Origin of the sequence: Vibrio sp. RE88 (genome assembly GCF_013113835.1) — a bacterium.
In the GTDB taxonomy this organism is placed as follows: Bacteria; Pseudomonadota; Gammaproteobacteria; order Enterobacterales; family Vibrionaceae; genus Vibrio.
In genome coordinates this window covers 57,672-100,407 of sequence record NZ_VTYQ01000011.1, presented here as the reverse complement: position 1 = coordinate 100,407, position 42,736 = coordinate 57,672, and the positions used below count along the sequence as shown (strand labels likewise).

Below are 42,736 nucleotides of genomic sequence, written 5' to 3'. Positions count from 1 at the left end.
ATTGGCAGAGCAGCGGATTCCAAATCCGCGTGTTGGGAGTTCGAATCTCTCCACCCCTGCCATCTTCAAGGCTCTAGTCGAAAGACTAGAGCCTTTTTCATTTCACTGCTTACTGATTTCCCTAATTACCAAAGCAACACATATTAGGGGGTTCTATTTTCCAAAGCATATGAACGGTCACCTCATATCGACTGCGAGTCCCAGCTGCAAGAGCGGAACCTTTGTCCCTATATTCCAGCTAATTGCCTAAGTAGCATAGGCCAGCATTTTCTTAGACTGAGTAGCAATGAAGGAGATATTTCTTAGGCCAACTCCAAATTATCACTCCCAATTCACTGGTTTTACCAAAACTTGCTCTCTTGTTGAGAATTATTACTAATAGTTTGTTACATTTTTCGGACGCATCACTAAAAGTTATCAGAATATGGAAATTTCTCGTCGTCGCTTCCTGCAATCCTCACTCGCCATTTCGGCGCTCAGTGTTTTACCCGCTTGCTCTGTCAATCGTTCAACCGATCCTCAGGGCCGCTATGTCTATGATATTACGGCTGAGCCTGCTACTGCAGAATTGGTGCCTGGTTATCAAACCAAAGTGCTTGGATTCAATGGGCAGATTCCAGCTCCTACGATTCGCTGTCGTCAGGGTGAGCCTGTCATCATAAGATTCACTAATAAGCTATCAGAGCCAACTACCATCCATTGGCATGGCCTCAGAATACCGATTGAAATGGATGGCGTCCCATTCCTTAGCCAGCCTCCTATCATGCCAGGTGAGACCTTCAGCTATGAATTTACACCACCTGATGCCGGCACATTCTGGTACCACCCGCACATGAACAGCGTTAAGCAGCTTGGAATGGGGTTGGTTGGGCTGATCATTGTCGAAGAACGCCAGCCCGTTATCTTCGATGAGGAACATGAATTGATGCTTAAGCATTGGCACCTCGACAAGCAAGGCCAGTGGAAAGACTTAATGATCCCGCGTATGAGTGCGCGAATGGGCACTCCCGGGGAGTGGAGTAGTGTGAACGGTGTGCATGAGCCGATTTATCAACTCAAAGCCAGAGCGACCACTCGGTTGCGAATAGCAAATGTCGACAATACCATTACTTATCCGATTGCAGTGGAGGGTGCAGAGGCATGGGTCATCGCTATCGATGGTAACCCTATTAAAACGCCCTATAAGCTATCTCAGCATAAAATTGGCCCAGGAATGAGGGTTGATATAGGTCTTATCACTCCTCAAGCTGGTGAGCGTGTCTATGTTCGTCAAATGAAGGGGCGTTTCCCATTTCCTCTGTGTGAATTCGAAGTTGTTGAGTCTTCTTTGCCTGAGTCTCAGCCGTTGCCCAAGTTACCATTGAATCCAGTGCCGCAGCTTGATTTGGCTAACGCTGAGGAAATTGACTTTGTTTTTGAGTGGGAAGGAGCGGTTACTCCAACAAGTAAAGATGGTAAAGCTATGCCCAAGTTCTGGTTAACCAATAAGAGAGCGTGGGAAGGCATGAGTAAAGATAACATCCCGGCTCCATTGGCGACGCTCGAGTACGGTAAAACTTATATATTCGATTTGAAGAACGTTACCCAATATCACCACCCGATTCATATTCATGGACATACATTCACAGTTCTAGAAATGGATGGTAAAAAGATTGCTGAACCGTTCCATACCGATACCGTACTACTAGGCAAAAACGGCAGAGCCAAAGCGGCGTTTGTTGCCGATAACCCAGGGCGCTGGATGTATCACTGCCACGTGATTGAACACATGAAAACCGGATTAATGGGTTACATTGAGGTAAAGTGACTCCTGTAACTTTTTAAATCTCAAAATTAATTTGAGATAATGTGTCGCGATTTTGATTCGAAAATAGCCTTATTCCAGATACAATACGGCAGAAATTGACAGGAGGAACCATGGGACAACTTTCTATACTTGGGTTTATCGCATTAGGTGGTGCCTTTGGTGCATGCTCGCGATACTTGGTTTCAGAATTGTGTGTGGTATTGCTCGGGCGAGGTTTTCCCTATGGTACGCTGACGGTCAACGTTGTGGGCTCATTTATTATGGGTTTGTTGATTGCCGCATTTGAAAATGAAATGTTGGCCACCGAACCGTGGCGTCAGATCATCGGTCTGGGCTTCCTTGGCGCGCTGACTACCTTCTCAACCTTTTCTATGGATAATGTACTTCTTATGCAGCAAGGTGCATTTTTCAAGATGGGGCTAAATGTACTGCTCAATGTTGTCTTGAGCATATCGGCGGCTTGGGTAGGCTTTCAAATTCTGATCAAAAGCTAATACTTGATAAAATTGTTCTAAAAATAGACAACTCGGCTTGGTTTCACCAGGCCGTTTTTATATACTGATTTTACTTGTCGGAGTGCCATAAGGCTGAGACCGTTAATTCGGGATCCGTTGAACCTGATCAGGCTAACACCTGCGAAGGGAACAAGAGACGATACCTACACCAGAATTCTCTCTGGGTGCATCTATCAAATAGTCGAAGTTGTTTCGGTGATCATTAGTTAACACTCTAATCGCATTACCTGTATTTTGACTCCTCTTGTCGCATCTATCCGCCAAGCATTTTTATCCAAAATCTTTTTATCTAGAATAACAAAGCAAGGAAAAATGCTATGTCGAGTCGCAAGCAAGCGAGACTGGAAGCAAAACAGTTCATTGATTCTCTTTCGGTACAACCGTACCCAAATTCGCACAAAGTATATGTAGAGGGTTCACGCCCCGATATTCGTGTCCCGATGCGCGAAATATCTCTCGCAGATAGCTTAATTGGGGGTACCAAAGACTCTCCAATTTTCGAGCCAAATGAGCCAGTACGCGTCTATGATACTTCAGGCGTCTATACCGACCCTACTCATACAATAGACCTCTACAACGGTTTACCTAAGCTGAGAGAGGAGTGGATAGAAGAGCGCAGCGATACAGAAGTACTCGATGATGTCAGCTCTGTGTACACCAAGCAGAGATTGGAAGATGAAACGCTCGATGAGCTTCGATATGGCAATCTGCCACGCATCCGTCGTGCGAAAGATGGCCAATGTGTTACTCAGCTCCATTACGCACGAAAAGGCCTCATCACACCTGAGATGGAATACATTGCATTACGCGAAAATATGGGCCGTGCAAAATACCGCGATCAGGTTCTGAATCAGCAGCACCCAGGGCAAAGCTTTGGTGCCAATCTTCCCGACGAAATCAGCGCTGAATTCGTGCGAAAAGAAGTCGCCGAGGGTCGTGCCATTATCCCTTCAAACATCAATCACCCAGAATCTGAGCCTATGATCATTGGCCGTAACTTTCTTGTGAAGGTAAACGCCAACATTGGTAACTCCTCTGTGACCTCATCCATTGAGGAAGAAGTTGAAAAGCTGGTTTGGTCGACACGTTGGGGTGGCGATACAGTTATGGACCTGTCTACTGGTCGTAACATTCACGAGACTCGCGAATGGATTCTGCGTAATAGCCCTGTCCCAATTGGTACAGTACCTATGTATCAGGCATTGGAGAAAGTGAACGGCATTGCTGAAAATCTCAATTGGGAGGTAATGCGTGACACCTTAATAGAGCAAGCGGAGCAGGGCGTAGATTACTTTACCATCCATGCAGGTTTACTCCTTCGCTACGTACCTATGACAGCCAAACGTGTTACAGGCATTGTCTCACGCGGTGGTTCTATCATTGCTAAGTGGTGTCTTGCTCATCATCAGGAGAGCTTCCTCTACACTAACTTCCGCGAGATCTGTGAAATTTGTGCTAAGTACGATGTAGCACTGTCGCTTGGTGATGGCCTGCGTCCTGGCTCTGTTGCCGATGCAAATGATGAAGCCCAGTTTGCAGAATTACGCACCCTTGGAGAGCTTACAAAGATCGCATGGGAGTATGATGTTCAGGTGATCATTGAAGGCCCTGGGCATGTTCCAATGCATATGATTAAAGAGAACATGGAAGAGCAGCTAGAGCATTGCCATGAAGCCCCTTTCTATACGCTCGGCCCGCTAACCACAGATATTGCTCCCGGCTATGACCACATTACATCAGGTATTGGTGCGGCGATGATCGGTTGGTACGGGTGTGCAATGCTGTGTTATGTGACCCCAAAAGAACACTTAGGCTTGCCTAATAAAGAAGATGTAAAAACTGGACTGATTACCTATAAACTTGCCGCGCACGCTGCCGACTTAGCTAAAGGGCACCCTGGGGCACAAGTGCGCGACAATGCCCTGTCAAAAGCACGATTTGAGTTTCGTTGGGAAGACCAGTTTAACCTTGCGCTCGATCCTGATACCGCACGTGCTTTCCATGATGAAACCCTGCCTCAAGAATCGGGTAAAGTCGCCCATTTCTGCTCTATGTGTGGTCCAAAATTCTGCTCAATGAAGATCTCACAAGAAGTGCGTGAATACGCCAAAGATACTGAGCAAGTAGCAGCGGACCAAGCGATCAGTGTCAAAATGTTGGATGATCCACTTGAAGGTATGCGTCAGAAGTCAAAGGAGTTTCGTGACACGGGCTCAGAGCTCTACCATCCTGCTGCTACGGCTGTAACGGAGGAGTAATGGCAACGATCCTTATTCCTACCGCGTTGGCTGACGTCAAACCTGAAATTGAGCAATGCTTACAGCTGGCCAAGGAAAAAGGCTTCGAGATAGAAAACGTTGAGCTGGGTGTCAGCCCAGCTCAAACAGTTCATATATCTCATGGCTCAGAATGGACAAAGCTGGCTACAGATTTAGTTGAGTCCGGTGTGGTGGGCGATGAACGTACGTTCTTTATCGAGTATTACTCTGGTATCACTATCGAGCCATCTAGGCCAAAAATAGCTTCATCGCACGTTTACATTAATGTCTTGGATGTAAATCAGGTTCTAGATATTTGGTTAGGCCCTAGTCGTGATCAAGCATGTGCGTTAGCGAGTTCAGTCAATCAATCAGAGTTTGATCGTAAACGTCACTTTGCATGGGTTGTCACCCTCATCAGCTTGGCGTTTACGTTTGAAGATGCTCTTACACTTGCACGAGCCATGGCGAATGTTTCACGTGAAACATGGGCAGAGAATATTATCGATTTTCCTTCCCCTGTTCTCGAAGATCACCGACTAGGGATTAGCGCTGGTTGGACTAAATCAGGTAATCAATTGGCATTTCCATCGGTATCTAAATGTGATTTAGGGCTTTACCCAGTTGTTGATAGCGTTGAATGGGTCAAGAAGCTTTTAGAGAGTGGCGTCAAAACCGTTCAGTTGAGAATTAAAGATCCACTGGCAGATGAGTTGGAGCAACAAATTGAAGATGCAGTTGCAATTGGTCGCAGATATGACGCTCAGGTCTTTATCAACGATCATTGGCGTCTAGCAATTAAGCATCAAGCTTATGGTGTTCATCTAGGTCAAGAGGATATTGAGGAAAGCAACTTAGCTGAATTAGCTAAATCCAATTTGCGTTTAGGGTTATCGACCCTTGGTTATTATGAATTGCTTCGAGTTGCACAGACCAATCCAAGCTATCTCGCTTTGGGTCATATTTTTCCTACCCAGACCAAACAAATCGCAACCAACCCTCAAGGGCTAGTGAAACTGACGCTCTATCAAAAGCTGGTTAATACCATGCCTTATCGCAATTCGACTGGCGTACCTACTGTCGCGATTGGTGGCATCACGCAATCCAATGCGCATCTAGTTTGGAACTGTGGCGTTACTAGTTTGGCGTTGGTAAGCGCTATCACTCAAGCACCTTCGCTGGAACAAGCGATTGAATTCTTTACTCAGTTAACTGCCGATGAGCAGCGAAAAATCAGTACTGATGTTTCGAGTGAGGTATCGGCATGCTAAGCGACAAAGATTTCTTACGTTATCAAAGGCAGATTTCACTGCCGGAAATTGGCGAATCTGGACAGGAAAAGATTACTCAATCGCATGTTTTGATTATTGGCTGTGGCGGATTAGGCAGTGCGGCGAGTCTGTATTTAGCTGCAGCTGGAGTTGGCCGAATGGTGCTGGTCGACGATGATGTTGTTGATACTAGTAATCTACAACGTCAAATTGTCTATCGCGAGGACAATCTCGGCGCAGCAAAAGCCGAGGCTATGCGTCGACAGTTAAACCAGCTTAATGCAGGCGTGCAGATACGCACTATTGGCAAGCGGTTAGAGGCATCTCAATTAGCGCTAGAAGTGATGTTAGCGGATGTGGTGTTGGATTGTTCTGACAATATTCAAACTCGTCAGTTGATTAACTTAGTTTGCTACCAACAGAGTAAGCCGCTTGTTTCCGCTGCCGCTATTGGTTGGCAAGGACAATTTGCTGTATTCGATTATTCATCGAGCAAAGAGTCAGGATGTTATCGTTGTATCTACCCCTTTGATGAGCTAAGTCAGCCGAGCAAATGTAGTGAAAATGGGATCTTAGGTCCTGTCGTAGGCACCTTAGGCAACTATCAAGCATTAGCGACATTACAGAAATTGGCATTAGGACATTTTGATTTTCCTGTTGGCCAATTGCACTTATTCAATGGACTAAAACTCAACTGGCAAGTGATGACGATTGCGCGCGACCAGCAGTGTTCGGTGTGCAGTTAATGACAACCAAATTATATAAACAAGAAGTGAAGCAATGAGCGAGATACACATAATCATCAACGAACAGTCTCAGCGTGTCAGCGTAGGCGCGAGCCTAGAAAACATCATTCAGCAATTTTCATTGCCTGAGGTCGGATGCGTCTTTGCTATTAACAATACCGTTGTACCACGTAGCGAGTGGCCAACTACTTGCCTGAATGAAGGCGATGCGATTTCACTTTTTCAAGCCATTGCTGGAGGGTAACAACGATGCTTAAGATTGCAGACAGAGAATTCAAGTCACGACTGTTTACGGGCACTGGAAAGTTTGCCAACAAATTTCTAATGGAGGAGGCGATTAAGGTGTCGGGCTCCCAACTGGCTACCATGGCGTTGAAGCGTGTTGATATACACAATCAGCAAGATGATATTCTTCAGCCTTTAATTGAAGCAGGAGTGCATTTACTGCCTAACACTTCGGGGGCAAAAAATGCCAAAGACGCAGTATTTGCCGCGCATTTAGCAAGAGAAGCTCTGGGTACCAACTGGCTCAAGCTCGAGATTCACCCAGACCCTAAGTATCTAATGCCTGATCCGATAGAAACTTTAGCGGCAGCAGAGCAACTGGTCAAAGATGGATTTACGGTACTGCCTTACTGCCATGCTGATCCTGTCTTGTGTAAGCGATTGGAAGAGGTGGGGTGTGCAGCCGTGATGCCTTTAGGCGCTCCAATTGGCTCAAATAAGGGCATAGCATCGCATGACTTTCTTGAGATCATTATTGACCAAGCTAACGTTCCCGTTGTCGTCGATGCTGGTATTGGCGCGCCTTCCCATGCTGCGCGTGCGATGGAAATGGGTGCTGACGCCGTATTGGTCAATACTGCGATTGCTGCCGCAGCCGACCCGGTTGCGATGGCGACTGCATTTAAAATGGCCGTTGAATCTGGGCGAATGGCTTATGAAGCTGGTTTAGCTGGCCAGGTCTCTCACGCGGTGGCATCAAGCCCGTTGACGTCTTTTCTCGATGAACTGTAGCTAAAGTAGGGATTGAGAATGACTTTTGTTGATCAATTCAAAAAGCTGAATTGGGATGACATTTCGATGTCAATTTATGCCAAGACAGCTAAAGATGTTGAGCGAGCTCTAGCGAAACCCAAACGAGATCTAGAAGACTTCAAGGCGCTACTCTCACCAGCAGCGGAAACTTACTTGGAGCAAATGGCGCAGCTATCATACGCGTTAACTAGAAAGCGATTTGGCAATACGCTCTCATTGTACATTCCTCTGTACTTATCCAACCTGTGCGCGAACGCTTGTACCTATTGTGGGTTTTCGATGGAGAATCGTATTAAACGCCGAACATTGAATAAGGGTGAAATCGAAGCCGAGATTGAAGCCATTAAACGCATGAAGTTTGATAGCGTTCTCCTAGTTACTGGTGAGCATGAAACTAAAGTCGGGATGAAATATTTCCGTGAGATGTTGCCCGTCATCAAAGAGAAGTTTAACTACCTAGCGATGGAAGTGCAGCCGCTTGAACAAGACCAGTATGCAGAGCTCAAGACATTAGGTCTCGATGCTGTCATGGTGTATCAGGAAACTTATCACCCTTTAACGTATGCGGAACACCATCTGCGTGGCAATAAAACGGATTTTGAGTATCGCTTAGAAACACCGGATAGATTAGCAAAAGCAGGTATTGATAAGATTGGAATTGGTGCACTTATAGGGTTAGAAGAGTGGAGGACTGACTGCTTTTATGTTGCAGCCCACCTTGATTATCTTGAACGCACCTATTGGCAAACACGATACTCTATCTCTTTCCCGCGCTTAAGGCCTTGTGAGGGAGCGCTTCAACCTAAGTCGGTGATGACAGACAAGCAATTAGTTCAGCTGATTTGTGCATTTCGCTTACTAAACCCTGAAGTGGAACTTTCATTATCTACTCGTGAGTCACCTGAATTTAGGGACAACGTATTGCCCCTTGGTGTGACATCAATGTCTGCCGCGTCGAAGACTCAACCCGGTGGTTATGCAAATGATGAAGCTGAACTAGAACAGTTTGAGATAAGTGATGAAAGAAGTGCGAGCTCGGTAGAGGCGATGATTCGAGCAAAAGGGTTTGACCCGGTTTGGAAAGACTGGCATTCAGCATACTCAGGCTGATATGTTTCACGTGAAACATCAAAATAAAGCTCTCCATGGGAGAGCTTTTTTATTTCCAGAAACAGAAATCAGTTATGCGCTATTGGCTGAATGGCTGTTTCTAGCCAGGCTTTGACATCGTCTTCTACTAATGGGCTGATATCGTTCCAAACTTTCTGGTGATATTCATTTACCCAATTCACTTCTGGCTTAGTCAACATGTCGACATTGATGTTTCTAGTATCAATCGGACAACGAGTCAGGGACTCGAAGCAAAGGACTGGGAAGTCACCATTAGTTTTTGTTTCTACGACCAGCTCAAGGTTTTCGATACGAATACCAAAAGCATCAGCACGGTAATAGCCCGGCTCGTTTGAAAGCACCATGCCTTCTACTAAAGGAACATCGATCTGTCGTTTTGATATACTGGCGGGGCCTTCATGGACGTTTAGGAAGTGGCCAACACCGTGGCCAGTGCCGTGGTCATAATCAAATCCCTCAGCCCACAAATGTTGGCGCGCTAGTGTGTCAATCTGATAACCACGTGTACCTTTCGGGAAACGAGCACGAGCGACACCAATATGGCCTTTCAGTGCAAGCGTAAACTGCTTAATCATTTCGTCGCTTGGTTGACCGATAGCAATAGTTCGGGTGATATCGGTAGTGCCATCGAGATACTGACCGCCAGAATCGACTAAGTAAAGTGTATTGAGTTCTAGCTTACCAGGCTCAGGTTGATTCTCATGATTATAGTGACACATGGCTGCGTTACCGCCTGCTGCGGAAATAGTATCAAAGCTAAGATCCATCAAGGTAGGATCTTGTCTACGGAATGATTCCAGTTTGTCCGACAAAGTAGCCTCATCATGCAATCTTGCATTTGCTACTTCATCATCCAACCAGCACAAGAACTGACTCATCGCGACGCCATCACGAATATGACAGGCTTTCATACCGGCAATTTCAACAGCGTTTTTCGCTGCTTTTGGCATAAGACATGGATCGGCGGCGTTTACTACGGTAGCACCACTGTTTTGAAGTACTAACTTAAACCATGCATTGCTTGTTGCTGGGTCGACCAAGACACTTTTTCCTGACAAAGCTTCGAGGCGCGTTTGTAGGGCTTCTGGGTGATGCACGCTTACGCCTTCACCTACGTGTTGAGCGAAACCTTCAGGTAAGCGAGTAGGATCTAGGAAATACTCTAACGTTGAATCTGCATGGAGGATGGCGTGAGACAACAAAACAGGAAGACGAGATACATCTAAACCGCGCACGTTGAGCAGCCAGCAGACGGAATCCAAAGCAGTGATCACCGCGCTTTCGGCGCCTGCCTGAGCGACTAACTGAGCAATCTCTTTACGTTTAGATTCACATGATTGACCCACGGCTTCTGTCGCCATCAGATGTACGTCTGAAACGACGGGAGTAGGGCGGTCATGCCAAAGTTCGTCGATAGGGTTACTAGTAAGCACTTTTAGTTCCAGTGAACCCGCAAGCTTTGATTGTGCCATCGATAGCCAAGCGGAATTGTGCATTCTTGGGTCTATCGCGACCGTTTGGCCTTGAGAAAGTTGGCCTTTCAACCAATCCAAAGCGGGTTTTTCGATCAAGTGACGATACTCGAATAGATCGGCTGGTACTTCTTTAGTCACCTGAACGGTGTAGCGACCATCGACAAACATCGCCGCTTTGTCTTGTGTGATTACCGCAGCACCCGCAGAACCAGTGAAGCCCGTCAGCCAGTGCAAACGTTCATTATGTGCTGGGACATATTCGCCTAAGTACTCATCTTCATGTGGGATGAGCAACGCATCAATATTGTGCTGAACCAGCCATTCACGAATGGCTGCTAAACGTTGTTCAGTAGTGGTAAGCATCTATTAATCCTTCATCATTTATTCACGCGTCCTTTCTAAAAAGCGGACGATGTGGCAATAAGCTACTCCTTTTACCGTCAGCCTGCAAATCATCTCAATGCGGTGGTTTTGTCTTTAATTATTCGACGCAACCAAGACAACGCGGGATCATTTTCCCTGTCTCTATGCCAGAATGCGGTGTATGCCATCGGCGGGAATTCTAATGGCAGTGGCAATACGGTGAGGCCTAGTTGCTTGGACGATAACTTCACAAAATGACTAGGTGCTGTGAAGATGAAATCAGTGTACGAACAGAGGCTGGCGGCGCTATTAAAGTCTGGCACCGTGATGGCGATATCGCGCTCTTTACCTATGTCGGCCAGCCTGTAATCCAATAACCAGCGATCATTACCATCACAGCGAACTTGGACGTGCCTTTGTTCAAGATAAGTATCAAGATTCCAGTTACCTGAGAGAATCGGGTGGTTGTGGCGCAACAGGCACATTTGGTTGTCTCGATAGATTTCCTGCTCACAGATGTCGTTGGGCGGTAGCATGGTCAACTTAGCATCGTTGATATCGATGTCCTTCCCCGTGATACCAAGGTCTATCTCACCACGTTGGATCTGTTTAAAAGTTTGGTCAGCCCAAGAATGTGTGCTGATGGTAACGCCTGGTGCCCGTTTAAAAATCTCCGGCAAGAAATGGGGCAAGATTAACGGATAAACACTTTCTACAGCGGCAATTTGAAATTTGTGATCACTCGAATCTGGAGCGAATTGCTCAGGTTGAGTGATTTGCTCCAAGTGGTTAATCAAGCTATCCAATTTGGGCTTGAGGAAGAGCGTTTTTGGTGTCGGCTTTAGCCCATGAGCGTGGCGAACAAACAGCGGATCTTCAAACTGTAGTCGTAGCTTGGCGAGATTTTTACTGACCGCCGATTGGCTTAAACACAAACGATGTGCGGCACGAGTGACATTAAGTTCCTCTGCAAGCACTTTAAGGCACACCAAAAGATTGAGGTCGAGACGGGCGAGTTTTTCTATATGCACATGAAATTCCTTACGGGAATATCTTTAATGATGAAGCGTCATTGGATGTCATATCTAGACTAGCTTACACTGCAAACAATTTCATCAAATCTTGGCGGGAGTCTTCTTCGTGCAAACTGCTTCTCAACAAAATCACGGTAAAATGCAAATGGTGCTGCTCACCTTATTGGTGCTATTCAGCCCCTTGGCGATTGATATCTATCTGCCTGCTTTACCTCAGATTTCTCAGGCGTTTCACGTGGAACACGCACTTGCGCAAGATACGATTACATGGTTTTTGTTCGCTATGGGTGTTGGTCAATTATTTGCTGGCCCTTTAGCAGACAAAGTAGGACGTCGAACTGTTGCATTGGGTGGTATTAGCATCTACGCATTGAGTGCCTTATTGGCGTGGGGTGCTCAAAACATTGAATGGATGCTAGCTGCTAGGCTGCTGCAAGGCTTAGGTGCGTGCGCGACATCGGTAGCAGCCTTTGCAACAGTTCGCGATATTTTTGGGCCGCAGAAAAGTGGCAAGATGATAAGCTACCTGAATGGTGCGATTTGTTTTATTCCTGCTCTGGCGCCTATCTTGGGCAGCTGGCTTACACAGCAATTCGGTTGGCGCTCAAACTTCTCGTTTATGGCAGGCTTTGCCATGGTAGCTTTGGTTGCGATGTTCATCGGAATGAAAGAAACCAATCCTGCTCCGAGCAAAGAGCCAGTTTTCCGTCCTAGTCGCTATATGGCGGTGCTCAAAACACCTTCTTTCATCTTTCATGCTTCGCTGTGTATGCTCGCGATGGCCGTGATTCTTGCTTACGTGACATCCGCGCCAGTGGTGCTGATGGAGAATTTGGGTCTGAGCATGAACGAGTTTACTCTGTGGTTTGGTATTAATGCCGTGATCAACATTGCCGCTTGTATGACCGCGCCTAAATTTATGGACAAGTACGGTACGCATAAAACGCTGGTTGTAGGAATCATGACCCTTGGCCTAGGTGGCATTGTGATGTTGGCGATGGCACAGCAGCAAACGGCATTGGCGTTTATGTTGCCAATCTTTCTCTCATCAGTCGGTTTTGCATGGGTGCTAGGTGCAGCCGCTGGTAAGGCATTGGCTCCGTTTGGCGACAAAGCGGGTACGGCCGCAGCGCTACTGGGTCTTTTCCAGATGAGCGGCTCAGGGCTGGTCGTAGGTACGGTACAACGCTTAGGTATGGAGCCGCAGGTGATGATTGCTGTGCAAATGTTTATCATCGTACCGGGTATTTTTGTACTGATGAGTAAAGCTGGTAAAAAATGGCATGCGGCAATTGCGTAAGTTTTGCCTAATTGCTTTGAACGACTAAAAAAACATTGTATATTTGACCTTCACTTCTAATAACTACTGTGGATGCTAAACCTCGATGTCGATGACAACTTACGAAATGGCTCGTGTACTGGAGCAACTGGAAGATGCTCCGGAAAAAGTTATGTTTGGAAAACTATTAAACGAGCTGGGTAACCAAAGTGGTGAGCGCATTCGTAGTGCGGCGAAACAAGTCCCACTTCATATGTTGCGTGACATTGTTTACCAGTTTCAGCAAGTCGTTGAAGATCGCAAAGGGGAAGAAATAGCCTCGATTGCTAAAACCATTGCCGAGCAGGGCATCTCAGCTGAAGAACTTAAGAAGTACCTCGAATCAAAATAATAAAAAGGCCCGCATTATGCGGGCCTTTTTATTACACAGTCTATTACGGATTAACGTTGCGATTGATTGGGTTTTGTAGGGAAATCAGAGTCTCGGTAGATTGCACTTCGTCAATCGCCTGAAGCTTATCAATCAACACAAACTGCAGTTCTTCAATCGAGCGGCACATCAGCTTAACGAAAATATTGTAAGCCCCTGTGGTGTAATAGGCTTCAACCACTTCTTCTAATGCGTTGAGCTTCTCTAGCGCAGAGTGATAGTCACGCGCAGCATTGAGGTTAATACCGATAAAGCAGCACACGTCATAGCCCAGTTTTTTGGTGTCGACGATCACTTCCGTTCCTTGAATGATGTCCGCGGCTTTCATCTTTTCAATTCGCACATGAATCGTGGCCGGGCTGACTTCAAACTGCTTAGCCATTTCAGCATAAGGAGTTCGGGCATCTTCCATCAGGGTTTTTAAAATCGCACGGTCGAGGTCATCGAGCTTGGTGTTGTGAGCTTGCATCTTCATCCCTACTTAACGCTATGTCTTTAGTTCAAAATATCAACAACAGTGATACTATTAAACTAATCGCTAACTTTATCTGAGAGCTATTTTAGTGCGCTTTTGTCTGATTCTTCTAGCTGTATTTTCTGCAGCCCTTTCTCATGCACACGCTAAAGATAAAGATGTACTGATTGTTCACTCTTACCATCAGGGCTTTTTCTGGACCGACGCCTTTCAATATGGCCTAGAAGACATTCTGCGTCGCGAGAGCATTACCACGCGAGTGGTGTACCTCGATTCAAAGCGACTACAAAACCCTGCCTATCTGGAACAACTCTACAAGCTCTACCAAACCAAACTTTCTCAAGAAACCTTCTCTGCCATTGTTGTCAGTGACAATAACGCCCTTAATCTGATGCAGCGCTTAGCGCCGGAAATCGGTGACACGCCAGTGATATTTGGTGGTATCAATAACTACAGCCCGCAGATGCATTCTCAGCTCAGAGCAACAGGTGTAATCGAAGACATCGATATCTACAGCAATGTCACGCTTATCGAGCGGATTCAGCCAGAAGTCGAGAAGATATACATAGTGAGTGATTATTCGGTAACTGGTGAGGCTGTGAGGCGTCAGGTCGAGCGCTTCCTGACGCTCAATACCGAATATCAAACCATGGTTGAACAACTGGTTCCTGAAACTTACCAACAGCTGATTGAGTTTGCGTCTTCATTAGACACATCCAGCGCTGTGCTGTTCTGGGTTTATTATCGAGATAAGAACGGACGTGTCGCGACCGAAGGTGAGTGGAAGCAACTCAACCAAGAATCTCGATCACCGATTTACATGGTGCATGACTTAGGACTAGGTCATGGGGCGGTTGGTGGAGTGATTCTGAGTGGCAGAACACAAGGCAGGCAAGCGGCCCGGCAGTTAGTGAAAGTGTTGAAATCCAATTCGGAGGCTTTGCCGAAGGTTGAGGCGGGCATTCCGGAAATCAAACTGGATTATCAGGCAGTGGTGAAATGGGGATTAGGTATTGAAGGTGAGGCAACATCGACCTTATTTAATAAACCTCAGCCTTTCACGGTACGGTTCCAAAAGGAACTAAGAGCGGTTGCCAGTCTGGTCGTCCTTTTGTCCGTGATTATTGTGGTGCTGGTTTACTACCTAAGCCGAATGAAAAAAAGCGAAACCTTAGCTAAGGAAAGCCAAACACTAATCGAAATGGTGTTTGATCAGAGCTATCACTTTATCGGCTTGCTGGATGCTCAAGGGCGGACTATTTCAAGCAACAGTAAGCTCCAAGAGCTTCTTTATCATCAGGACTTCAGTGTTGATCGGCCAATCTGGCAGCATCAGCACTGGGAGGATCAAGCATCCCAGCAATTAAAAAGCTACTTTAATACCGATAAATCGGAGCAAAATACTCAATTTGAAGCGGAAATCTGGCATTCAGAACAAGGTTCCATGGTGCTGGAGATTTCACTTAAGCCTCTACCTAAGACTGGGCTGGGAGCGGACTTTCTGCTCGAGGCACGAGACATCACCTCGAGAAAAATTACCGAAGCGCGGTTGTATCAACGAGAAGCGAACCTTAGTCATTACTACGACCAGCAACCTGTAATGATGATCACCTTAGATGACCATAACTGCATTCAGCAGGTTAACCACTTTGCCGAGCAGCTGCTCGGCTATACCTCGAATCAAGTGCTTGGTCACTTGTTGGGTGAATTCTATCTTCATCAAGACGCGGTTACCCCAAGGCAAGTTCTGCTGCAACCTAAGCAAGCGATGCGCGGCGTATGGCGGCGTGAAATTGAATATCGTCACGCAGATGGAAGAGCGGTTTGGATTCGCGAGAATATTCGCCCGTTGGTCGAATCTGGACACTTGCTGATTGTTGGCGAGGATATTACCGAAACGAAGAAGCTGGCAGAGCAGTTGGAATATCAAGCTCGTCACGACTTGCTGACCGGCACGTTCAACCGCAACCATTTTGAAATGGAACTGGCAAAATCGCTGCTGGAAGTAGAAAGCTACACCCGCACTCATGCCATGCTGTACTTGGATCTCGACCAGCTTAAAGTGCTCAATGACACTGCGGGCCATGAGGCAGGAGATACCGCTATCCAGTTCTGTGCCAGCATGCTGGAAGAAGTGCTGCCTTATAATGCGATTTTGGCGCGCATGGGCGGCGATGAGTTTGCTGTGCTACTCAAAGACTGCACTGAGCGTGATGCCAAAAACGTTGCCAATACCATAGTTATGACGCTCAGTGAGCAACCTTTTGTCTGGGATGACATCCGTCTCAATATGACGTGCTCGATTGGTATCCGTTTGATTGACCATACCGCTGACTCTCCGCAAATGGTTCATGCCCAGGCGGATACGGCGTGTCATGCCGCCAAAGAGGAAGGGCGTAACCGTTATAACCTTTACTGTCAGGATGATGCCGATCTGCGTCGACGTGAGCAGGAAATGGAATGCGTCAGTTTAGTGCATAATGCGCTGGCGAATGATCGGATTGAGTTGTTTGCCCAGCAGATTCTGGCCTTGAGCCAAGATGATGCGCCGATGCACTTCGAGATCCTCATCCGTATTCGCAATGCTGAGGGAGAATACATTTCGCCGGGCATCTTTATGCCAGCGTCAGAACGCTACAATATCGCACAGTTGCTGGATAAGCAGGTGGTGACTCAAACCTTAGACTGGCTGGCTGCCAATCCCGTGGCGTTGGCGAATCTTGGCATGTGTTCGATTAACCTCTCTGGCCACTCAATGGGCAATAAGGAGTTCATCGCCTTCTTATTGGATAAGCTGCAGCACAGCCCTGTACCGTGTGAAAAAATCTGCCTTGAAATCACCGAAACGGCCGCGATGAGTAACATGAATCAAGCGATAGCGCTGTTTTCTCAGTTTAAGCAGCTGGGCTGCAAAATTGCACTGGACGACTTTGGCTCGGGTCTCTCTTCGTTTGGTTATCTGAAGAAACTGCCGGTTGATATCGTGAAAATCGATGGCTTGTTTGTTCGCGATATTGACGTCAATGAAGTCGACCACCTAATGGTGCGTTCAATCAATGATTTAGCGAAACAGATGGGTAAGCAAACCGTTGCCGAGTTCGTTGAAAACAGTCGTATTATCGATCTGCTGGTGGAGTTGGGTGTGGATTACGCCCAAGGTTATGTGATTGGAAAGCCCAAACCACTTGAAAAGCTGGTCGATGAGCTGTTGGCTGACAAGCGTAGTGTCGGATAACAAAATCCATTACACTGGCGCCCGAGAATTTGACCACCCCAATGGAGCCTATTGTGCAGCTACAACTCATTAGTGAAGACCCGAACCGAAATGAGCAACTGAATCAGTTGGCTCAGCGTTGGGGGCTGTCGCACGATGAACAAAGCGCTTTTGCGCTGGTTCTGACTGCAGAACGCTTAGAGCTGCGTAAAGTTGATGAGCCTAAGCTGGGCGCGATTTTCGTCGATTTAGCGGGTGGTGCAGTGGCGCACAGGCGCAAGTTTGGCGGTGGGAAAGGGCAAGCAATTGCGAAAGCCGCCGGTTTGAATAAAGGCGTGACTCCTACAGTACTCGATGGTACGGCGGGGTTGGGTCGTGATGCGTTTGTACTGGCTTCACTGGGGTGTAAAGTGCAAATGGTGGAACGTCACCCTGTTGTGGCTGCGCTGTTAGATGATGGCCTTGAACGTGCGAAGCAGGACCCAGAAATCGGAGACTGGGTCAGTGAGCGTATGTCTCTGCTTCATGCCTCTAGTCATAACGCCCTAGAATCTCTGGCTAACGACGCTGAGTTTACTAAGCCTGATGTGGTTTACTTGGACCCTATGTACCCACATCCAGAAGGCAAAAAGAAGAGCGCGTTAGTCAAAAAAGAAATGCGAGTGTTTCAGTCTCTGGTCGGGGCCGATCTGGATGCCGATAAGCTGTTAGAACCTGCCTTAGCCCTTGCGAGTAAAAGGGTGGTGGTCAAGAGACCTGACTACGCAGAGTGGCTGGATGGGCAAAAGCCCGCGATGGCTATTGAGACGAAAAAAAATCGTTTTGACGTTTATGTGAATGCATCAATGACTTAGCACTCAATCGTGTTTTACAGCGTTATTTAGTGCTTGCTTAATCGTCACCATGCAGGTATATCATACTAAGAATTATTCGTATTCTTAGCTGGAGTGGTAGCATGGCTAAACGACTTTGTAAGATGAATCGTAAGCAAATTGCCGATGGATTAAATGAAATCCATCGTTTGGTGGTTGCACCTAAGTTTGTCTGTCGTTCTTGTGCTCGCTCTTCAGCAGAGAAAACCTCTTTGTGCAAACCTGCCGCCATTCCTCCTCAGCAATGCCAGAACAAGCCTATAGAGCAACAACGTGCCTGTGGTTTGTTAGCGGAAGCCTTACCACCTCAAGAGACTCAAGTCCCTCGTCTTTCTGAAGAGAAATCCCAAGCAGTGCGCCGCGTTGTGGAGCGGGTTAAAGAGAAAGCGCAGCCTAAGGTGTCTACAGAAGCCAAAACCACTGCTGACGAGCTGATGCTGGACTTGTCCGATAAGAAAGCGATTAAGAAGGCTAAGAAAGCGCTTAAGAAACACTACAAGCAGCAGAAGAAGCTATTGAAGCTGGCTAAGAAGCAACACAAATTGCAAAAGCACGAGGCTAAAATTAAGGCTCGCCTCAGTCAAAATCCTGTCCTGAGCCTGCCACCAGAGATGTTCGAACCGGTATCGACACCCAATATGCATTGATTAAAAAAACGCTCTCCAACTGGAGAGCGTTTTTTGTTAGCTTGCGGCTTGATAACTCTGGGCGACTTTACGTTTGACCCAGGTTTCGTTTATCCATAGTGACAGCATGATGATCGCGCCGCCAATCGCTAGGCGGGTGAGGTCAACGTCTCGATTCCAAATCACTATGTTAACGATAAGCCCAGCAGGTACCAGCGCGTTGTTCATCACCGCTAGCGCGCCAGCGTTCACCATAGTCGCTCCTTTGTTCCAGGCAAAGTAGCCAAAACCCGAAGCGATCAGACCTAGATAAATCAAAATGCCCCACTGCGTGCTGGTGGTTGGCATCTTATCGATATTGCCCATCAGCGCAAAGGCTACCAAGGCAACACACAGAGCACCTAAGTAGAAATAACCAAAGATCGTATGCTGGGGTAAATCAACCGGTTGCTTCTCCATCAGGTATTTGTAACCCACCTGACCGATGGCAAAACACATATTCGCGCCTTGCACGACAAGGAAACCGATCAGGAAGTTCTCACTGATACCTGCAAATTTAATAAAGGCCGCGCCCGCCACCGCGATAGCGGCAGTGACCAGATACCAAGGTGAGAAACGACCTTTGAGTAAATCGTAAATCAGGGTGACGTAGATCGGTGTGAATACGGTGAACAGTAGAACTTCCGGTACAGAGAGTAAAAGAAAAGACTGGTAGTAGAAGCAATACATTAAACCAAGCTGGAAACCGCCCACGGTCATCAGCTTAATGATTAGCGATTTATCGACCCCTTTGAATTTAAGGAATGGAATAAACACCAAACTGGCAAGCGCAACGCGCATCAGCACAGAGAACCAAGAATCTACCTGACCAGCGAGGTAAACGCCAATCAGGCTAAACGAGAACGCCCACAATAGGGTGACTGCAGATAGATAACCCATAATTAATACTCATTATCAACAACTGTTCTGCAGTCTATACGAAAACTCTGTCGCGATCAGTCTTTAAGTGGCACGACCAACATGTCGACAGGAGAGCAATTGATCAGCTGTCGGGTCGAAGACAGCAGTTTGCTCCAGAAATCCTGATGATGGCCACAGACCACCATATCGATATTGAACTCTTTGATGGTATCGCACAGCTCATTACCCAAATCACCGCTACCTACTAGCGTATGCTTGATCGGATAATTTGCGTGCTCTGCAAAGCTCTGTAGTTGCTGTTGTGAGGCTTCAATCGCCTGGTGTTGAGTCTCGGCCAGATTGATATCAATCAGCCCGGTATACAGTTCGGCGTAGTTGACATCGATGTGAATGAAAGAGACATCGGCCTGAAGAGGTTTGGCGAGAGCCACCGCTTTGTCGACCAAAACCTTACTGTCTTCAGATAGGTCAACGGCAACCAAAATATGCTGATAACTCATAGTGCTATCTCCTTTAGGTGTCTAATTACAGGTTAGCATTAAGGTTAGAATATTTTTGCCGCAGTGATCTCAGATCCACATTCATTCGTCAAAGTGTTATGGTGGGCTAATGATATAGTTCATTGAAGTTCATCGAGTTAATTAGGAGTGATAAATGCTTTCACAGGCAATGGTTGATCAATTGAATGAGCAAATTAATCTCGAATTTTTCTCATCCAATCTATACTTACAAATGAGTGCTTGGTGTGAAGACAACGGTTTCGAAGGTGCTGCTGAGTTTTTACGTACACACGCCGTAGAAGAAATGGAGCATATGCAGCGACTATTCACTTATGTGAGCGAGACTGGCGCGATGCCAATTCTGGGTGCGATCGATGCACCAAAACATGAGTTTGGCAGCCTAGGCGATGTTTTCCGTGAAACCTACGAGCATGAGCAGATGATTACTCAGAAAATCAACACGCTGGCTCACGTAGCGTTTACATCCCAAGATTACTCTACTTTCAACTTCTTGCAGTGGTACGTCGCTGAGCAGCACGAGGAAGAGAAGTTGTTTAAAGGGATTTTAGACAAGCTAGAGTTGGTTGGTGAAGACGGCAAAGCGCTGTTCTTTATCGACAAAGACCTAGCGGCTCTAGCGAAAGAAGGTTCATCTTCTATCATGGATGCCCCTGCTGAATAAACTTCAGCGAAAGACTCTCTAAGCAGATCGTCTTTTTCTTCTGGGCTTCAGGTAGAAGGTGTAGGGAGGAAAAGATGATCAATGCTGATACCATTCTATTCACGCTTATGTTGGTAACTCTGGTGAACATGGCCAGATACTTGACTGCACTGCGTTCTCTCATCTACATCATGCGTGAAGCGCACCCGCTGCTCTATCAGCAAGTCGACGGAAACGGCTTCTTTACCACTCATGGTAATGTCACTAAACAAGTGCGACTGTTTCATTATCTGAAGAGCAAAGAATATCACCATCATCATGACGAAGTGTTTACCGGCAAATGCGAACGAGTCAGAGAACTCTTTATTCTTTCTACGTCACTACTCGGGGTAACTTTACTTGCGGCATTCATCTTATAACAGGTGATTTGGCAAGCGTTCCATTTGTGGTTAGAATAGCGCCGAAACTGGCTAAGGATGTGCTAAATGCACATCCTTTTTTATTGGATTTTGGTTGAGAAAAGGTCATGGCGGAAAAGTTTGATGTGGTCGTCATCGGTGCAGGTGCGGCAGGATTAATGTGTGCTGCAGAAGCGGGTAAGCGTGGGCGAAGAGTGCTTGTGCTGGATCACGCTAAAAAACCGGGCCGCAAGATTCTTATTTCGGGTGGTGGGCGTTGTAATTTCACTAACTACGATGTCTCAGCTAAAAACTATCTGTGCAGTAATCCGCACTTCGTGAAATCGGCGCTGGCCCAGTACACCAACTGGGACTTTATCTCGATGATCTACAAACATGAAATTCAGTTTGAAGAGCGCGATCATGGTCAGCTGTTCTGTGTCGGTGATTGCGACTCGAAAGACATCGTCAAAATGCTACTGGCAGAGTGTGATTTGCCGACGGTCGAGCAACGCTATCGTCAGGACATTCACCATATCGAACAAACCGACACGGGCTTTGAGCTGCACGCCAACACCGATGTGATTGAATGTCAGTCCTTGGTGGTGGCGACTGGCGGATTGTCGATGCCAAAACTGGGTGCCACGCCCTTTGGCTACAAAGTCGCAGAGCAGTTTGGGTTACCCGTGCTGCCGACGACGGCTGGCTTGGTGCCATTTACCTTACACAAAGAAGATAAAGAGGATTTCGCCGAGCTGTCCGGTATCGCGATTCCTGTCGAAATTACCACGCAAAACAATACCACCTTCAAAGAAGCCTTGCTGTTTACTCATCGAGGGTTATCTGGTCCGTCTGTCCTGCAGGTCTCGTCCTATTGGAAGCCTGGCGAGGCAGTGACCGTGAATCTGGTGCCGGAAGCCGATATTGACACCTTGTTGACTCGCTCTTTGGAAAAGCACCCCAACCAAAGCCTGAAAAACACCTTAGCCAAAGTCTTACCAAAGCGTTTGGTGGAAGTACTGATTGAGCGTAAAGTGTTGACCGATCTACCACTCAAGCAGTTCGGTGTGAATCAGCTGAAACAGATCACCCAACAATTAGAAAACTGGACCATCGCGCCTAACGGAACGGAAGGATACCGCACTGCAGAAGTGACATTAGGCGGCGTTGATACCGATCATCTGTCTTCCAAAACGATGGAGTGCAAGGATGTCAAAGGCTTGTATTTCATTGGTGAAGTGATGGACGTGACGGGTTGGCTCGGAGGCTATAACTTCCAGTGGTGCTGGAGCTCAGGGTTTGTTGCCGGCCAGTGGGTATAAATCCTCACTAAGAAAAAAACGGAAGAGTGGGGAGCTCTTCCGTTTTGTGTTTCGGGCTACAGGCAAAGTTATTTGGCAGGAGTGATGGTCAGCTGAGCATCACCAAAGCCAAGTGCCTCAAGTTCTTGTGCGTCAAAGTTGGTTGTGACTTCTATATCACCGATATGTTCACTAACCAGAGCTTCCGCAGAGCGTTTGACGCGGCTGCTCTGTGCAGCGTTGCCAATCGGTGTGGCTTGACCAATTTCGATCGTGCCAGCAAACTGTGATTCCGCGTAGAAATCGCCGGAAACATGAGAGTAAAACGGACGTAGGCTTGCTCCTGTCGCGTACTGCATGTTACCTAAACCATTTTCATTGATCGCCCAGCTCCAATCCCACCATTTGACTTCACCTGGAATATAGCGGTGATCCCATTGATAACGGATATCTGCTGAGTTTTCACTACCGCGTCCCATCGTAAAGGTGTGTGCTTTGTAAGGACGGTTGTCTGGGTGAGAATGCCAAGCGTTGCCACCCCAGCGCAGGAAGCCATTAAATTCGACGTCGTAGCTGATATCCGCGCCAAAGCGGTATGGATAAGAGATGCTGGAACGGTAAAGCTCGACACGAATCGGGATTTCAGAGTGAGCGGGTACTGTAGGTCTTGCCTGAAGCGTCACCTGCTCGCTGGTGGACCCGCCATTCGTGTTGGCGAAACTCTGATTGGCTTCGAGCGTAATCGTCAGCTTAGTATCGCCAACCAATGGCCACTTAAAGGTGTTTTCTGTTGAAACCTTCTGAGCAAAGCCATAGCTGTTGGTTTTAGACCAGTTAGTCGATTCATCCACTTTCAGGTCCACCACCACTTGCTGCGGGATGTCACTGTTATTGCGAGCAACCGCCGTTACGGTTTTCACCAGCTGGCGATCCGATTCGGTCACCGTACCGTGCCAGAAATCGCTGTCGTTAAGGGTATAGGCAAAGTTATCGACTGTGATTTTGGTTTTTTCATCGCAGCGATAACCGCCGCATGAGCCATCATTATTGCCTTGAATTACCCAACCGTTGCCTTCACGTCTGACATCCATATCTTCACCGACATACTGGCTATGGTTGCCACCAACCCAAGCATAGCCGAGGTAATGGGCAAGGTAGCTCAATGGACGAACAAAGTTGGAATGGTCGGTCACCAGTTCATACTGAATATCCAGCTCGTCCCCTTCTGGAATGGATTTCGAGGAGTAGTTTGGAATTTCAGACAAAGCATCGTCAGGGTAACACCAAGTGCTGCCATTGGGATTATCCTGCTTGATTTGACCATGGTAGCCAGGTCCCATGATTACCCAATTGTCTTTTAAGCCAGCGATTTGCCACTGACCCATACGAGAAACAATGTAGTCCTTTTGTTCTGATGCTTCGAAGCGATCAATCGGACGGTAGCCAGAACGGCAGACATCTTCACCCAGTTGATCAAGCACTAACTGGTCAGGATAAATCTTCGCTTGTGCGCCTGCAGACAGAACGGAAAGAACAGCTGCTGATAACACATGTTTTTTCACCGTAGACATAGACGTTTCCTTTCGTGATTTTTGTTAGTTTTATGATGTTGTGTTGTCATTGTTGGCTGCTTGTCAAAAGCAACAGGTTTACCTTTCCATAGTCATATAATTTACAGTACTGAAAAGAGTTGAATTTTATTCCCATTAAAATTCAATCGGTTGTATTGTTCTGATTATTGATTTCATGCAACGCAAACGCAGGCTGTTCGCAGCTTGTGATCTGGCTTCGATGAGATTTAGAAAAATTGTCGTGTGTTTAGAGATCAGAAAGACACAGGAACTTGCACAGGCGAAGCCCGTGCGAAGAGAAAGAACAAATGTAAGGTAAGAACCTAGCGATAGGCTTAGCGTTTGGCCAGCAGTTGGGCCCGGCCTGTTTGTCTATCGCGGACTATGACAAAACAGTTGGCTGAATAGAGGATGTCGATATCCAGCGTGTAAGGGTCATCATTGAGCAGCAAATATGGCGAAATGGTGGCGTCATTCATCACAGGCCTTAACTTCTGTACTGAGAGCAGGTTGATGATGCCGGAGAGTGAAAAGCCGAACTGGCTGAAGGACTCCGCTTGGCCCTGAAAACGAATCACTATCGGTTGCTCCATTTTGTCATCCTGAAGTGAAGCAAGATGAACAACCTCGTTGTTTTCAATCCGAGTCAGTCCATCAGAGCGAAAAATTTGGTTATCGGGTTGGATATGGATTTCGCTGTGCTGGTAACGGTTATCCTCAATACGATTCGACCAAGGCAGGCTGAGGACAATAGAAAAGATGACCGTGGCGATCACTAAGGTGAGGTATGGGATCATTGTTGTCCCTCCAGGATAAAACGTTCTACCTGAGCCGAGACTTGTTTGAGCTGACCCGGTGCATAAAAGACATTAATCGACTGGCGGCGTTGTCTGTCGAGCCACGACAGCTCAGAAAAGCGCTCGTTTTTTTCGATGTAAACTACGCAATCGCACTGATTCTGTGAGAGCAGCTGGCGCAGCGGTAAACTCAGGCGAGTTTCCGATTCTGTGAAGACTTGAAGTTGTCCGACCGTGTGCCTTGCCAGATGTTGATCGCTCGGAATGTCTTCCCAGCGCCAGCCATGTACCTTACTTAATGCCAAGATGCTGGAGGCAAAGAGCAGCGCAATCGCGGCGACATAACACAGCGGTGATTTGCACTCCTTTAAAGACAAGTTGGATGTAACACGCTGGTCCGATAATGCAGCCGAAGTAGGGAGGTTGGACGCTGGGTTGGATTTGTCTATTTGTGGTGGTTCAGCGGGCGCATATTCAATACTGTGGCTGACCAGTCGATAGCCGACTTTAGGCACAGTCACTATCGGGGACTCCTTAGCTCCCAATTTAAGTAGTGCCTGCCTCAGCGTACTGATGCTTTTCGCGAGTGATGTTTCACCAATATATTCACTGCCCCAAGCGTGCTGAACAATGTCATGCTTTTTGACGACTTCAGGGGAGTGCTTAAGCAGCAGGTCAAGAACCTGTGCTTCACGGTAACCAATCTTAATGACGCGTTGTGTGTTAGAAAGCTTATTCTGAACAGAGTGAAATATAATCATACAGCCAGCTTTTTATAGTTATTGTTGTCATCTCAAATCTTATTGAGAGGATCAATATACTATTATGACAGTGCAACCGCATGAATATTTTTTAATCAATTATTGGCTCTGTCTCATTGAATCAACAGTCGATGTTGATGTAGCGACAACAAGCGATTGAAAGTGGGAGTGAGAATTTTGGGTGGGCAGGAAGGAAAAGATGCGCCCCTGAATTGAGGCGCAGCCGTGTTACAGTTGATCAGCCGCAACGGTTTTAATTGTTGGCCAATTGCCGTTGGCATCCTGAATAAAGCCTTGAGTGTCTTCCAACCAACGCTTTTGCACGGTCTTATCTAAATTTAGGTACAGCTTGCCGTCTTCTATCTTCCAAGCTTGTGGATCGGTTTCAAACTTTTTACCCATGGCAACCCCAAAGGCACAATAGCCACCGTATTGAGGCGCGTATGCTTGAGGGTCTGCACGAAACTGATCGCGGTTTTCGCTGCTGGCAAAGTGATAAATGGCATTCTTATACGTTGCCGTAAACTGTGAATTGCCTTGAACCGCGCCTTGGTCAGTAAAGTAGGCGACAGGATCATAGCCTTTGATCGCCAGATCGTTTTGGTCGACGCTCATATCAATATCGGCTGCCATCAATGAAAAGCTGGTACCGAGCAATGCAGCCAGTAGAGTGAGTTTTTGACCTGTGGATTTGATGCGTGACATAGCAAGCTCCTTGTCTGTTTTGATTACCTTGCCTGAAAGAATTTAGTCGACTTGTCCGGTCTATAGAGGGACTAAAGGCCAAAAAACTATGCGAAAAGTCCGGAGATGAAATGGATTTACTCTCACAGCTCATGGAACACTGCTCAATACGTACTGGTGTGTTTTATTCCGGCCACCTGTGTGGTGTGTCTTCATTCAATGCAAACCCGCAAAACAGTGGCCATTTACACGTTTTGCAGTCCGGTGAGCTGACACTCAATAAAGCACACAGTGAATCACGCCATATTGTTGAGCCATCTATTCTCTACCTGCCACATGGGACCACGCATGCGATTGAAGGTGTTGAGTCCGGAGCGGAGCTGGTGTGCGCAAATGTGGAATATCGTGTTGGGCAGATGAACCCTTTGTTGTCTGCACTTCCTGAGGTGGTGGTGATCCCGTTTAGCGCTGCGCCAAGCCTGATACCTGTCATTGACGCCTTGTTTTGTGAATCCGGTAATGACGTAGCGGGGCAACAGTTTCTGATGGACAAACTGAGTGACGCCCTGATGGCGCTGATTTTCCGCCATTTGGTGGAAGAGAAGAAAATAGAGCAGGGGCTGTTTGCTGCGCTGGCTCATCCACGCCTTGCTGCTGTGGTGTCTGCCGTGCACCAGCTACCTGCAAGGCACTTCAGTTTGGCCGAGCTTGCCTCGGTGGCGGCGATGTCACGTACTCAGTTCATTGATACGTTTAAAGCGGTGGTTGGAGAGACCCCCGGAGATTATGTGCAGAAGTGGCGTGTCTCAGTGGCACAATCGTTGTTGTTGCAGCGTAAGCCGCTGAACTGGGTCGCGGATGAGGTGGGCTACAGCAGTTACTCGGGGTTTTCGCGCGCCTTTCATAATTTTTCCGGAATGTCGCCACGCCAATGGCTGCGGGATAAACAGCGTTAATCACAAAGTGTTAGCACGACGGTTGTCGATCTTTGGCTCCATTTCTGTCCTATATTAAATGGACAGAACTTGCTGAAGGAGTGGTATATGAGCTATCAAGCGTTGATCTCAAGAATCAATGAATTACCCAGAATCGAAAGCGTACTTCAGGAATTGCTGGAGATGGTTAACAGGGAACAAATCGATTTTGGTGAGCTGGCAAAGAAAATGGCCATGGATCAGGTGCTGTTAGCTCGGGTGCTCAGGATGGCCAATTCGGCCCAGTTTGGCGGAATCAAAGGGGTCTCGAACATCAATGACGCCATTGTGCGTATCGGCGTCGGGGCGATTCGTAATCTTATCTCTTCTTCCATTCTGGCATCTTCATTTCCCAAACTGGAAACGCTCAATGTGAAGGATTATTGGGCGAGTACTTTTGAAGTGGCGACCATTGCCAGCACAGTCGCGAAAGGCGCCAAAGTCGATCCTAACGAAGCCTTCATCGCTGGTATTCTGCATAACATTGGCGAGTTGATGATCCACTCTTTAGAGCCTGAACAGGCACTGGAGATCAGTCGTCGGGTAGAAAGTGGCGAAAATCCAGTCGACGTACAGCGTGAAGTGTTAGGTACTGATGCCCAGCAGTTAGGTGCGGCGCTGGCTGAGACGTGGAAGTTCCCTGCTCAACTGGTGGATGCGATTGCCAACGTCAATCATCCTGCGAAGGCGGTTGAATCGAAAAAGCTCGCATGTCTGATGTTCCTTGTTCGTGATATAGACCATCAGTGGGATTCAATGCTGAGTCTGGATGATAAACAAAGTTATCTCAGCCAGCACAAGGCGGCAGTCGCGTTAAGTATCTCCCCAGACCTCGCTGAGCAAATCGACCAGGTGCGAGGTCAGGGAAGTGAGATGGCTTACGAGTTGTTTTAAAAATGTTAACTCACGGATTGCGTGAGATCTTTTTTGCCAAATTTGATCTGCTGGATCACAAGTCCAGCAATGATCAACACTAAGCCGATCAAGGTTGTGGAATGTATTTCTTCACCGATGATGGTTGCCAGCAACGCCAGAGAAATAAACGGTGACGCGAATATCAGGTTGCTGATACGCGCAGTGTTTTGCGTCAGCTTGAGGGCGCTAAGCCACAGGACAAAGGTCACGCCCATTTCGAACAAACCAACGTAACTGACCGCGAGCCAGCCTTGCAGGGAAATGCCACTCCAGCTGGCACCTTCGTAGAGGCTCAGGCCAATTGCGAATGGAATCGCAACCAAAAAACCGAGTAACACGCCGACGATAGGGTCGGCTTTGTTTTTGGTATTGAGTATCCAGTAGCTGGCCCAAAGCATAGTTGATAGCAAAGCCAATCCCACCCCTAGCGGGCTCTCAAAACTTAGGCCCAGTACATCACCTTTGGTGGCAATGACAATTACACCAAAGTAACTCAGCGTACAGGCTATCCAGTCCTGCTTGCGGATTTTCTGGCCGAGGAAGACGGCAGCCATCAGAGTCAAAGTAATCGCCCAGCTATAGTTGATTGCTTGCGCTTGTGAGGCGGGAAGTAAGTCATAGGCTTTGAATAAGATGACGTAGTACGCCAGTGGATTGATCAAGCCAAGCAACAAGTAATACCAAGGATTCGCAAAGAAAGTACTGGCTAGCGAAGACAGTTTGCCCTGAATGGCACACACAGCGGTCAGAGCAAGGGCTGAGACCATGCTGGCAACCGTCAGCATTTGAATCGGGGTCAGTTCGGCAAGAGTTAATTTAAAGGCGGTGGCTACGGTAGACCACAATAGGACGGCAGACAGACCAAAACCTAAAGCACGACGCTCGTTCATGATGTTCCTTTAATAAAACCAACAAGTTAGATTCGTTGGCGACTGGCGGTGGGACAGATTAGAGAGCACTTAGTCTAGCTGTTCGATATCTAGCCGACAAACTGGACATTTATCCAGTGGTAAAATACCATTGAAACAGTACCTGAAATAAGAGTTAACCCTTTATTATGCAATGGATTCTGGACAACCAAGCCCTACTTATCAGCGCTATTAGCAGTGCGGCGATCAGCGGAGTCGGAGTGGGCTGGTGGATCAGGCAGAAAACACGCTTTGATCAACAGCTTTTAAAACAACAACTTGAATCCAATCAGCAACTGGCCACAACGCAAATCAGCCAGTTACAGAAAGAGCTAGAGCAAGCACAACAGGAACTGGACGAGCTGGATAGCGAGCGAGATAAAGCCGCGTATGAGCTCAAACAGTCGCACGGTAAATTGATGGCGGTTCTAGAAAAATTGCGTTACTTCGAGGCGGTTAAGCAAGAAAGACAGCAATACGCTGAGGAGCTGACTCAAAGCCGCGATCAGAAAGCGCAGCTTGAAGCCCAGCTCAGAGAACAAGAAGCTCGCCATCAAGAAGAGAACAAAGCCAACCACGACAAATTGCAACTGCTGGAACAGGCGGAGTCTCGTCTCAAGCAGCAATTCGAACATCTGGCCAATCAGCTATTTGAGGCCAAGACCGCCAAAGTCGACCAACAAAACCGCCAAAGTCTGGAAGGATTGTTGTCGCCACTGAAAGAACAGTTGGAAGGGTTTAAGAAACAGGTCAATGACAGTTTTACGGTTGAAGCGAAAGAGCGACACACCTTAGTGCATGAGCTGAAGAACCTGCAACGCCTCAATGAACAGATGACACGTGAAGCGGTCAACCTGACTCAGGCGCTTAAAGGCGATAACAAGCAGCAAGGCAACTGGGGAGAGGTCGTCCTTGCGCGTGTGTTGGCAGAGTCCGGATTGCGTGAAGGGCACGAGTACCAGACTCAGGTGAGCCTACAAAATGAAGCGGGTAAGCGCTATCAGCCGGATGTGATTGTCCACTTGCCGCAAGATAAGCAGGTAGTGGTCGACTCTAAAATGACGCTGGTCGCCTATGAGCGTTACTTCAATGCCGAATCAGAGTTAGAACAGGAACAAGCACTAAGTGACCACTTACTATCGGTTAGGAGTCATATTAAAGGGCTGTCACAAAAGGACTATCATCAGCTTAAAGGGATTCAGAGCCTTGATTACGTGCTGATGTTTATCCCCGTTGAGCCGGCGTTTCAGGTTGCGATTCAGGCCGATCCAGATCTGGTTAAGGATGCGATGGAGCAAAACATTATTCTGGTCAGCCCGACGACCTTGCTGGTGGCACTGCGCACGATCGATAACTTGTGGCGCAACGAACGACAGAATCAAAATGCGCAAATCATTGCCGAGCGAGCCAGTAAGCTGTACGACAAGTTGCGCTTGTTTGTCGATGACATGGAAAGCCTAGGTGGTGCGCTGGATAAGGCGAACCAGAATTATCAAGGCGCGATGAACAAGCTAGCCACTGGCCGAGGCAATGTGATTCGTCAGGCGGAAAGCTTTAAGCAGCTTGGTGTTGAGGTGAAAAAGCCAATCTCGTCGAGCCTGACAGAACTGGCTCAATATGATGGGCTCACAGAAAATAACTCGATGAGTGAAAATGATTCTATCGCTGAAAGACATCCGGCTGAGGATAAAGTAAACTAATCGCCCGCAGCGCTCAGGTCGTATTTATTCATAGCGTTGCTTGAAGAGGAATCATCATGACGGATACAAGCGTGCAGTCGAATACAGCTTTAGAATCAAATGAAACCACGCATTTTGGTTTCACCACAGTCGCCAAAGAAGAGAAAGTCGCCAAGGTAGCAGAGGTATTCCACTCTGTAGCGGCCAAATACGACATCATGAACGACTTAATGTCGGGTGGTGTGCATCGTCTTTGGAAACGATTCACGATCGATTGCAGTGGTGTGCGTCCGGGTCAGCGTGTGCTGGACCTCGGTGGTGGTACGGGCGATCTGACGGCGAAGTTCTCTCGCATTGTCGGTGAAAAGGGCCATGTGGTTCTGGCTGACATCAACAACTCAATGCTAAACGTTGGTCGCGACAAACTGCGTGATAACGGTATTGTTGGTAACGTGCATTATGTTCAGGCTAACGCTGAAGAACTGCCTTTCCCTGATGATTACTTCGATGCCATCACCATCAGCTTCTGTCTACGTAACGTGACAGACAAAGACAAAGCCCTGCGCTCGATGTTCCGTGTTTTGAAGCCCGGCGGTCGTCTTCTTGTGCTCGAATTCTCTAAGCCTGTGCTTGAGCCACTGTCAAAAATCTACGATGCGTACTCATTCCACTTGTTGCCGAAAATGGGTGAGCTGGTAGCGAATGATTCTGAGAGCTACCGTTATCTGGCAGAGTCTATTCGTATGCACCCGGATCAGGAAACCCTGAAAGGGATGATGGAAAATGCTGGATTTGAAAAAGCCAGCTACTACAACCTGACCGGCGGCATTGTTGCGCTGCATCGTGGCTACAAATTCTGAGGTTAAAGGATCGCTATGCCATTTGAACCTCTTGTTACTGCTGCGATTGAATCGACACTCAATACACTTATTAACGACGACCCTGAGCTGGGGCGTCGTCTTGCCCGTCTTAAAGGTCAGGTGATTCAAGTTCACCTCAAAGAGCTCAATAAGACACTGACTTTTGTTTTCAGCCAGCAAATTGATGTTTTGGCGAATTACGAAGGTCAACCAGACTGCTACCTATCATTAAACCTATCGGTATTGCCGGAGCTGCGAGAGCAATCCAATATCACCAAGCTGATCAAGCAAGACAAAGTGATATTGGAAGGCGATATTCAACTGGCGCAGAAATTCTCTCAGCTAATGACGGATTGCAAACCGGATATTGAAGAGTGGTTGTCGCGTGTCACGGGGGATGTGGTGGCGCATAGCTTGGTTCAAGGCGTCTCCAATTTGGGCCAGTTTGTCAAAACGAAAGCAGACAAGCACCAGAACCACCTTGCTCAGGTTATTACCGAAGAGTGGAAATTGGCGCCAGCGCCATTGGAAATTGCCCATTTCTGCGATCAGGTCGACGACATCAGAAGTCAGGCAGCTCGCATTGAAGCTAAGTTGAATCAGTTACTGGAGCGCGCATGACTCCCGCTGAACTGAAACGACTCTACCGCATTATCAAAGTTCAGCTCGAATACGGGCTCGACGAACTACTGCCTAATCACCAGTTAACCAAAGCCCCTCTGCTTGCTCGTAAAGCGCTGTTTTGGATTAAAAACCAACACGCTGACAAAGAGTTAGGTGAACGATTACGCCTTGCTCTGCAAGAACTTGGCCCGGTATGGATCAAGTTTGGTCAGATGATGTCGACCCGACGTGATCTCTTCCCTGCGCACATTGCCGATCCGCTGGCGCTGCTTCAAGACCAAGTCTCTCCCTTTGATGGTCAGCTAGCCAAAGAGCAGATTGAGCTGGCGTTGGGCGGCCCTCTGGAAAATTGGTTTACCGATTTTGATATCAAACCGTTGGCCTCCGCATCGATCGCTCAAGTCCATACCGCCAAGCTCAAATCGACTAACCAAGAAGTGGTATTAAAGGTTATCCGGCCAGATATTCGCCCGGTCATTGATGCAGATCTAAAACTGATGTACCGAATGGCGCGTATAGTCGCCAAAGCACTTCCTGAAGCACGTCGTTTGAAACCGGTTGAAGTGGTGCGTGAGTATGAAAAAACGCTCCTTGATGAGTTGGACTTACGACGAGAAGCGGCAAATGCGATTCAGCTGAGAAGAAACTTTGAAGGCAGTGATGAATTGTATGTTCCTGAAGTGATTACGGACTTTAGTAATGAAACTGTAATGGTTTCTGAGCGAATATACGGCATCCAAGTTTCTGACATAGAAGGCTTGAAGGCCAATGGCACCAATATGAAGCTGTTGGCCGAGCGCGGTGTGAGTGTTTTTTTCACTCAGGTGTTCCGCGACAGCTTTTTCCATGCCGACATGCATCCGGGTAACGTTTTTGTTAACCCTGAGCATCCGGACAATCCACAGTGGATTGGTTTGGACTGTGGCATAGTCGGAACGCTGAATAGTGAAGACAAACGCTATTTGGCGGAAAACTTCCTCGCATTTTTTAACCGTGATTACCGCCGTGTGGCTGAGTTACACGTTGAATCAGGTTGGGTTCCACGTGAAACGAACGTTGATGAGTTTGAATTCGCCATTCGTATTGTGTGTGAACCGATTTTTGCTAAGCCGCTGTGTGAAATCTCGTTCGGACATGTGTTGCTGAACCTGTTTAACACCGCGCGCCGTTTCAATATGGAAGTGCAGCCACAGTTGGTGCTGCTGCAAAAAACCTTATTGTACGTGGAAGGTTTGGGGCGTCAGCTTTACCCACAGCTTGATTTATGGGAAACCGCAAAGCCATTCCTTGAAGAGTGGATGATGAATCAAGTAGGACCGCAGGCGGTGATTAATGCGGTCAAAGATCGCGCGCCGTTTTGGGCCGAGAAGCTGCCTGAATTGCCTGAGTTGCTGTATGACAGTTTACGTCAGGGCAAGATGATGAATCAGCGTATGGATCAGCTTTATCAAGGCTACCGTACAACGAAACGTCAGCAGGCGACGGGGAAATTTTTATTTGGTATTGGGGCCACATTAGTCGTATGCTCGGCAATATTGGTCAACAGTACGTATGAGCAGCTATCCATGGTAAGCGCCATCGGTGGTGTCACATTTTGGTTGCTCAGTTGGCGAGCTTATCGTCAATAGACGTTAAGCTATTGAAATGATTTGTTTAATAAGACCCGAGGTATAGAAAATGGGTGGTATTAGTATTTGGCAACTTCTGATTATTGCTGTCATTGTTATTCTTCTGTTCGGTACTAAGAAACTACGTGGTATCGGTGGCGATCTAGGTGGCGCAGTGAAGGGCTTCAAGAAAGCCATGAACGACGAAGACCCGGCGAAAAAAGACGCGGACTTTGAGCCAAAAAATATTGAGCAGCAGAAGACAGACGCTTCTGCTGAAACAAAGAAAGATAAAGAGCAGGCGTAACACGTGTTTGATATCGGTTTCTGGGAACTGGTATTAATATCTGTCGTCGGGCTGGTGGTTCTTGGTCCTGAGCGTTTGCCTCATGCGATTCGTAGCGTGTCACGATTTGTCGGTGCGGCGAAAAACATGGCAAACAGTGTGAAAGATGAACTTTCACATGAACTAAAGGTTCAGGAACTGCAAGAAAACTTGCGCAAAGCTGAGAAAATGGGGATGGAAGATCTATCGCCAGAGCTGAAGTCTTCTGTTGAAGAACTCAAGCAAGCCGCGCAAGATGTGCAGCGCCCATATGCGAGTAAAAGCGATTCAGCGTCTACCAACGTTGAATCTGAAGTGGACAAACCGTCCGCTGCAGAAGCGAAACACTCCGCAGATGCGGTCGAGTCACTGGATGCCCAGCCGGCACCTCAGGCAGATAAAAAAGCCGAATAGTCTCGCATTAGGGGAGCTGCTGTGAGCAGCTCCTTTTCGATCTTTTAGAGTAGAGGTTTTCATGTCTTCTGTTGAGCAGACACAACCTTTGATCAGCCATCTGCTGGAACTGCGTAATCGCCTGCTACGTGCGATTATCGCTGTACTGGTGGTGTTTGTTGGCCTGATCTATTTCGCGAATGACATCTATGAGTTTGTCTCGTCGCCTCTCGTTGAGCGCTTGCCTGAAGGGGCGACAATGATTGCGACCGATGTTGCATCGCCGTTTTTCACCCCGCTAAAGCTGACTTTAATCGCGTCAATTTTTGTGGCTGTGCCGTACATTCTTTATCAGGTGTGGGCGTTTGTTGCTCCCGGTCTGTACAAGCATGAACGACGCCTGATCATGCCATTGATGTTTTCCAGTTCGCTGCTGTTCTATTGTGGCGTGGCTTTCGCGTATTTCGTGGTATTCCCACTGGTATTTGGCTTCTTTACGGCGATATCACTGGGCGGCGTAGAGTTCGCCACGGATATTTCCAGCTACCTCGATTTTGTGCTGGCGTTGTTCTTAGCCTTTGGTATTGCGTTTGAAGTGCCGGTGGCGATCATACTGCTGTGCTGGACGGGGGCGACGGATCCGAAAAGCTTAAGTGAAAAGCGCCCATACATTATCGTTGGCGCGTTTATCGTCGGCATGATGCTGACGCCGCCGGATATGATTTCGCAGACGCTGCTGGCGATCCCAATGTGCTTATTGTTTGAGGTCGGCTTGTTCTTTGCGCGCTTCTATGTGCGCAAGAATGACGATGAAGAAGAACAAGAAGAGGCCTGATATCAGGTTATGACATAAGAGAAAGGCTTGCCAAGTGGCAAGCCTTTTTTCATTACAGTTGGAATAGCTTAGTTGCGTTGGACGTGGTGATGGCATCGACTTGGTCGACACTGATGTCACGTAAATCGGCGACTCGCTGGGCAACTAAGGATGTGTATGCAGGTTCATTGCGTTTGCCACGGTGTGGCACTGGAGCTAAGTAAGGACAATCCGTTTCAAGAATGACATAGTCCATATCCAGCGAGGGAATGACTTTGTCCATCCCGCCATTTTTAAACGTCGATACACCACCTAAACCGAGGTGAAAGCCTAATCCATTGATCGCTTTTGCTTCTTCTACACTGCCACCAAAACAGTGGAATACGCCAGACAACGAGCCATCCTGCTCCTGTTCAAGTAGTTGAAGCGTTTCTTCAATGGAGTCACGGGTGTGGATGACGACAGGTAGCTTCATCTCTTTGGCCCAGTTGAGCTGGGTGACAAACGCCATTTCCTGCTCGGCTTTATAGGTTTTATCCCAGTAGAGATCGATGCCGATTTCGCCCACAGCAATGAAGTTATGTTTCTCAAACCAATGGCGAATTACTTGCAGTGTCTGTTCAACATTGCCATCGACATAACATGGGTGAAGCCCCATCATAGAACGACATACCTGCGGATAGGCCGCCTCGGTTTTTAGCATCGGCTCAATTGACTCCAGATCGATGTTTGGCAGCAGGATTCTGTCTATCCCCTGAGCCAAGGCTCTCTCTACCACTTGGTCGCGGTCATTATCAAATTCGCTGGCATAAATATGGGCGTGAGTATCGATCATGGTTTGTCTCTGTAAAGCTGGATTGGCCAGAGTATACGGCAGTGTGAGCATTTGGTCATTTTTTGCATTTTTATCGCTTGCTGCTAGCGTCATCACTCAAGAGTGATATTATGCAAATCAAGCACTTTCACCACACAAGGAGAACAGAGTGTCAGTTTCCATTCAAGGTCAGTTCCCTGGCCGTCGCATGCGTCGTATACGTAAACATGACTTTAGTCGTCGCCTCATGGCTGAGAACCAACTAACGGCAAGTGATCTGATTTACCCAATGTTTATTCTGATGGGGAAAGACCGCCGCGAAACCGTTGACTCTATGCCTGGGATTGAGCGCCTGTCTATCGACCTGATGTTGGAAGAAGCACAATACTTAGCCAGACTCGGTGTGCCGGCAATTGCATTGTTCCCAGTGGTGAATCAGGACGCAAAAAGCTTGTGTGCGGCTGAAGCATACAACCCAGAAGGTTTGGTTCAGCGTGCGGTACGTTCTTTGAAAGAGCATGTGCCAGAAATTGGGGTGATTACTGATGTGGCACTTGACCCATTCACAACGCATGGCCAAGACGGCATTATCGATGAAGAAGGTTACGTTCTGAATGATGCGACGACAGAAGTTTTGGTCAAACAGGCTTTGTCTCACGCAGAAGCGGGCGCTGATGTTGTAGCACCGTCAGACATGATGGACGGTCGCATTGGCGCGATTCGTGAAGCGCTGGAAGAAGCAGGCCACATCAATACTCAGATCATGGCTTACTCTGCGAAATACGCGTCTTATTACTATGGTCCTTTCCGTGATGCAGTCGGCTCAGCGGGTAACCTTAAGGGTGGTAACAAGAAAAACTACCAGATGGATCCAGCCAACAGTGATGAAGCGGTGCATGAGGTTGCGATGGATGTCAACGAAGGCGCGGACATGGTGATGGTTAAACCGGGTATGCCATATCTTGACGTGGTGCGCCGTGTTAAATCGGAACTGCAAGTCCCGACGTTCGCTTATCAAGTCTCGGGCGAATACGCGATGCACAAGGCGGCATTCCAAAACGGTTGGCTTAAAGAGCGTGAGACTGTGATGGAATCACTGCTTTGCTTTAAGCGCGCAGGCGCAGACGGTATCTTGACTTACTTCGCTAAAGATGTCGCTGAGTGGTTGGCAGAAGAAAATGCTCAGCCTGCTCAGTTTCTAAAAGACGCTGAATAACTCAGTTTACAAAGATTCAAAGGCTGGCTTTTGCCAGCCTTTGTTGTTTAAGGAGAGCCGATGAGCGTTGAATATCGACTTGGAACACTAGAAGAGTGTGTTGAGATTGTCGCGACTATCAAAGAATTCATACACAATGAAAGTGTAGAAAGCTTGTCCGAACGATTAGACGGTAAGCGACACCTCGTTCAGGTGGCTGAAGAAAATGGCCAGCTACTTGGGTTCAAAATTGGATATGAGATCGACGAAAACACATTTTATAGCTGGTTCGGTGGGGTATCACCTCTGGCTAGAAATAAAGGGGTGGCACAGAAGCTACTCGATTATCAGGAGATCTGGGTCAAAAAACACGCTTATTCTCAACTTAAGGTGAAATCCCGTAATCAATTTCCTTCCATGTTAAGACTCTTGCTGAGGAATGGTTATCTAATTGAAAAGTTTGAAGTAAAAGATCCCTTAATCGAATCAAGGATTCATTTCGTGAAGCAGTTGTAGCACTGTCATAAAAATTAAATGAGATTTTTTCTCATTTAGGGGTTGACGGGATAAATGAGAATAATTATTATTTATCTCGTCTTAGGGAATAAGAGAAGTTCACAAGGACGTCGAGTTACCAGATTCAACTTGGAGACGGTGATGACACTGAACTTAATTGAACTTGCACTAGTTCTTTTTGACACGACATTGCTCACATTGCTTCCAGTGTAATTTATAGCTTTATGGCAAAGCTAACGATTCAATTGAATACGCTTTGACCCCTTTTTGCTAGGCGACATCGATACGATGTCGCTTTTTTTATGCCTGAAATCTGTGGTTGGATAAAAGGACACCAGTAGTCTTTTCCACAGTTGAGGATCGTTTTAAGATCGATCTATTCACGATCGATCTAATTCATTTGTTATATTTTTCAGCATCTTAAATTGTTTAATTACAGTTTTGTGACGATGCAAAGCATTAGTGGATAAATAATATAAACAGAGTTATCCACAGTTGAGGCTGTGGTGTGAAAGATTATTCACCAAATGTGTGAGTAGTGCATGCCGAGTTAAAATGGATCCACTGTCAGAGTCATGGCATTCTAGGCAGATCTTTTTTCTTTGGATGCTTAAAGACTATGGCTCGTATTCCTGACAACCCGTTGATTTTGATTGACGGCTCTTCTTATCTTTACCGCGCATTTCATGCTTATCCGGGCACTATGAGCAATGGTGATATCCCGACGAACGCTGTTTATGGTGTAGTAAACATGCTACGCAGTATGATGCGTCAGTTTGCCTCTGAGCGTATCGCAGTGGTCTTTGATGCTAAGGGAAAAACCTTCCGTGACGAGATGTATCCGGAATACAAAGCCAACCGTCCTCCGATGCCAGATGATCTCCGTTGTCAGATTGAACCTCTGCACAAAGTGATTCGCGCAATGGGCTTGCCTCTGATCTGTGTTCCGGGTGTGGAAGCGGATGATGTGATCGGTACGCTGGCGTATCAGGCTTCACAAGCGGGGATGCCAGTGTTGATCAGTACTGGCGATAAAGATATGGCGCAGTTGGTGGATGACAACGTGACTCTGATCAACACCATGACCAATGTGGTGATGGATAGAGAAGGCGTGATTGAAAAATTTGGTATCCCACCAGAGCTGATTATCGATTATCTCGCTTTGATGGGCGATAAAGTTGATAACATCCCAGGTGTACCGGGTGTCGGTGATAAGACCGCAACTGCACTACTGCAGGGTATCGGCAGTTTGGAAAAGCTGTACGACAATCTTGATGACATCGCACCGCTTGGGTTCCGTGGCTCGAAGACCATGGCGAAAAAGCTGGTCGATAATAAAGAAGAAGCGTTTCTTTCTTACGAGCTCGCCACGATTAAGCTGGATGTTGAGCTGGAAGAAACGCCAGACTCACTGCTCAAGGCCGAACCGAACACCGATGAACTGATCAAACTCTATGGCCAGTTGGTGTTCAAATCTTGGCTCAATGAACTACTGGAAGGTGGCACGGGTGTCATCGTGGCAGATGAAAAGTCCGGTGTAGCTTCGGGGTCAGGGGCCTCTGCCACCGCCAGCGAGATTGACACCTCTGCTGTGACTATTGATCGCAGCCAGTACGAAACCATTCTTGACCAACAGGCATTCAATACTTGGTTAGATAAGCTTAAAGCTTCGGATGTCTTCGCGTTTGATACCGAAACCGACAGCCTCGATTACATGGTAGCGAATCTGGTTGGTGTGTCGTTTGCGACAGAAGAAGGCGTCGCTGCATACGTACCTGTAGCGCATGATTACCTTGATGCGCCAGAGCAGCTTGATCGCGACTGGGTACTAGAACAATTGAAGCCGATTCTTGAAGATGATGCTCAAGCGAAAGTGGGGCAGAATCTAAAATACGATGCGTCGGTATTGGCTCGCTACGGCATTGAGATGAAAGGCATTAAGCATGACACTATGCTCGCGTCATACGTTTACAACAGCGTGGGTGGCAAGCATGATATGGACAGCCTGGCACTGCGATTCCTTCAGCACAGCTGCATTTCTTTCGAGCAGATTGCGGGTAAAGGCAAGAAGCAGCTTACGTTCAATCAGATTGAACTGGAACAAGCTTCACCATACGCCGCAGAAGATGCTGATGTGACCCTTCGTTTACACAATCGCTTGCTCGCCAATATCGAGCAGGATGAAAAGCTGAAGACCATCTATGAAGAGGTCGAAGTGCCGCTTGTCCCTGTGCTATCACGTATTGAACACACAGGCGTGTTGATTGATGACATGAAGCTGGCCGCTCAGTCGCAGGAAATTGCGCTGCGCCTTGATGAGTTGGAGCAGCAAGCGTTTGAAATCGCGGAGCAAGAGTTCAACATGAATTCACCAAAGCAGTTACAAGCGATTCTGTTTGAGAAAATGGGTCTGCCGGTTGTGAAGAAAACACCATCGGGAACGCCTTCAACTAATGAAGAGGTTCTGCAGGAATTGGCACTGGATTACCCGTTGCCAAAATTGATCCTCGAATATCGTGGCTTAGCGAAGCTCAAATCAACTTATACTGATAAACTGCCGAAAATGATTAACCCTGAGACTGGCCGTGTCCATACGTCTTATCATCAGGCTGTCACCGCGACCGGCCGTCTATCTTCGACCGATCCTAACCTGCAGAATATCCCAATCCGTAATGATGAAGGTCGACGTATTCGCCAGGCGTTTATCGCCCCACATGGCTACAAGATCATGGCGGTCGATTACTCCCAGATTGAATTGCGTATTATGGCGCACCTTTCAGGAGACAAAGCGCTGCTAGATGCCTTCCAGCAAGGAAAAGACATTCACGCAGCCACAGCAGCTGAAATCATTGGCGTGGACATCGAGCAGGTGTCGGCTGAACAACGTCGTCGTGCGAAAGCGGTCAACTTTGGCCTTATTTATGGCATGAGTGCTTTTGGTCTGGCAAAACAGCTGGGTATTCCACGTGGCGAAGCACAGCAATACATGGAAACCTACTTTGAGCGCTACCCAGGTGTGATGCAATACATGGAAGACACACGTAGTGCCGCAGCTGAACAAGGTTATGTCGAAACCATCTTTGGCCGTCGTTTGCATCTGCCGGAAATAAAATCACGCAACGGCATGCGTCGTAAAGCGGCAGAACGTGCTGCGATCAACGCTCCAATGCAGGGGACAGCAGCGGACATCATCAAGAAAGCCATGTTATTGGTGGATGAATGGATTGAGAGCCAAGGTCAGGGGCGAGTGAAATTGCTGATGCAGGTGCACGATGAACTGGTCTTCGAAGTTCAGGAGTCAGCTTTAGCCGAAATTGAAAGTAAAGTACAAGAATTGATGGAATCCGCCGCTCAGCTGGATGTACCTTTGATTGCGGAAGCGGGTCATGGTGACAACTGGGATCAGGCGCACTAGACAAAAAACAACCAAAATTGGTTGAATAACATGAGCCAGCGCTCAATCGCTGGCTTTTTTTTGCTTCTAAAAAAGCAACTGCTCAAAAGAGATTGTTGTAGTTTAATAAAATTTTAATGAAAAAAAATTACAAAAAGAGTTTTCATTTCTGACCAATTGTTGTACATTAAACGGCGTAGGGTACAGAGGTAAGATGTTCTATCTTTCAGACCTTTTGTTTCACGTTATTGGATTAGGCTGATTCAGCCGCCCCAGTCAGTATTTGACTGGGGCGTTTTTTATTGTGCTAAAGAAAATTTCAATACATTTCAAATCTTTACTGCCATTCTCTTAGGCTATATAGCTTTAGCCGCTTCTCATTACCACATCACTTGTTCTTAATATTCACCATTCACAGCATTTGGTAACTCAGACCAATTTTGTAAGAAAACTTCAGTCACACTTTTATTTTTTCAAACAGAAAACCAAACCCGAACTCGCGCGCCTTGTTGGGTGTCAATGATGCAATTTTTCATATTTTTTAGAGTGTTATCGGTGGCAGGTGTTGTTGGAGAGCGAAGTGGAAGAGGAAAAATCAAGCATTGCATTGTCTGCGGCTTTGAACAATCCTATTCGCATAATAATAACTACCTCCTATTTCTCTCCCGTTGCCCCACCAGGATGGTGGGGATTTTTATTTCTAAGCCTCTTCTTTTTCAGCGTTACTCTTCAGACACAAAAAAGCCCCACATGAGTGAGGCTGATTTCGATTGTGTTCCGTGCTTATTCTTGCTCGTCGCTCTGCTGATCTTCGATAATCTCGTCAGTCAGCTGCGCTGCGACGGCAGGGGCAAACCACTCATCAAGTTTATTACGCAGTACGTCAACGCCAATGCCTTTCAGAGAAGAAAACGCGGCGACACTCACGTCACCACCGAACCCAGCAGAATCCTTCTTGATCTTAAGCACCTGAGCTTTGCGCGCGCCGCTTTTCAGCTTATCTGCTTTGGTCAGTAGGACTTGTACAGGGATGCCGCTGTCGACCGCCCAGAAAATAAGTTGCTGATCGAGGTCCTTCATTGGGTGGCGAATGTCCATCAATACGACTAAACCTTTTAGGCTTTGACGCTTTTGTAGGTATTCACCGAGTGATTTTTGCCACTTCTTTTTCATTTCCAGCGGTACTTGAGCAAAGCCATATCCCGGTAAATCGACGATGTGGCAGCCATCGGTCACTTTAAACAGGTTGATTAACTGAGTTCGACCTGGTGTTTTACTGGTTTTTGCTAAACTTCTCTGATTCGTCAGTCGGTTAAGAGAACTCGATTTGCCCGCGTTGGAGCGTCCTGCGAACGCAACTTCGATACCTTCATCTTCAGGCATGTGACGAATATCAGGTGCACTGGTGATGAAATGGGTGTTTTGATAATGAATTTTTACGCTCACTGTTAACTCCATCTCGACTTTGTGTAGTCGATTGATTACTTTTTTGTGAAATTGTGTAAAATAACCGTGCTCGGCATAAGGTCGCCTATTGTACCATGAGTGGCAACTCTGAGTGGTACTGGAAGCTTGATAATTATAATGGAA

General features: G+C 47.2%; 40 protein-coding genes and 1 riboswitch. Of the genes, 28 read left to right on the top strand and 12 right to left on the bottom strand.

Annotated features, from left to right (window positions below; genetic code table 11):
- Window positions 1–424 precede the first annotated feature (424 nt).
- The 8 genes from F0265_RS21150 (at window position 425) to thiH (ending at window position 8,745) form a co-directional block, all read left to right on the top strand.
- On the top strand, window positions 425–1,807 hold the full coding sequence (locus F0265_RS21150; protein ID WP_171750256.1) for a multicopper oxidase family protein: 1,383 nt from the start codon (window positions 425–427) through the stop codon (window positions 1,805–1,807).
- 110 nt (window positions 1,808–1,917) lie between these two features.
- Entirely contained in the window at window positions 1,918–2,301 is a 384-nt protein-coding gene (gene crcB / locus F0265_RS21145) for a fluoride efflux transporter CrcB (RefSeq protein WP_171750255.1), read from the top strand.
- Between the two features lie 68 nt (window positions 2,302–2,369).
- A riboswitch (TPP riboswitch) is annotated at window positions 2,370–2,468 on the top strand.
- A 171-nt stretch (window positions 2,469–2,639) separates the two neighbouring features.
- Window positions 2,640–4,580, top strand: a complete 1,941-nt coding sequence (gene thiC, locus F0265_RS21140; RefSeq protein ID WP_171750254.1) for a phosphomethylpyrimidine synthase ThiC — start codon at window positions 2,640–2,642, stop codon at window positions 4,578–4,580.
- Entirely contained in the window at window positions 4,580–5,851 is a 1,272-nt protein-coding gene (locus F0265_RS21135) for a thiamine phosphate synthase (protein WP_171750253.1), read from the top strand. Before thiC ends, F0265_RS21135 begins: the two co-directional genes overlap by 1 nt.
- Window positions 5,845–6,597: a ThiF family adenylyltransferase gene (locus F0265_RS21130; RefSeq protein WP_171750252.1), complete on the top strand. Its 753-nt coding sequence runs from the start codon at window positions 5,845–5,847 to the stop codon at window positions 6,595–6,597. The genes F0265_RS21135 and F0265_RS21130 overlap by 7 nt, the downstream gene beginning before the upstream one ends.
- Before the next feature lie 34 nt (window positions 6,598–6,631).
- Window positions 6,632–6,841 (top strand): sulfur carrier protein ThiS, encoded by a 210-nt coding sequence (thiS, locus tag F0265_RS21125; protein ID WP_038514297.1) that lies wholly within the window; start codon window positions 6,632–6,634, stop codon window positions 6,839–6,841.
- A 5-nt stretch (window positions 6,842–6,846) separates the two neighbouring features.
- Window positions 6,847–7,614, top strand: coding sequence for a thiazole synthase (locus F0265_RS21120; RefSeq protein WP_045987495.1), 768 nt, complete (start codon window positions 6,847–6,849; stop codon window positions 7,612–7,614).
- Between the two features lie 18 nt (window positions 7,615–7,632).
- A complete protein-coding gene (gene thiH, locus F0265_RS21115; RefSeq protein ID WP_171750251.1) occupies window positions 7,633–8,745 on the top strand; it encodes a 2-iminoacetate synthase ThiH in 1,113 nt (370 codons plus the stop codon).
- A 68-nt stretch (window positions 8,746–8,813) separates the two neighbouring features.
- On the opposite strand, the gene F0265_RS21110 is transcribed toward thiH, so the two are convergent.
- Together F0265_RS21110 and F0265_RS21105 are read right to left on the bottom strand one after the other, a co-directional pair.
- A complete protein-coding gene (locus F0265_RS21110) occupies window positions 8,814–10,604 on the bottom strand; it encodes an aminopeptidase P family protein (protein ID WP_171750250.1) in 1,791 nt (596 codons plus the stop codon).
- Window positions 10,605–10,693: 89 nt separating this feature from the next.
- Complete coding sequence (locus F0265_RS21105; RefSeq protein ID WP_082312921.1) at window positions 10,694–11,635, bottom strand: LysR family transcriptional regulator; 942 nt, start codon at window positions 11,633–11,635, stop codon at window positions 10,694–10,696.
- Between the two features lie 142 nt (window positions 11,636–11,777).
- Here F0265_RS21105 and F0265_RS21100 point away from each other — a divergent pair, with 142 nt between their 5' ends.
- Both F0265_RS21100 and F0265_RS21095 read left to right on the top strand, forming a co-directional pair.
- Window positions 11,778–12,938, top strand: a complete 1,161-nt coding sequence (locus F0265_RS21100) for a multidrug effflux MFS transporter (protein ID WP_216602014.1) — start codon at window positions 11,778–11,780, stop codon at window positions 12,936–12,938.
- 85 nt (window positions 12,939–13,023) lie between these two features.
- Window positions 13,024–13,308, top strand: a complete 285-nt coding sequence (locus F0265_RS21095) for a hypothetical protein (RefSeq protein ID WP_006957541.1) — start codon at window positions 13,024–13,026, stop codon at window positions 13,306–13,308.
- A gap of 43 nt (window positions 13,309–13,351) precedes the next feature.
- On the opposite strand, the gene asnC is transcribed toward F0265_RS21095, so the two are convergent.
- Window positions 13,352–13,816 (bottom strand): transcriptional regulator AsnC, encoded by a 465-nt coding sequence (gene asnC / locus F0265_RS21090; protein ID WP_006957542.1) that lies wholly within the window; start codon window positions 13,814–13,816, stop codon window positions 13,352–13,354.
- A 94-nt stretch (window positions 13,817–13,910) separates the two neighbouring features.
- Between asnC and F0265_RS21085 the strand changes: the two genes are divergently transcribed.
- The 3 genes from F0265_RS21085 (at window position 13,911) to F0265_RS21075 (ending at window position 18,555) form a co-directional block, all read left to right on the top strand.
- Window positions 13,911–17,057: an ABC transporter substrate binding protein gene (locus F0265_RS21085; protein ID WP_171750249.1), complete on the top strand. Its 3,147-nt coding sequence runs from the start codon at window positions 13,911–13,913 to the stop codon at window positions 17,055–17,057.
- Between the two features lie 53 nt (window positions 17,058–17,110).
- On the top strand, window positions 17,111–17,890 hold the full coding sequence (locus F0265_RS21080; RefSeq protein WP_171750248.1) for a class I SAM-dependent methyltransferase: 780 nt from the start codon (window positions 17,111–17,113) through the stop codon (window positions 17,888–17,890).
- Between the two features lie 101 nt (window positions 17,891–17,991).
- Window positions 17,992–18,555, top strand: a complete 564-nt coding sequence (locus tag F0265_RS21075; protein WP_171750247.1) for a hypothetical protein — start codon at window positions 17,992–17,994, stop codon at window positions 18,553–18,555.
- A gap of 36 nt (window positions 18,556–18,591) precedes the next feature.
- Here the strand turns inward: F0265_RS21075 and F0265_RS21070 are convergent, their stop codons facing one another.
- Together F0265_RS21070 and uspA are read right to left on the bottom strand one after the other, a co-directional pair.
- Window positions 18,592–19,473 (bottom strand): carboxylate/amino acid/amine transporter, encoded by an 882-nt coding sequence (locus tag F0265_RS21070; protein WP_171750246.1) that lies wholly within the window; start codon window positions 19,471–19,473, stop codon window positions 18,592–18,594.
- Between the two features lie 56 nt (window positions 19,474–19,529).
- Window positions 19,530–19,955, bottom strand: a complete 426-nt coding sequence (uspA, locus tag F0265_RS21065) for a universal stress protein UspA (protein ID WP_006957547.1) — start codon at window positions 19,953–19,955, stop codon at window positions 19,530–19,532.
- A gap of 154 nt (window positions 19,956–20,109) precedes the next feature.
- On the opposite strand from uspA, the gene ftnA reads away from it, so the two are divergent.
- The 3 genes from ftnA (at window position 20,110) to F0265_RS21050 (ending at window position 22,336) form a co-directional block, all read left to right on the top strand.
- Window positions 20,110–20,637, top strand: a complete 528-nt coding sequence (ftnA, locus tag F0265_RS21060; RefSeq protein ID WP_006957548.1) for a non-heme ferritin — start codon at window positions 20,110–20,112, stop codon at window positions 20,635–20,637.
- 74 nt (window positions 20,638–20,711) lie between these two features.
- Complete coding sequence (gene uspB, locus F0265_RS21055; protein WP_006957549.1) at window positions 20,712–21,035, top strand: universal stress protein UspB; 324 nt, start codon at window positions 20,712–20,714, stop codon at window positions 21,033–21,035.
- 107 nt (window positions 21,036–21,142) lie between these two features.
- Window positions 21,143–22,336, top strand: coding sequence for an NAD(P)/FAD-dependent oxidoreductase (locus F0265_RS21050; RefSeq protein WP_171750245.1), 1,194 nt, complete (start codon window positions 21,143–21,145; stop codon window positions 22,334–22,336).
- A 68-nt stretch (window positions 22,337–22,404) separates the two neighbouring features.
- Here the strand turns inward: F0265_RS21050 and F0265_RS21045 are convergent, their stop codons facing one another.
- The 4 genes from F0265_RS21045 to F0265_RS21030 all read right to left on the bottom strand — a co-directional run bounded on the left by F0265_RS21045 (window position 22,405) and on the right by F0265_RS21030 (window position 26,149).
- A complete protein-coding gene (locus tag F0265_RS21045; protein WP_171750244.1) occupies window positions 22,405–23,886 on the bottom strand; it encodes an aerolysin family beta-barrel pore-forming toxin in 1,482 nt (493 codons plus the stop codon).
- A gap of 335 nt (window positions 23,887–24,221) precedes the next feature.
- A complete protein-coding gene (locus F0265_RS21040; RefSeq protein WP_171750243.1) occupies window positions 24,222–24,683 on the bottom strand; it encodes a hypothetical protein in 462 nt (153 codons plus the stop codon).
- Entirely contained in the window at window positions 24,680–25,444 is a 765-nt protein-coding gene (locus F0265_RS21035) for a winged helix-turn-helix domain-containing protein (protein WP_171750242.1), read from the bottom strand. Before F0265_RS21035 ends, F0265_RS21040 begins: the two co-directional genes overlap by 4 nt.
- 228 nt (window positions 25,445–25,672) lie before the next feature.
- Window positions 25,673–26,149, bottom strand: a complete 477-nt coding sequence (locus F0265_RS21030; protein ID WP_171750241.1) for a YHS domain-containing (seleno)protein — start codon at window positions 26,147–26,149, stop codon at window positions 25,673–25,675.
- A 110-nt stretch (window positions 26,150–26,259) separates the two neighbouring features.
- Here F0265_RS21030 and F0265_RS21025 point away from each other — a divergent pair, with 110 nt between their 5' ends.
- Both F0265_RS21025 and F0265_RS21020 read left to right on the top strand, forming a co-directional pair.
- Window positions 26,260–27,084 (top strand): AraC family transcriptional regulator, encoded by an 825-nt coding sequence (locus tag F0265_RS21025; protein WP_171750240.1) that lies wholly within the window; start codon window positions 26,260–26,262, stop codon window positions 27,082–27,084.
- An 87-nt stretch (window positions 27,085–27,171) separates the two neighbouring features.
- Window positions 27,172–27,996, top strand: a complete 825-nt coding sequence (locus F0265_RS21020) for an HDOD domain-containing protein (protein ID WP_171750239.1) — start codon at window positions 27,172–27,174, stop codon at window positions 27,994–27,996.
- Between the two features lie 5 nt (window positions 27,997–28,001).
- Here the strand turns inward: F0265_RS21020 and F0265_RS21015 are convergent, their stop codons facing one another.
- A complete protein-coding gene (locus F0265_RS21015) occupies window positions 28,002–28,907 on the bottom strand; it encodes a DMT family transporter (RefSeq protein WP_171750238.1) in 906 nt (301 codons plus the stop codon).
- 167 nt (window positions 28,908–29,074) lie between these two features.
- Here F0265_RS21015 and rmuC point away from each other — a divergent pair, with 167 nt between their 5' ends.
- The 7 genes from rmuC to tatC all read left to right on the top strand — a co-directional run bounded on the left by rmuC (window position 29,075) and on the right by tatC (window position 35,248).
- A complete protein-coding gene (gene rmuC, locus F0265_RS21010; protein WP_171750237.1) occupies window positions 29,075–30,625 on the top strand; it encodes a DNA recombination protein RmuC in 1,551 nt (516 codons plus the stop codon).
- A gap of 56 nt (window positions 30,626–30,681) precedes the next feature.
- A complete protein-coding gene (gene ubiE, locus F0265_RS21005) occupies window positions 30,682–31,464 on the top strand; it encodes a bifunctional demethylmenaquinone methyltransferase/2-methoxy-6-polyprenyl-1,4-benzoquinol methylase UbiE (RefSeq protein WP_019277638.1) in 783 nt (260 codons plus the stop codon).
- 15 nt (window positions 31,465–31,479) lie between these two features.
- Window positions 31,480–32,085: an SCP2 domain-containing protein gene (locus tag F0265_RS21000; RefSeq protein WP_171750236.1), complete on the top strand. Its 606-nt coding sequence runs from the start codon at window positions 31,480–31,482 to the stop codon at window positions 32,083–32,085.
- Window positions 32,082–33,716, top strand: coding sequence for a ubiquinone biosynthesis regulatory protein kinase UbiB (gene ubiB, locus F0265_RS20995; RefSeq protein WP_171750235.1), 1,635 nt, complete (start codon window positions 32,082–32,084; stop codon window positions 33,714–33,716). Before F0265_RS21000 ends, ubiB begins: the two co-directional genes overlap by 4 nt.
- 49 nt (window positions 33,717–33,765) lie before the next feature.
- Window positions 33,766–34,002, top strand: a complete 237-nt coding sequence (gene tatA, locus F0265_RS20990) for a Sec-independent protein translocase subunit TatA (protein ID WP_019277641.1) — start codon at window positions 33,766–33,768, stop codon at window positions 34,000–34,002.
- Window positions 34,003–34,005: 3 nt separating this feature from the next.
- Window positions 34,006–34,434 carry a Sec-independent protein translocase protein TatB gene (gene tatB / locus F0265_RS20985; RefSeq protein ID WP_043006587.1) on the top strand — a complete coding sequence of 143 codons (429 nt, stop codon included), beginning with the start codon at window positions 34,006–34,008 and terminating at the stop codon, window positions 34,432–34,434.
- Between the two features lie 61 nt (window positions 34,435–34,495).
- Window positions 34,496–35,248 (top strand): twin-arginine translocase subunit TatC, encoded by a 753-nt coding sequence (gene tatC, locus F0265_RS20980; protein ID WP_171353578.1) that lies wholly within the window; start codon window positions 34,496–34,498, stop codon window positions 35,246–35,248.
- 52 nt (window positions 35,249–35,300) lie between these two features.
- Here the strand turns inward: tatC and F0265_RS20975 are convergent, their stop codons facing one another.
- Entirely contained in the window at window positions 35,301–36,062 is a 762-nt protein-coding gene (locus F0265_RS20975; RefSeq protein ID WP_082314539.1) for a TatD family hydrolase, read from the bottom strand.
- 148 nt (window positions 36,063–36,210) lie between these two features.
- Here F0265_RS20975 and hemB point away from each other — a divergent pair, with 148 nt between their 5' ends.
- The 3 genes from hemB (at window position 36,211) to polA (ending at window position 41,167) form a co-directional block, all read left to right on the top strand.
- Entirely contained in the window at window positions 36,211–37,257 is a 1,047-nt protein-coding gene (hemB, locus tag F0265_RS20970) for a porphobilinogen synthase (protein WP_006957572.1), read from the top strand.
- A 60-nt stretch (window positions 37,258–37,317) separates the two neighbouring features.
- Complete coding sequence (locus tag F0265_RS20965) at window positions 37,318–37,752, top strand: GNAT family N-acetyltransferase (RefSeq protein ID WP_171750234.1); 435 nt, start codon at window positions 37,318–37,320, stop codon at window positions 37,750–37,752.
- A gap of 619 nt (window positions 37,753–38,371) precedes the next feature.
- Window positions 38,372–41,167 carry a DNA polymerase I gene (gene polA / locus F0265_RS20960; RefSeq protein ID WP_171750233.1) on the top strand — a complete coding sequence of 932 codons (2,796 nt, stop codon included), beginning with the start codon at window positions 38,372–38,374 and terminating at the stop codon, window positions 41,165–41,167.
- 762 nt (window positions 41,168–41,929) lie between these two features.
- On the opposite strand, the gene yihA is transcribed toward polA, so the two are convergent.
- Window positions 41,930–42,592 carry a ribosome biogenesis GTP-binding protein YihA/YsxC gene (yihA, locus tag F0265_RS20955; RefSeq protein ID WP_043006594.1) on the bottom strand — a complete coding sequence of 221 codons (663 nt, stop codon included), beginning with the start codon at window positions 42,590–42,592 and terminating at the stop codon, window positions 41,930–41,932.
- Window positions 42,593–42,736: the final 144 nt, after the last annotated feature.

Coding starts and splice junctions, on each gene's coding strand:
- F0265_RS21150 (WP_171750256.1), top strand. CDS start 425: ATGGAAATTTCTCGTCGTCGCTTCCTGCAATCCTCACTCGCCATTTCG.
- crcB (WP_171750255.1), top strand. CDS start 1,918: ATGGGACAACTTTCTATACTTGGGTTTATCGCATTAGGTGGTGCCTTT.
- thiC (WP_171750254.1), top strand. CDS start 2,640: ATGTCGAGTCGCAAGCAAGCGAGACTGGAAGCAAAACAGTTCATTGAT.
- F0265_RS21135 (WP_171750253.1), top strand. CDS start 4,580: ATGGCAACGATCCTTATTCCTACCGCGTTGGCTGACGTCAAACCTGAA.
- F0265_RS21130 (WP_171750252.1), top strand. CDS start 5,845: ATGCTAAGCGACAAAGATTTCTTACGTTATCAAAGGCAGATTTCACTG.
- thiS (WP_038514297.1), top strand. CDS start 6,632: ATGAGCGAGATACACATAATCATCAACGAACAGTCTCAGCGTGTCAGC.
- F0265_RS21120 (WP_045987495.1), top strand. CDS start 6,847: ATGCTTAAGATTGCAGACAGAGAATTCAAGTCACGACTGTTTACGGGC.
- thiH (WP_171750251.1), top strand. CDS start 7,633: ATGACTTTTGTTGATCAATTCAAAAAGCTGAATTGGGATGACATTTCG.
- F0265_RS21110 (WP_171750250.1), bottom strand. CDS start 10,604: ATGCTTACCACTACTGAACAACGTTTAGCAGCCATTCGTGAATGGCTG.
- F0265_RS21100 (WP_216602014.1), top strand. CDS start 11,778: ATGCAAATGGTGCTGCTCACCTTATTGGTGCTATTCAGCCCCTTGGCG.
- F0265_RS21095 (WP_006957541.1), top strand. CDS start 13,024: ATGTCGATGACAACTTACGAAATGGCTCGTGTACTGGAGCAACTGGAA.
- asnC (WP_006957542.1), bottom strand. CDS start 13,816: ATGCAAGCTCACAACACCAAGCTCGATGACCTCGACCGTGCGATTTTA.
- F0265_RS21075 (WP_171750247.1), top strand. CDS start 17,992: ATGGCTAAACGACTTTGTAAGATGAATCGTAAGCAAATTGCCGATGGA.
- F0265_RS21070 (WP_171750246.1), bottom strand. CDS start 19,473: ATGGGTTATCTATCTGCAGTCACCCTATTGTGGGCGTTCTCGTTTAGC.
- uspA (WP_006957547.1), bottom strand. CDS start 19,955: ATGAGTTATCAGCATATTTTGGTTGCCGTTGACCTATCTGAAGACAGT.
- ftnA (WP_006957548.1), top strand. CDS start 20,110: ATGCTTTCACAGGCAATGGTTGATCAATTGAATGAGCAAATTAATCTC.
- uspB (WP_006957549.1), top strand. CDS start 20,712: ATGATCAATGCTGATACCATTCTATTCACGCTTATGTTGGTAACTCTG.
- F0265_RS21050 (WP_171750245.1), top strand. CDS start 21,143: ATGGCGGAAAAGTTTGATGTGGTCGTCATCGGTGCAGGTGCGGCAGGA.
- F0265_RS21045 (WP_171750244.1), bottom strand. CDS start 23,886: ATGTCTACGGTGAAAAAACATGTGTTATCAGCAGCTGTTCTTTCCGTT.
- F0265_RS21040 (WP_171750243.1), bottom strand. CDS start 24,683: ATGATCCCATACCTCACCTTAGTGATCGCCACGGTCATCTTTTCTATT.
- F0265_RS21035 (WP_171750242.1), bottom strand. CDS start 25,444: ATGATTATATTTCACTCTGTTCAGAATAAGCTTTCTAACACACAACGC.
- F0265_RS21030 (WP_171750241.1), bottom strand. CDS start 26,149: ATGTCACGCATCAAATCCACAGGTCAAAAACTCACTCTACTGGCTGCA.
- F0265_RS21025 (WP_171750240.1), top strand. CDS start 26,260: ATGGATTTACTCTCACAGCTCATGGAACACTGCTCAATACGTACTGGT.
- F0265_RS21020 (WP_171750239.1), top strand. CDS start 27,172: ATGAGCTATCAAGCGTTGATCTCAAGAATCAATGAATTACCCAGAATC.
- F0265_RS21015 (WP_171750238.1), bottom strand. CDS start 28,907: ATGAACGAGCGTCGTGCTTTAGGTTTTGGTCTGTCTGCCGTCCTATTG.
- rmuC (WP_171750237.1), top strand. CDS start 29,075: ATGCAATGGATTCTGGACAACCAAGCCCTACTTATCAGCGCTATTAGC.
- ubiE (WP_019277638.1), top strand. CDS start 30,682: ATGACGGATACAAGCGTGCAGTCGAATACAGCTTTAGAATCAAATGAA.
- F0265_RS21000 (WP_171750236.1), top strand. CDS start 31,480: ATGCCATTTGAACCTCTTGTTACTGCTGCGATTGAATCGACACTCAAT.
- ubiB (WP_171750235.1), top strand. CDS start 32,082: ATGACTCCCGCTGAACTGAAACGACTCTACCGCATTATCAAAGTTCAG.
- tatA (WP_019277641.1), top strand. CDS start 33,766: ATGGGTGGTATTAGTATTTGGCAACTTCTGATTATTGCTGTCATTGTT.
- tatC (WP_171353578.1), top strand. CDS start 34,496: ATGTCTTCTGTTGAGCAGACACAACCTTTGATCAGCCATCTGCTGGAA.
- F0265_RS20975 (WP_082314539.1), bottom strand. CDS start 36,062: ATGATCGATACTCACGCCCATATTTATGCCAGCGAATTTGATAATGAC.
- F0265_RS20965 (WP_171750234.1), top strand. CDS start 37,318: ATGAGCGTTGAATATCGACTTGGAACACTAGAAGAGTGTGTTGAGATT.
- polA (WP_171750233.1), top strand. CDS start 38,372: ATGGCTCGTATTCCTGACAACCCGTTGATTTTGATTGACGGCTCTTCT.